The sequence below is a fragment of the Rhodanobacter aciditrophus genome, from assembly GCF_050026795.1.
In the GTDB taxonomy this organism is placed as follows: domain Bacteria; phylum Pseudomonadota; class Gammaproteobacteria; order Xanthomonadales; family Rhodanobacteraceae; genus Rhodanobacter_A.
The window spans coordinates 113413-171083 of record NZ_JALBWP010000012.1; the positions used below are offsets into that span (position 1 = coordinate 113413).

Consider the following 57671-nt stretch of genomic DNA (forward strand, 5'->3'; position numbering starts at 1 on the left):
CCACCGGGGTGGTTCCACATCAACCAGGCGGGAACCCGGCGCGGGCGATGCCGTGCCGGGTCGATGCACACATGCGAGGGTCGCACATGAAGACGCGTATTGCGGGATTGAAGGTCGCTGCGGCGCTGCTGGCGCTGCTGGTGGCGATGCCGGCGGTTGCCGCGCTCAAGCCCGGCGCCAAGGCGCCGGATTTCACCGCCGAGGCCAGTCGTGCCGGCAAGGATTTCAGCTTCTCGCTCAAGGAGGCCCTCAAGAAGGGGCCGGTGGTGGTGTACTTCTACCCGGCGGCGTACACCGGCGGCTGCGATCTGGAGGCGCATACCTTCGCCACCGAGAAGGCCGGGTTCGACGCGGCCGGCGCCACCATCATCGGCGTGTCCGCCGACAGCATCGAGCGGCTGAATGCGTTCTCGTCGGATCCGAAGTACTGCGCCGGCAAGTTTCCGGTGGCCTCCGACCCCGACGGCAAGGTGGCGGCGTCCTACGGCCTCCGGATGGCGGCGGGGCAGGCCGGCATCAAGGATGTGCGCGGGGTGGCGATCGACCATGGCTTCATCTCGCGCACCACGTTCGTGATCGGCAGCGACGGCCGGATCGTCGCCACGCTGTCATCGGAGACCGATCACCTGCGGCCCGACCAGCACGTGACGCGGTCGCTGGCCATCGTGCAGGGCCTGCGTACCGGCAAGATGCCTGCGGCCGGCGACCGCTGAGCAGGCCGCTCCGCCGGGGCCGGTGCGCACGGCGGGGGTACCGGGTGGCGCCGGTGAGATGAAACGTGGTGGCCGCGGACAACCTCTCGTCCGTCGGTTCGCACTCACCGGCATGCGACATCCGACCAGGGAGCAGTCTCGCACCGAATCGTCGGGCAGCGCCTTCGGAACCGCGGCTGCCCACGGGCCGCGCGATCCGGCGGCGATGCCCGACGAACCTTCAGCCATGCACGCGCGGTCGCTGGAGCTGCTGCGTGCACTGCTGCGCACGCTTGCGCGCAGGGATCTGGCGGAAACCGCGGCGTACGTCGCGCTGTCGCTGGGTGCTGCCGTCGCCGGCGCCCTGGCGGCACTGCTGCTGGTGCCGCTGGTGCAGCCCGGCCACGCCTTGCCGTTCGGCGACGGCCTGCTCGGCGCACGTCGCGGCGTCGGCGCGCAGGCGGCGAGCTTCGCCGCGGCCAGCGGCGCGTTTGCGCTGCTGCGCTGGCTGGCGGCGAGGCTGGGCGCGCGGCTGGTCGGCCGCTACGGCGTGAGTCTTCGCCGCAAGGTGCATGCGCGGCTGATCGATGCGCCGCTGGCGGCCCTGGCCGATGCGACGTCCGCGGAAATCGCGAACGTGCTCACCCACAACGTCGAGATCCTCGTGCAGGGCTTCAGCGCCCTGCAGCAGCTGCTGGTGGTCGGGATCACCGCGGCAGTCAGCCTGGGTTTCGCGCTCTGGGTCTCGCCGCCGCTGCTGCTGGCCGCGCCGGTGCTGGTCGGTCTCGGGCTGGCCACCTCGCGCGCCTATGGCCGTGAGCAGGCGCTGGTCGCGCGGCGCTACGTCGCCGACATGACGCAGCTGTTCTGGCACAGCGAGGACTTTCCGCGGCGCCTGCGCCACGTGCGTTCGTTCGAACGCGAGGCCGCGGAGAAGGCAAGCTGCGGCGCGATCGCGGCCCGGCTCGGCCACGGCTATCGTCGCCAGCTGGAACTGGTGGCCTCCGGGAGGCTGGTGCTCGAGCTGCTGGCCACGCTCGGCATCACCGCGCTGTTCCTGCTCGCCGACCGCTGGCGCGGCATGGACCGCGCCTCGCTCATCGCCGTGTGCCTGCTGCTGGGGCGCCTGCTGCCCTACCTGGTGGCGACGCGGCAAAGCTTCCAGCAATTGCGTTCGACTGCCCCGGCCTTCGAGCTGTGGCATCGCTACATGCGCCTGGCCGCGGACCGTCTGCCCGCGCCTGCGATGCCCGTGCAAGCGGCGCCGGGCGGCGGGGTCCTGCGCATCCAGCGGATGCGGGTCACGCCGCCGCTGGCGGGCCTCGAAGTCGGCGAGCTGGAGCTGGTGCCCGGCGAGCTCACGCTGATCTCCGGCGACTCCGGGATCGGCAAGAGCAGCCTGGTCGACGTGCTGGCCGGCATGACGGCGCCGCAGGTCTTCGTCGCGCGCCTCGACCGCCGACCCATCGGTTTCGACGCCTATCGCGAGCTGGTGCGCCATGGCGCCTACGTCAGCCAGAACGTGCGGCCGTGGCAACGCTCGGTGCGCGAGTGCCTGCGCTGGGCGGCGCCCGACGCCACCGATGGGCGGCTGCGCAGCGCGCTGGCCGACGTCGGCCTCGAGCGCCGGCTGGCCGACTTCCCGCGCGGGCTCGACACCGCGCTGCACAGCGCGTCCGGCCGCCTGTCCGGCGGCGAACTGCAGCGGCTGCTGCTGGCGCAGGTGATCCTGCGGCAGCCACGCCTGGCCGTGCTGGACGAGGCCACCAGCGCGCTGGATGCCGCCGCGGAGCTGGCGGTCCTCGCCGCACTGAAGCGGCGCCTGCCGCGAACCACCCTGATCGTCGTGTCGCACCGGCCCGGCGTGGCGGTGCTGGCCGAGCAATGCCTGACGATCGAGAGCGGCTTCCCGGCGGCGGTGTCCGGGAACGCCACCCTGCGCTGCACCGCACGGCGGCAGGCGTGCAACGCCTGAACCACGGCGGCCATCGCCGATGGCCCGGCGCAGCCCGGGAAACCCTCAAGGCGGTGCCGGCGCAGGTGAAGACCCCGATAACCGCGACGGGAGTCAGCGGGTCGTCGGGGCTGCGTCGTACCCCGGGTCCGGTCCGTGGAAATGCCGCTTGAACGCCACCGCCCCCGTTGCCGGTTCCCCCAGCTCCCGCGCATACCGATGTCCCGCGTAGACCGCATGGGCGATCAGCCCCGGGGCATCGGAGTCGCCGATGTTGCGCACGCTCTGGATGCCCGCTTGGGTCCAGTCGGCTTCGCGTTCCACCAGCGCTTGATGGAGCGCGTCGTCGGGCAGGCGGGCGGTGACGGTGAGTACGGCGTCGACGGCGAGCGATTGCTGGCGGCCTTCCCAGGCGTGGTCGAGGGCGAGCGTGTCGCCGTCGTAGCTGGCGACGGTGTGGGAGACGATCACCTCAATGCCGAGCTTGGCCAGCCGCTTGCGGATGTGGCGGTAGTCGAGCGTGTTCTGGCTCCATGGGGCGACGCTGTCTTCCGGCGTCACGTACACCACGTCGCAGCCGTGGGCGTGCAGCTGTTCGGCGGCGATGCTGGCGTAGTAGAAGCCGTCGTCGTCGAGCACGGCGACGCGGCCGGCCGGAATGCGTCCGTCCATCAGGTCGTCCAGCGTGCAGACCCCGGGGTTGTCGACGAAGCCGGGGATCGCGGCGCCGTGGCTGCGGCCGTAGCCGTCGCGGCGCCAGTGGCAGCCGGTGGCCAGCACCACGTGCTCGGCGCCGAAGTCGAGCACGTCTTGCGCGCCGAGCGCGGAGTCGAGATAGACCGAGACATTGGGAAGCTTCTGGATCTGGCCGATGCGCCAGTCGCGCACGCGTGCCCATTCGGCCAGGCCGGGCAGGCGCGCCTCGCGGGTGACGCGTCCGCCGAGTTCCCTGCGGGCTTCGGCCAGGCTCACTTCGTAGCCGCGCTGGCCCAGCGCGCGCGCCGCTTCCAGCCCGGCGGGGCCGCCGCCGACCACCAGCACGCGGGCAGGTTTCCTGGCCGGGGCGATGCGCTCGGGATGCCAGTTCTTGCGCCACTCCTCGCCCATGGTGGGGTTCTGCGTGCAGCGGATCGGCGAGATGGTCATGTCGCCGGACACGCAGATGTTGCAGCCGATGCATTCGCGGATGTCGTCGACGCGGCCCTGTTCCACCTTCCTGGGCAGGAACGGATCGGCGATGGATGGGCGCGCGGCGCCGATCAGGTCCAGCACCCCGCGCTTGATCTGCGACACCATGGTGTCCGGCGAGGTGAAGCGGCCCACGCCGACCACCGGCTTGCTGGTGACCTGTTTGACGAAGGCGACGAACGGCTCCTGCGCACCCTCGGCGGCGAAGCGCGAGGGCACCGAATCGTTGTACCAGGCGGCCACGTTCACGTCCCACAGGTCGGGCAGCTCGGCGAGCATCGCCACGATGTCCTTCGCTTCGGCCAACTCCACGCCGCCGGCGCCGAGCAGTTCCTCGGTGGCGAAGCGCAGCGCCACGCCGCAGCGGTGGCCGATGGCTTCCCTGGTGTCTTCCAGCACCTCGCGCAGCAGGCGCACGCGGTTCTCCAGCGAGCCGCCGTAGGCGTCGCTGCGCTGGTTGCGGCGGCGCTGCAGGAAGTGCATCGGAAGAGACAGATCGTGCGCGGCGTAGACATAAACGATGTCCATGCCCGCGCGCATCGCGCGCACGGCGGCCTCGCGATGCCAGCGGCGATATTCGTTGATGTCCTTCAGCGACATCGCGCGCGCCTGCGACGGGTAGCCGTACTTGCTCGGCTGGTGCGAGGGGCCGATCAGCACCTCGCGCGAATACAGGTTCGACGCGGTCGGGCCGTTGTGCGACAGCTCCACTGCGGCCAGCGCGCCGTGCGCGTGCACCTTGTCGCACATCAGCGCCAGGGCAGGGATGTCGGCATCGTCCCACAGCCGCGCCTCGACGTAGGGCGTGAGGTCGCTGCTGGGGTGGATCTCGCACTCCTCGGTGGAGACCACCGCCCAGCCGCCCTCGGCCTTCACCTCGCGCATCGCCGCGTGGGCCAACGGCATGGCGTGGCCCATGCCGTTGCAGTGGGGCACCTGGAAGAAGCGGTTCTTCGCGGTGACCGGGCCGATCCGCACCGGGGTGAACAGGATGTCGTAGCGGGAGTCTCTCATCGGGCGGACGCCTTGGCGGGCCGAGCGGATTTGCGGCGCAGGCGCATGAAGGCATACAGCGGCAGGCCCGCGGCGATCAAGCCCAGCGCCAGCACGAACGGTTCGTGGCCGCTGCCGACGAAGGCGAAGATCGTGTACAGCACGCCGATCATGGCCACCAGCAGCGCGGCACGACCCAAGCCCGGAGCGCTGCCGCGCCGCCACAGCACCACCAGGCCCAGCGAGCAGCACAGGTAGAGCGGCAGGTTGGCGGCGGTCACCACGCGGGTGATGAAGGTGAAGGCCGAGACCAGCGACTTGCTGTAGCTCATCCAGATCATCACCGAGGCCAGCGCGCCGGTGACCAGCAGGCCCGTAGCCGGCGCGCCATGGCGGTTGCTCCGCGCGAGCACGGCCGGCAGCACGCCGTTGTCGGCCATGGTGCGGGTCAGCTGGCCGCTCAGCAGGGTCCAGCCATTGAGGCAGCCCAGGCCGCTGACCACCACGAACAGCGCCAGCCAGCGGCCGGAGCCGGCATGGACGAAGCGGTCCATCAGCAGCGCGAACGGCGCATTGGCCTCGGTCAGTTCGTGCTGCGGGATCAGCAGCAGCGGCACGGTCGACACGATGATGTAGATGACCGCGGTGAGCGCGGTGCCGGTCATCGTCGCGCGCGGAATGGTGCGGCCGGGGTTGTCGACATGCGCCGCCGGCACGCTGGCCGATTCGATGCCCAGCATCGCGAACAGGGCGATGGTCGAGGCCGCCATCACGCCGCCCAGGCTCAGCGGCGTGGCCGGCGGGTGCGCCACGTAATCGCCGGGCGCGGTCAGCAGGATCCAGCCGCCGAGCAGGGCGATCGCCAGCATCGGCAACAGTTTCAGCGCGGTGGTGACGATCTGCACGCCGCCGCCGCTGCGCAGGCCGAACAGGTTGACGCCGGTGAAGGTCCACAGCAGCCCGAGCGCGAACAGGTCGGGGCGGATCGCACCGAACTGCGGGACCGCCGCGGTGAGGTAGCCGACCGCGCCGGTGGCGAGCGCCGCGTTGGTCAGCCATACCGAGACCCAGTAGGCCCACAGTGCCATGTACGCCGGCATCTCGCCGAGCGTGGCGCGCACGTACCCGTAAGGCCCGTCGGCATCGGGCAGGCTGCGCGACAGGTAGGCGAACACGCGGGCCAGCGCGAGGCAGCCGAGCAGGGTGATGACCCAGCCGATCAGCGCGTTGAAACCGTAGCTGGCGAGCGAGGCGGGCAGCAGGAAGATGCCCATGCCGATCACGTTGCCGACCACCAGCGCGGTGCAGGTCCAGAAGCCGATCTTGGTGCCGTGAGTCATGTGGTGCGCTCGTGGTGGTGCGAGGGTTGGGTGTTCATGTGATGCGTGTGATTCCTCAGCGTCATCCCGGCGAAAGCCGGGATCCAGCGTCTTTGCACTTCAACAGCTTGAAGTCACTGGATCCCAGCCTTCGCTGGGATGACGGAGAGGGGGTTTGTGTCTCTCCCGCAGCAACCGGGCGAAACAGGCGAGACGGGTCACGAAACCTCAACGACACGCCCATCACTCCAGCGACACCGGCGTACCGGCCTTGATTACGCCGCGGATGGAACGCAGGCAGTCGATCCTTTGCAGCGGATTGCAGCCCACGGCGACCAGGTCGGCGGCCTTGCCGGGGGCGATCGAGCCGAGTTCCTGCTCCTTGCCGAGCAGGCGGGCGGCGTCGATGGTGGCCGAGCGGATCGCCTGCAGCGGGGTCATGCCCCAGCGCACCATGTAGGCGAACTGGCGGGCGTTCTGGCCGTGCGGATAGACCCCGGCGTCGGTGCCGAAGGCCATGTGCACGCCGGCCTTCAGCGCCTTGCGGAAGCCTTGGCGCTGGGCCAGCGTGGTCTCCTCGTTCTTGCGCAGGATCTCCGGCGACCAGTGGTCGCGGGTGCCGATTTCCTCGATGTAGTCGCCGTCGTAGATGTCGGCGACCAGCCAGGTGCCGTGCTTGGCCATCAGCGCGATGCCTTCGTCGTCGATCAGCGAGCCGTGCTCGATGGAACGCACGCCGGCGCGGATCGCCCGCTTGATGCCCTCGGCGCCGTGGGCGTGGGCGGCGACGAACTTGCCGCGCCTGGCCGCCTCCACCACGGCGGCATGGATCTCCGCCTCGGTGAATTCCGGCTTGCCCGGCTCGGTGCCGTTGGCCAGTACGGCGCCGGTGGCGATCACCTTGATCAGGTCGGCACCGTGGTCGAGGATCAGGTCGACATGCTGGCGCACGTCGTCCACGCCCTTGGACACGCCCTGGCGGAACTCCGGCGGCACCACGGTGCCGGGCGGCAGGCCGGTGATCTCTCCGCCGCCGCCGGGCACGGTGATGTAGGCGCCGGCGACGAACATGCGCGGACCGGGAATCTCGCCGGCGTTGATCGCATCGCGCAGGGCGATGTCGGCGAAGCCGCGGTACACGCCGACGTCGCGCACGGTGGTGAAGCCAGCCTGCAGCGTCTTGCGCGCGTTCATCGCGCCGATGAACGCCTGTTGCGCCGGGCTGATCTTCAGCGGCGCAGCGATGTCGGCGGTCTCGGCTTCCTCGGAGATGTGCGTGTGCATGTCCATCAGGCCGGGGACCACGGTCCAGGCCGTCCAGTCGAGCACGCGCGCACCCTTGCCCGTGGCGGCGGACCACGGCTGCACCGAGACGACCTTGCCGTCGGCGAGCGTCACCGCCTGGTCGGCCAGCATCTTGCCGCTGTCGACATCGAGCAGGTGGCCGGCATGCACCACGGTGCGGTCGGCGGCCTGGGCGGATGCGGCGAGGGCCGCAGCGAGGGCGAGCAGCAGGGTAGGCAGGGCCTTTTTCACGCGTGCTCTTCCGCGGCGGCGTAGGCCGCGCGCAGCTGGTTGTGGAAATGCCAGACTCCGCTCTCGCGTTTCGGGCACAGCCGGCCGGCCTCGTAGGTGCCGGAGGTCAGGCCGCGCTGCACGGCGACGCAGATGGCGATGTCCTCCTGCTGCACCTCGTCGCTGAATTCCTGGTCGGCGGCGATGCGCGCCTGCGCGGCGTCGTCCTGCGCGTAGTAGTAGTCGAACTCCACGCGGCAGCGGTCCGGGCCCAGCGGCACGATTCGGTTGGTCTGCAGCCGCCCCGGCATGATGTTGAGCATCACGTTGGGGTAGACGAAGTAATAGAACGCCTCGCCGTCACCGTAGATCGCGGTGCTGTTGCGCAGCGGCGAGGACTGCAGCGAGTACCAGTCGAACAGCTCGGTGTCGTAGGCGCGGTAGTCCAGCACCTTCGACAGGCCCGGATGCACGTGGGGCAGGTGGTAGCCCTCGAGGAAGTTGTCGACGTAGACCTTCCAGTTGCAGTCGATCTCGTAGCTGTCGCGGCGCAGGTAGCGCATCGCCGAAAGGTCGATCGGCGCGATGCGCTCGGCGATGCCGCCGTAGACCTCGCCGAACGGCGGCACGGCGTCGTCCAGCGCCACGAACACCAGGCCCTGCCACTCGTGCACGCGGATCGGCGGCAGGCGGATCTCCTCGACGTTGAAGTCGGCCGCGCCCTGCATCTCCGGCGCGCTGCGCAGCTGGCCCTCCAGCGTGTAGGTCCAGCCGTGGTACTTGCAGTGCAGGGCGCGCGCGCCCTTGCCGTTGCACAGCGCCAGCGGGCCGGCGCGGTGGCGGCACACGTTGACGAAGCCGCGCAGCACGCCGTCCTGCCCGCGCACCACGATCACCGGCACGTGGCCGACCTGTTCCACCACGTGGTCGCCCGGCTCGGCGAGCTGGCCCTGGTGCGCCACCAGCTGCCAGCTGCGGGCAAACACCGCACGGTGCTCCATCGCCAGCAGCGCGTCGCACACGTAGTAGCGGGCGGGCAGGGCGGTGGCGCGGTCGAGAGGGGCGGCGGACAGGTCGTTCATGGGCGGCTTCCGGCGGTTGGGCGAGGGTGTCCGGGCGAGTATTACCCGTCCCGGACGGGGGCGGTGAGCCTCTCAGGGAGATGTGCCTCCGGGCTTGAGGAAGCGCTCGTACCAGGCGAGGTTGCGGCGCATGCGGTCGAGCAGGTAGCTCGGTACGCTGATCTCGTGGTGCTGGCCGGGGTAGACCACCAGCTGGGTCGGCACGCCGCGCGAACGCAGCGCCTGGTACATCTGCTCGGCGCCGATGCACGGCACGTTGAAGTCGATCTGGCCGCACTGGAACAGCGTGGGCGTGGCGATGCGGTCGGCGTGCAGGAACGGGTAGCTGGCGCGGTCCCAGGCGGCGCGGTGGTCCCAAGGCGTGCCCAGTTCCAGCTCGTACTCGCGGGCGTATTCGTCGTCGCCGTACATGCCGTACATGTTGCCGGTGCCGGCACCGCTGATCGCCGCCTTGAAGCGCGTGGTGCGGGCGATCACCTCGTCGGTGAGGATGGCGCCGTAGCTCCAGCCGCCGATGCCCAGGTGGTCCGGATCGGCGACGCCGAGCTTGATCGCATGGTCCACGCCGGCCATCAGGTCCTGCATGTCCTTGTCGCCCCAGTCGGCGTAGATCGCCCTGGCGAAGTCGAAGCCGCGGCCGGAGCTGCCGCGCGGGTTCACCGCCAGCACGGCGAAGCCGTTGGCCGCGTACACCTGCCAGTCCTCCATGAACTCATGGCTGAACTGGTACACCGGGCCACCATGCACGCGCAGGATGGTCGGGTAGCGCTTGCCCTTGACGTAGCCGATCGGCTTCACCAGCAGCGCGTCGAGCCTGGTGCCGTCGGCGCCGGTGAAGTGCAGGGTCTCGGTGTTCGCCAGCTGCTTGCCGGCCAGCCACGCGTTGTGGTCGGCCAGCAGGCGCAGGTGGCCGCCATCGAGCGCGGCGATGTTGTAGGGGTGCAGGTCGTCGCCGCCGAGCACGGCGATGCGGCCATCGCGTGCCACCGACAGGTCCACGTCGAAACGGTCGCCGTGGGTCAGCTCGGTGACCTTGCCGCTGGGCACGTCGATGCGCGCCAGGTGGGTGACCTCGGCCTGCTCGATGAGCGCGTACACGCTGCGCCCGTCCGGCGCCCAGGTCGGGTGGGTGAAGCAGCGGTCGATCGGCGCGGGGATCGTCGCCTTGCCGCTGGCCACGTCGATCACCGCCAGCTGCCAGGGCGCGTAGTAGATCCAGTGGTCATCGCCGCTGCGCAGGTAGGCGATGCGCTTGCCGTCCGGCGACCAGGCCGGGCGCGAGGCCCAGTACGGATCGAGGTCGGAGCCGGGGAAGGTGGTGAGCTGGCGTTCGGCGGCACCGGCGCGGGCGTCGATGACGTGGATGTCGAAGTCGAGGGTGCGGTCCGGGTCGGCACCGCGCTTGGTGACGTAGGCGATCTGCCGGCTGTCCGGCGACCACGCAGGCAACTGCTCGTCGTGCTTGCCGGGGGTGAGCTCGGTGGCCTGGCCGCTGGCGAGGTCGACCACGTACAGGTGCTTGTGGCGCGCGCCCAGCCAGCCCGAGTCGTCGTCCTTGAACTGGAAGCGGTCGGTGACGATCGGCGGCGGGTTCTTCGGCTTCGGCGTGCCGGCGGGACGCTCGGGGTCGAAGGCGATCACCGCCAGCCGCTTGCCGTCCGGCGACAGCGCGAACTCCTCCACGCCGGCGGGGAGATGGGTGACCTGGTGCGCCTCGCCGCCGTCGGCGGGCATCGTCCAGACCTGCGTGCCGTTGTCGTCGTCGTCCTTGCCGTCGGCGGGCTTGCGGTCGGCCAGGAAGGCGATGAAGCGGCCGTCGCCGGACCACTGCGCTTGCGACTCGTCCGCGTCGGGCGTGTGGGTGAGTTGGGTGCGGCCGCGACCGTCGAAGCCGACCCGCCACAGGTCCGACTGCGGCTGGTCGCGTTCGGCATTCGTGGTGGTGACGGTGTAGACCAGCCAGCGGCCGTCGGGCGACAGCGCCGGGTCGGCGAGCACGGCGAGGCGGTTGAGGTCGGCCGGGGTGAACGGCGTCTTGTCGGCGGCGAAGGTGGCCAGCGGCAACAGCGCCAGCGCGAGCAAGGCCAGATGCTGCAGGCGACGGATCATCGGCCGGCCTCCGCCGTCGACGACTGACCGGCGGCCAGTGCGCGATAGGCCGCACGGGCCTTGCCCAGGTAGTCCAGCGTCATGCGCTTCTCCGCCGCGGTGTTGTAGTCGTCGCGTGCGGCGGCGGCGTCGATGGTGCGGTCCATCCACCGGGCGAACCACGCGGCATCGTCGCGCGCGCTGGTCGCGAGCACGTGGTCGCCCAGCCACACCGGGTTGGTGGTGGCGTAGGGGTAGAGGTCGAGCACTTGCGGATCGGCGCCGTCGTTCCACGCGCGCAGCAGCACCCAGCCGCCGTCGAGGTCGAGATCGCCCTCGGCGTCGAGACGGCGGCGGTCGCCCCCGAGCGTGAAGGTCTTCACCACCTGGCCGTTGTGCACCAGTTCCAGGTGATCCACGGCAACGGGCGAGCGCAGCGCCACGCGGTAGTGGTGGCGCCCCGGGGCAAGCTGCGTGCCGGGGCGGGCGCCGTCGAGCAGGAAGCCGAGCAGCGGGCCGTTGCTGGCGAAGCCGTGGCCGGCCTTCAGCGCCGCGAGCGCGCTGGCCGCGTCGCGCCGGCCGCCGGTGTCGAGGAACACGCGGTTCATGCCGACCGGGCCGCGCAGCGAGGCGTAGTTGGCCATCGCGTCGGTGCCCGCGCCGGTGGGCAGGCGGAAGCCCAGGTTGAGCAGGCGGTACCACACGGCGGCGGTGGCCTTGTGGTCGGAGAAGCCCATCACCTCGATGTAGTCGACCTTGCCTTCGATCACGTCGGCGGGCAGCTCGTTGCTGAGCACCGGATCGTGTACCGGGTCGGGCAGCACGTCGAACGGATGCACGTAGCCGACCAGGGCGCCCTGCGCGTGGGCGAGGTCGGCCACGGCGGCATTCGTCGGCCACGGGCTGGCCATCGCGGTGTGGCGGTAGGCCGAGTAGCCCTGGGTGATGTAGTGGTCGGTCAGGTGCAGCAGGCCGAGGTGGCCCCAGAAACTGGTGTGGTACTCCTGCCCGTGCAGCACCAGGGTCTGCGGCGTGCTGGCCGGGTCGGCGTCGGTGCGGAAGCTGGCGATGTCCGGCACGCGCTCTTCCTTGTTCACCACCAGGTCCCAGGCGATGTCGAGATCCTCGGCGCGCGCCTGCAGCGCGAGGTGCGCGGGCGTGTTGCGGTAGTGGCCGCCGTAGTTCATGTGGATGTGCAGGTCGGCGCTGACGAAGTGGCCGTAGGCGGCCGGCAGCGCGTCCGGCACCAGGGTGGCGGTGAGCTGCGTGGCGTGGCCGGTCGACAGGTCCACCGTGCGGCGCCACGGCGCGTAGGCGAAGCCGTGCTGCACCCAGATCGCCGCCTTGCCGGCCGGCACGTCCAGCGTGCACGGCGGCGCGCAGTGGAAGTAGTGCGTTTCGCTGTGCTGCAGGGCGCGGTCGAAGCCGTCGTCGGCCGAGACCCAGGCGTGCGGCGGCGCGTAGGCGCGGCCGTCGCCGGCCACGATCGCCACGCGCGCAGGCGTGCGCTGGCCATGCTCGTCGACGATGTCGAGGGTGAGGCGGGCCTGCGGCGACCGGTAGTGGCGATGCGTCGCCACCACGTCCTGGCTGGCGCCGCCCAGCGTCTCGATCACGCGCAGTGCGGTGTCGCCGTCGCGGTTGTCGATGACGGCGATGCGCGAGCCGTCCGGCGACCAGCGCGCGTTGCGGCGGTCGAACGCGCCGAAGCTCAGCGGCAGCGGCGCAGCGCCGTCGGCGGTGGTCAGCCACAGCTGCTGGTGCTGGCGGCCGTGGTAGCTGGAATACAGCAGGCGCTTGCCGTCCGGCGCCAGTTCGGGTCGCGCGCTCCAGCTGGTCTCCTCGCTCAGCACGCGGCGACGCTGCGCGGGGTGGTCGACCTCCACGGCGAAGATGTCGCCGGTGCCCCAGCCGATCTCCGGGTTGCTGACGTAGTAGATCGTCCTGCCGTCGGGCGACCAGGACGGATTGATCGCGTGGTCGAAGGCCGAGTAGTAGTAGCGATCCAGCGTGCTCTTGCGCTCGCCCAGCAGCAGGTGCGGGTGGTGCAGGCCGGCGCCGTCGACGTCGGCGAGGAACAGATTGAAGTGGCCGGTGCCCTGCGTGGAGACCCAGGCGAGCCGCTTGCCGTCGGGCGACAGCCGCGGCTCCACGTTCACCGCGCCCTGGTCGGTGAGGCGCTGCTCGCGGCCGTTGCCGAGATCCAGCCGCCACAGTTCCAGCGCGTTGCCGTCGTAGCGGGTGAACACCACGCTGCGGCCGTCGCGCGAGGCGTCGGGCTGGTAGTCGTAGGCGGCCGTGGGGTGGGTCAGTTCGGTGGCGTTGTCGTCGCCGATGCGCTGGCGCCACAGCGAGCCGCCCATGCTGTAGACGAGCGTGTTGCCGTCGGGCAGGAAGCTGGCCGAGGACGGGCCGGCGGTGAGCTGCGGCAGGTACAGCTCGCGCCAGTAGTAGCTGTGCGGCAGGTCGACCTGCTTGAGCACGGGTTCGCGCGCGGCCTGCGCGGACGCCGCACCGAACATCATGACCAGGAAGGTGGCGAGGACGGGTGCGGCGTGCGCGAGGCGTTTCATGCTCAGGCTCCGGCGAGTGCCTGGTCGAGGCTGGCGCGCAGCAGCGCGATGGCCTCGTCCACTTCGGCGGTGGTCACGCTCAGCGGCGGCATGAAGCGCACCGTGCTGGTGCCGCAGGAAAGCAGCAGCAGGCCGTTGTGATACGCACGGGTGATCACCGCATCGCACAGCGCGGTGGCGGGGGTCTTCCTGCCGTCGTTCTCGACCAGCTCCATGCCGATCCACAGGCCCTTGCCGCGCACTTCGCCGATGCACGGGTAGCCGCGCTGCAGTTCGCGCAGGCGGGCGATGAAGTGCTCGCCGACCTTGGCAGCGTTGTCGGACAGGCCGCCGCGGACCAGGTCGAGGGTGGCGTTGGCGGCCGCGCAGGTGACCGGGTTGCCGCCGTAGGTGTTGCCGTGGGCGCCGCGCTTCCACTGCGACATGATCGATTTCTTCGCGATCACCGCACCGATCGGCAGCCCCGAGCCCAGCCCCTTGGCCGAGGTGAGGATGTCCGGCGCCACGCCCCAGTGCTCGCAGGCGAACATCTTGCCGGTGCGACCGATGCCCGACTGCACCTCGTCGAAGATCAAGAGGATGCCGTGCTCGTCACACAGCGCGCGCAGGCCGGCGAGGAAGCCGTCCGGCGGCGTGAGGTAACCGCCTTCGCCCTGCATCGGCTCGATCAGGATCGCGGCCACCTCGCTCGGCGGCACGCTGCGCTGGAACAGCATGCGGATGTAGTCGAGCACCGCCGCGCCCTGGTCGTCGCCGGCGAACAGCGGCCGGTACGGGTTGGGGTAGGGCACGTGGGTGACGCCGGCCAGCGTGGGCGAGAAGCCCTTCTGCTGGGTGTACTTGCTCGAGGTGAACGACAGCGAGCCGAAGGTGCGGCCGTGGAAGCCGCCGAGGAAGCCGATGAAGCGCGGCCGCCCGGTGACGTAGCGGGCGAGCTTGAGCGCGCCCTCCACCGCCTCGGTGCCGGACTGGCAGATGAAGCTCATTGCCGCCTCGCCCGCAATCGTCCGCATCGGCGCGACCGCGGCCAGGCGCTCGCCCAGGCCCACCATTTCCTCGTGCCAGTAGTCGCTGGAGATGTGCAGGAACTTCGCCGCCGCATCCTGCACCGCCTTGACCACCTGCGGGTGAGCGTGGCCGGTGGCGCACACGGCGATGCCGGCCATGAAGTCGAGGAAGCGGTTGCCGTCCACGTCCCACACCTCAGTGCCGCGGCCGTGCGACATCACGAACGGGTAGTCGCGCGGATACGAGGGCGAGATCACTTCGGCGTCGCGGGCGATCATCGCCCGTGCCTTGGGGCCGGGGAGGGCGGTCTTGATGTGAGCGTTCACGGCGGGGCCTTTCGGATCAGAGGGGAATGTGCACGGGGCGCGCGTGCGCCTCGCGGGTACGGGCATTGAGAGCACGCAGGGTGTCGAGCTCGTGTGTGCTGGGCGGGGCGATGGTGTCGAGGCGGTCGGCCACCTGCAGCGGCCAGCCGATGGCGGCGCGCGCTTCGTCGACGCTGGCGCCCTCGAACAGCGCCACCAGCTGCAGCTCCTCGCTCTCAGGGTGCGGGGCGAGCATGCCGACGTCGGTGATCACCGCACGCGGGCCGCCGCCGGGAATGCCGGCGCGCGCGCGGGCGCCGTGGCCGTCGAGGAAGCCGGCGCTGCTGCGGAAATCCAGCCGCTCGACGAAGCTGCGCGGCGTGGCCCGTGCCATCACGAACACCTGCCTGGCATGCAGCGCGATCTCCGGCGCACCGCCGCCACCCGGCAGCCGCGTGGACGGCAGCTCGTACGGGCCGATCACGGTGCTGTTGAGGTTGCCGAAGCGGTCGATCTGCGCGGCGCCGAGAAAGCCCACGTCCACGCGCCCGGCCTGCAGGTAGAAGCTGAAGATCTCCGGCAGCGGCACCACGCACGCGGCGGTCTCGGCCAGCTCGCCGTCGCCGATGGACAGCGGCAGCACGTCCGGCCGCGTGCCGATGGTGCCGGACTCGTAGATCAGCACGATCTCCGGCGCGTGGGTGAGCCGCGCCAGGTTGCAGGCGGCGCTGGGCAGGCCGATGCCGACGAAGCACACGCTGTCGTTGCCGAGCAGGCGCGCGGCGGCCACGGTCATCCATTCGTCGCGGGTGCAGGCGCTCATGTGGAGGCCTCCGCCCGCAGCGAGGCAAGGAAGCCATGGTGGTCGCGGGTACCGAGCACGTGGCGGCCCATCCAGTCGAGGAAACCTTGGCGATCGCGGGCGATCGTGTCCCAGCGCCGGTAGAAGGCGTTGTCGCGGACGTAGTGGCCCTGCGCGTACGACGGGTAGGCGCCGCCGCGGCAATGGACCACCGCGCTCACTGTCCAGTGCGGCAGCACGATGGCGTTCATCGCCGGCGGCAGCACGTCGACGATCTCCTCCACGGTGACGATCAATGTCTTCGCCGCCAGTGCCGCCTCGCGCGCGGCACCGACGATGCCGTCGATGGCGACGTTGCCGGCGCGGTCGGCGCGTTGTGCGTGCAGGATGGTGACGTCGGGATTGAGCGCGGGCACCGCGGCCAGCGCCTCGCCGGTGAACGGGCAGGCGACGCGGCGGATGTTCGGGTTGTGCGCGGGCAGGTCGGTGCCGATGTAGCCGCGCAGCACGCCGAACGGCAACCGCGCCGCGCCGGCGGTGAACGCGGCGGCCATGCCGGCATGGCTGTGCTCGTTCAGCTCCAGCGGGCGCGGCCAGCCGTGCTCCACCGCATCGCGCAGACGGTGCAGCGAACCCACGCCCGGGTTACCGCCCCAGGAAAAGGTGAGCCGGCGCGCGCAGCCCATGCCGATCAGCTGGTCGTAGACCAGGTCCGGCGTCATGCGGATCAGGTGCAGGTCGCGCTTGCGCTGGCGGATGATCTCGTGGCCGGCGGCGAACGGGATCAGGTGGGTGAAGCCCTCCAGCGCGACGCTGGCGCCGTCGTGCACGAACAGCCCGATGGCCTCGGCAAGTTGCAGGTGCTGGCAGCTCATCCGTGGGCGCTCACTCGACCACCGTGCGGGACTGCTCGCGCAGGTACTGCGCCAGGTAGTAGAACGAGGCGATCGCCTTGCCGGTGGAGCCGGACGCCTTCCAGCCGCCGAACGGCTGGTAGCCGGGCCAGGCGCCGGTGGTGGCGCCCTGCGGCCGGTTGGCGTAGGTCACGCCGGCCTCGATGTGCTCGTGGAACCACGCCACTTCGTCGGCGGCGCCGTAAAAGCCGGCGGTGAGGCCCATGGTGGTGTCGTTGGCCAGGCGCATCGCCTCGTCGCGGTCGCGCACGCGATGCAGGGTGAGGATGGGCAGGAACATCTCCTGCTGCCACAGCGGGTGCGCCAGCGGCACCTCGGCCAGAGTCGGTTGGACGAAGTAGCCGCGCGCGAGCTCGGCCGGGCCGCCGGTGCCTTCGCCCAGCCGGCGGCCGCCGGCCAGCAGGGTGGCGCCGCCGGCCTCCAGTTCATTGATGTACTGGCGGTAATGGCCGTAGGCGGTGGCGTTCACCACCGGGCCCATCCAGTGGTCGCGCTGGCGCGGATCGCCGATGCGCAGCGCCGCGATGCGCTGCTGCAGGCGCTCGATCAACGCGTCGGCCACGCGCTCGTGCACGTACAGGCGCGACAGCGCGGAGCATTTCTGCCCGCTCATGCCGTAGGCCGAGCGCACGATGCCGGCCGCGGCGTCGTCGAGGTCGGCGTGCTCGGTGACGATGCAGGGGTTCTTGCCACCCATCTCGGCGATGCACGGCCGCGGCCAGTCGCCGCTGGCCATCTGTCGCATCAGCTGGCGGCCGACCGGCACCGAGCCGGTGAACGTGATGCCGGCCACCCGCGGGTGCTGCGCCAGCGCCGCACCGACTTCGCGGCTACTGCCGGAAAGGTAATTGAACACGCCCGGCGGCAGGCCCGCATCGCGGATGCAGTCGGCCAGCAGGCGCGCGGCCCACGGCGTGTCACTGGCGCCCTTCACCACCACCGTGTTGCCGGTGACCAGCGCGGCGGCAGTGGGGCCGCCGGCCAGCGCCAGCGGGAAGTTGAACGGCGCGATCACCACCCACGCGCCGTACGGGCGCATCACGCTGGCGTTGTGCGAGACCACGCCTTCGATCGGATCGTCGGGCAGCGTGTGGTGGTAGCCGGCGTGGCTCTCGAAGTCGTCCGCGTAGTGGCGGAAGAAATCCACCGTCTCCTGTGCCTCGCCCAGCGCCTCCATGCGGTTCTTGCCGACCTCCAGCACCAGCGCGGCGGCGATGTCGTAGACGCGTTCCTCCAGCAGCTCGCCGACGCGGCGCATCAGCCGCGCGCGTTCGGCCACCGGCGTGGCGCGCCAGGCCGGGTAGGCGGCCTGTGCCGCACGCATCGCGGTATCGGCGTCGGCCTCGCTGGCCAGCGCGAAGTGGCCCAGGTGCAGGGTGTTGTCGAACGGCGCGCGGTGGTCGGCCGAGTGCTCCGCCTCGACATCGCGGCCGTCGATGAACAGGCCGTGGCGCGCGCCGAGCGAGGCCGAGATGCGGGCCAGCGCCGCCTCGAAGCGTTCGTGCATGGCTTCCGGCGGGTCGTACATGGTGGCGTAGGTGAGACGGAAGCTCATGGAGACCTCTCAGGCGTGGGCGGGGAAATGCTTCCCCAGCAGTCGGTCGATCAGCGCCAGTGCATCGGCCAGCGCGGTTTCCTCGATCACCAGCGGCGGCGCGAGGATCAGCAGGTTGCCGCGCGCGGCCAGCGACACGCCCTCGTCCATCGCCTCGCGCAGCAGTGCGCCCAGCGTGGCGGGCGACTGCGGCCAGGGCGCCAGCGGCGCACGGCTGGTGCGGTCGGCGACCAGCTCGATCACCGCGAACAGGCCGTGCCCGCCGCGCACGTCGCCGATCACCGGGTGGCGCGCCTGCATCGCCTTGAGTTCGGCGAACATCGTGGCGCCGAGCCGGCGCGAGCGCTCGATCAGCTGCTCCTCTTCGTAGGCACGCACGGCGGCGAGGCCGGCAGCGCAGGCCAGCGGATGGCCGCAATAGGTGAGGCCGGTGTAGAGCATGCGGTCGGCGAGGCGCGCGTAGATCTCGCCCGACAGCACCACCGCGCCCAGCGGCAGGTGCGCGCCGGTGAGGCCCTTGGCCAGCGTCATCAGGTCAGGGCGACCGGCTTCGCCGTGGCGCTGCCAGGCGAACCACTCGCCGCAGCGGCCGAAGCCGCTCATCACCTCGTCGGCGATCAGCAGCACGTCGCGCTCGCGGATGGCCGCGCGCAGGGCGGGCCAGTAGCTGTCCGGGGCGACGATGCCGTTGGTGCCGGCGTTCGGTTCCATCAGCACGGCGGCGACGGTGTCGGCACCGGCGCGGTCGATCGCTGCACCCACGGCGCCGGCGGCGAGGCGGCCGCAGCTGTCGTCGTCGGTGCTGCCGAACGGGCAGCGGTAGGCGTAGGGCGCCGGTACGCGGAGCACCCCGAAGGTCTGGGCGTCGACCTGGTCGCTGGTGCGCGCGTCGCCGGACAGCGCCATGCCGGCGTAGCTGGCGCCGTGGTAGGAGCGCTCGCGCGCCACGATGCGTCCGCGCGGCAGCCCGCGGGCCAGGCGCGCGAACTTCACCGCGTTCTCGTTGGCGTCGGCGCCGGCCAGGGTGAAGAACACCCGGCCGCCGGCGAAGCCGGACTTCTCCAGCAGCGCGTCGGCCAGCGCCTTGCGCGGTTCGGCTCCCCACGCAGCAGTGACGAAGCACAGTTGCTCCGCCTGCTCGCGGATTGCCCGCACCACGGCCGGGTGCTGGTGGCCGAGATTGCTGCATTCGGCCAGGCTGCTCATGTCGAGGATGCGGCGGCCGTCGGCCAGCTCCAGATGGGCACCGCAGCCGCCGACCACGGTGGGCGCCTGCCAGGCCGACGGCACACACCAGCTGTGCAGCACGCTGTCGCGTTCGTTGGACACCGCGTTCCTCCCCTGAGGAAATGTTCGATAATCGAACAATAATTCGTATTGCGAACTTATTGGAATGCTTCTACGCTCGGCCTGTCAATGGACCCGAGCGAACCGATGGCCTCCGAACCCTTCGAGGAAAGTCCGGACTATGTGCAGTCGCTGGCGCGCGGCCTGCAGGTGCTGCGCGCGTTCGATCGCGAGCAGCCCAGCCCGAGCCTGTCGCAGGTCGCCGAGCGCACCGGGCTGTCGCGCGCGGTGGCGCGCCGGCTGCTGCTGACGCTGCAGCACCTGGGCTACGTCGGCAGTCGCGGGCGCAGCTTCTTCCTGACCCCGCGCGTCCTGGAGCTGGGCTACAGCTACCTCACTTCGCTCGACCTCACCGAACTGGCGCAGCAGAGCCTGGAGCAGCTCTCGCACCGCATCGGCGAGAGCTGCTCGATGGCGGTGCTCGACGGCCAGGACATCGTCTACGTGCTGCGTGTGCCGGTGCGCCGGGTGATGAGCGTGGCGCTGGGCGTGGGCGCGCGGCTGCCGGCGTTCGCCACCTCGATGGGGCGCGCGATCCTGGCCGACCTCGCCGACGACGCACTCGCCGCGTGGATGAAGGGCCAGACCTTCCGTGCCTACACGCCGCAGACCCTGCACACGGTCGGCGCGCTGAAGGCCGAGCTGGCGCGCGTGCGCAAGCAGGGCTACGCGCTGGTATCGCGCGAGCTGGAACACGGGCTGTGTTCGATCGCCGTGCCGATCCGCGCGGCCGACGGCAGCACGGTCGCCGCGCTCAACGTCGGCATGCCGTACAGCGAGGACGCGCCCAGGCGCGCACTGAAAGAAATCCTGCCAGCGCTGCGCGAGACGCAGGCCGCGGTGGAGCAGACGATCGCACGTGGCGGCTGGCTGCCCCATCTGACGATGAAGAACGCCTATGCGTAGCGCCTGGCTGGTCGATGCCACGCGCACTCCGTTCGGCCGCCTGGGCGGCGCGCTGGCCGGCGTCCGCACCGACGATCTGGCGGCGCTGCCGATCCGCGCCTTGCTGGCGCGGTACCCGCAGCTCGACCCGGCCGCGATCGACGAGGTGATCCTCGGCTGCGCCAACCAGGCCGGCGAGGACAATCGCAACGTGGCGCGCATGGCCGCGCTGCTTTCCGGGCTGCCGCCGGAGGTTCCGGGCGTGACGGTCAACCGGCTGTGCGCCTCGGGCCTGGAGGCGGTGGGGCAGGCGGCCCGGGCGATCGCCTGCGGCGAGGCCGAGCTGGTGATCGCCGGTGGCGTGGAGAGCATGACCCGCGCGCCCTACGTCATGGCCAAGGCGGACACCGCCTTCGCGCGTGGCCAGCAACTGGAGGACACCGTACTCGGCTGGCGGCTGGTCAACCCGGCGATGCGCGCCGGCTACGGCGTGGACTCGATGACGCAGACCGCGGAGAACCTCGCGCGCGAACACGGCATCGACCGCGCCAGCCAGGATGCCTACGCACTGCGCAGCCAGGCGCGCACGGCGCACGCGCAGGCCGAGGGCTGGCTGGCCGAGGAGATCACGCCGGTGCCGGTGGGCAAGGACGGCGAGCTGGTCGCCGTGGACGAGCATCCCCGTCCGGCCACTACCGCCGGGCAACTGGACAAGCTCAAGCCCCTGCTCGGACCGGAAACCAGCATCACCGCCGGCAACGCCTCCGGCCTCAACGACGGCGCCGCGGCGCTGCTGCTGGCGTCCGAGGCGGCGCTCGCGCGGTTCGGCCTGACGCCGCTGGCGCGCGTTGCCGGCATGGCCTCGGCTGGCGTGGCGCCGCGCATCATGGGCATCGGCCCGGTGCCGGCGATCCGCAAGCTGCTGGCGCGCAGCGGCCAGCGCCTGGCCGACTTCGACCGCATCGAGATCAACGAGGCGTTCGCCGCGCAGGTGCTGGCCTGCACACGCGCGCTCGGCCTCGCCGACGATGCGGAACACGTCAACGCCCAGGGCGGTGCGATCGCGCTGGGTCATCCGCTCGGCGCCAGCGGCGCCCGGCTGGCGATGAGTGCGGCTTTCGCCCTGCGCCGGCACCGTCAGCAACGCGCCCTGGTCAGCCTCTGCGTGGGCGTCGGCCAGGGTCTCGCCCTCATCCTGGAGCGCCCATGAGCCGAATCCTCCGTCGCATCCTTCCGGTGGCCTTGGGCCTCGTGCTGCCGCTGGCCGCGCAGGCCGCCGAGCCGGTGCCGGCCGGCGAGCGGGCGCTGGCGCACGAACTGCTGGTGCAGATGATCGGCACCGACACCACCTCCGAGCACGGCAGCACCACCGTGCTGGCCGAGGCGTTGGCGCAGCGCTTCCTCAAGGCCGGGTTTCCGGCGGCGGACGTGCAGGTGGTCGGCGACGATCCGAAGCGGCGCAACCTGGTGGTTCGCCTGCGCGGGCAGGGCAAGCGCGAGCCGGTCCTGCTGCTGGCGCACCTGGACGTGGTCGAGGCGCTGCCGCAGGACTGGCACTTCCCGCCGTTCAAGCTGACCGAGCAGGGTGGCTACTTCTACGGCCGCGGCACGATGGACATCAAGGGCGCCGGTGCGGGCCTGGTCGCCACCCTGCTGCGCTTCCACCAGGAAGGCTTCAGGCCGAAGGGCGACTACATCCTCGCGCTCACTGCCGGCGAGGAGGACGGCAAGTCCAACGGCGTGCAGTGGCTGCTGGCGCACCGGCCGGAGCTGATCCGTTCGCGGTATTCGATCAACGTCGACGGCGGTGGCCCGGAGATCCGCAACGGCCGGCCCGAGGTCGTGGCGGTGGAAACCGCCGAAAAGGTCTACGCCAGCTACACCCTGACCGTGCGCAACCCCGGCGGGCACAGCTCGCTGCCGACCCCGGACAACGCGATCTACCGGCTTGCCGCGGGATTGATACGCCTGTCGAAGCTCGAGTTCCCGCTGCACACCAACTCGGCCACGCGCGGCTACTACGCGCAGCTTGCCACGCTGTACGCCGGCGCGAAGGCCGCCGACATGCGCGCCGTCGCCCACGATCCGTCCGATCCTGCGGCGATGCGGCGGCTTGCCGCGTCAAGCCCCTACAACAACGCCCACCTGCGCACGACCTGCGTGCCGACCCTGCTGGCTGGCGGCGATGCGGAGAACGCGCTGCCGCAGATGGCCCGCGCCACGGTCAATTGCCGCATCCTGCCGGACGAGCCGCCGGCGCAGGTCGAGGCGGCGATCAGCAAGGCATTGGACGATCCGCAGATCGAGGTCGCCCCGGTCGCTCCGGCGCCGGCGAGCCCGCCAAGCCCGATCGACAAGGCGCTGTTTGCGCACATCGCGCGAACGGCCAAGGCGGTGTGGGGCCACGCCATGCCGGTGTCGCCGTACATGTCGGCGGGCGCTTCGGACAGCGTGTTCCTGCGTGCCGTCGGCATGCCGTCGTACGTCTTCAACGGCATTCCCTACGACGTCGACGACGATCGTTCGCACGGGCAGGACGAGCGCATCCTGGTGAGCTCGTACGAGCAGTCGCTCGACTTCGACTACCGGTTGCTGAAGAGCCTTTAGGGAGGAGCTGACGCCATGTCCCGGCCCACGCTTTCCACGTTCCGCCGGCAACGGTGCCGCCGGTGATGGCCGTGGCTACCGGTTCGCTCGACCAGGCGCTGACCCACGCCAGCCGACTGCTGGCGCGCGAGCCGGCGCTGGCCGAGGCGCAGGCGGACGAGATCCTCAGGGTGGTCCCGGGCCATCCGCCCGCGCTGCAACTGCTGGCTGCGGCCCGTGCCGCGCAAGGGAAGCTGGACACCGCGCTGGCGGTGCTGGAGCCGCTGGCGGCGTCCCAGCCGCGGTGGGCCGCGGTGCAGTTCGAGTTCGGCCTGGCACTGGCGCGTGCCGGCCGCCGGGACGAGGCGATCGCCGCGCTGCGTCGTGCGGTGACGATGCAGGCGGACCTGCCACAGGCCTGGCGCGTGCTGGCCGACCAGCTGCGCGCCACCGGCGATATCGCGGGCGCCGAGGCGGCCTGCATGGAGCACGTGCGCCATGCGGCGGCCGATCCGCGCCTGTTGGCGGCGGGGGCGGCGCTGGCCGAGAACCGCATCCCGGAGGCAGAGGGCCTGTTGCGTCAGCACCTGCGCGAAGCACCGACCGACGTGGCGGCAATCCGCATGTTCGCCGAACTGGCGGCGCGGCTGGATCGCACCGACGAGGCGCGGCAACTGCTCGAACGGTGCCTGGAACTGGCGCCGGGCTTCCACGGCGCGCGCCAGAACTATGCGCTGCTGCTGCACCGGGCCAACCTGCCGGAGCGGGCGCTGACGGAAATCGAGCGCCTGCTCGCCGCCGAACCGGATCATCCCGCGCACCGCAACCTCAAGGCCGTCGTGCTGTGCCGGACCGGCGACTACCGGACGGCGATCGACCTCTATGCCGGCCTGCTCGACGAGCATCCGGACAACGCCTCGGCATGGATGAGCTACGGCCACGCACTGAAGACCGCCGGGCTCACCGATCGCGCGATCGAGGCCTACCGGCGGGCGCTCGGGCTCATGCCTTCGTTCGGCGAGGTCTGGTGGAGCCTGGCCAACCTCAAGACGTTCCGTTTTTCCGGCGAGGACGTGGCCGCGATGCGCGCGCAGCTCGCCCGCATCGACCTTGCCGATGCCGACCGCCTGCACCTGGACTTCGCACTGGGCAAGGCGCTGGAAGATGCCGGCGAGTACGCGGCCTCGTTTCGCCACTACGAGGCAGGCAACGCCCGCCGCCGCGGGCAACTGCATTACGACCCGTCCGAGACCCATGCGCGGATCGAACACATCGTCCGCCAGTACACGCCGGAGTTCTTCGCCAGGCGGGCCGGCAGCGGCAGCCCGGCGCGCGACCCGATCTTCGTGGTCGGCCTGCCGCGCGCCGGCTCCACCCTGATCGAGCAGATCCTGTCCAGCCACAGCCAGGTCGAAGGCACGATGGAGTTGCCGGAGATCACCCTGATCACCCGGCTGCTGCGCGAACAGGCTGATGTCGACAGTGCGATGCCGTACCACGACGCACTGGCGCGGCTCGATGCGGGCAAGCTGCGCGAGCTGGGCGAGCGCTATCTCGCGCACACGCGGATCCAGCGCAAGACCCCGGCGCCGTTCTTCATTGACAAGATGCCGAACAACTTCATGCACATCGGGCTGATCCACCTGATGCTGCCCAACGCGATCGTCATCGACGCGCGACGGCACCCGATGGCGTGCTGCTTCTCCGGCTTCAAGCAGCACTTCGCGCGCGGCCAGAGCTTCAGCTACCGGCTGGACGACCTGGCGCGCTACTACACCGACTATGTCCGCCTGATGGCGCATTTCGACCGCGTGCTGCCGGGGCGGGTGCACCGGGTGATCTACGAGCGGATGGTGGAGGACACCGAGGGCGAGGTGCGCCGCTTGCTGGCGCACTGCGGCTTGCCGTTCGAGGGCGCATGCCTGCGCTTCTTCGAGAACGCACGTCCGGTGCGCACCGCCAGTTCCGAGCAGGTGCGCAGGCCGATCTATCGCGAGGGCGTGGACCAGTGGCGGCATTACGCGCCCTGGCTTGGGCCGCTCGAGCAGGGTTTGGGAGAGGTACTGCGGGCGTATCCCGTGGTGCCGGAATAAGAGGGAGCGCAGTCAAAAGCCGTCAGGGGATTTGTCTCCATTCGAGGGAGGGGAAACGATGTACCGACACCGCAATACACCAGACTCCGGAGGGGTGCGAAGGCGCCTGTCCCGCTTGCCGCTGGCCGCCGCCATCTGCCTGGCCATCACCGCACCCGCGTTCGGCCAGGATGCCAGCGCGCAATCGTCGACCAAGCCGCAGAGGGACCAGAAGGTGGCGCAGCTCAGCACCGTCACCGTGACGGCCGAGAAGCGCACGGAAAACCTGCAGAAGGTGCCGGTGAGCATCCAGGTGCTTGGCTCCGACCGGCTGGAGGAACTGCACGTCAAGAACTTCGACGACTATGTGAAGTATCTGCCGAGCGTGTCCTACCAGAGCTACGGGCCGGGCTTCGCGCTGATCTACATGCGTGGCGTCGCCTCCGGCGGCGACGGCAACCATTCCGGCTCGCTGCCCAGTGTGGGCGTGTATCTGGACGAGGAGCCGGTGACCACGATCCAGGGCCCGCTCGACATCCACATGTACGACATCGCCCGGGTCGAGACGCTGTCCGGACCGCAGGGCACGCTGTATGGCGCCAGCGCCGAAGCGGGCGCGATCCGCATCATCACCAACAAGCCCGACCCGAGCAGCTACGCCGCGAACTACAGCCTCGGCACCAGCACGGTGAAGAACGGCGGACTGGGCTACACCGCCGAGGGGATGGTGAATATTCCCATCTCGACGAAGTCGGCGGTCCGCCTGGTCGGCTGGCGCGAGCACGACTCCGGATACATCGACAACAAGGTCGGCTATCGCACGTTCCCGAGCTCGGGCGTTACGGTCACCGACGACGCATGCACGTCGACCTCGACCCTGGTCTGCACCGGGCGGGCCAAGAACCACTACAACGATGTCGACACCACCGGCGGCCGCGCCGCGCTCAAGGTGGACCTCGATGACAACTGGTCGATCAGCCCGACCCTCATGGGCCAGCAGAGCATCGCCAACGGCCTGTTCGCCTACGACCCGCAGGTGGGGGACCTCGCGGTCAGCCATGCCTACAAGGAGCGCACCAACGACCGCTGGTGGCAGGGGGCGCTGACGGTGGAAGGGAAGATCGGCAACTTCGACCTGACCTACGCCTATGCCCATCTCAAGCGCACGACCGACGAGTACAACGACTACAGCGACTATTCGTTCTGGTACGACACGCTGTACGGCTCCGGTGCGTACATCTACGACAACAACGGCACGCTGATCAATCCGTCGCAGCACATCATCGGCAAGGACCGCTACACCAAGCAAAGCCACGAACTGCGCATCGCCTCCCCGGCCGACGACCGCCTGCGGCTGGTGGCCGGCGTGTTCTGGGAGCGGCAGGTCCACGACATCGAGCAGCGGTACATGATCGACGGCCTGGCCGATTCGCTCTCGACGCCGGGCTGGCCGGATACGCTGTGGCTGACCAAGCAGACCCGCGTCGACCAGGACGAAGCGATCTTCGGCGAGCTGTCGTACGACCTGGTGCCGGACACCCTCACGGCCACGATCGGCGGCCGCTACTTCCGTACCCACAACACCCTGGGCGGCTATTACGGCTTCAGTGCAGGCTATTCGCCTTCGTCCAGTTACGGCGAGGCCGGGTGCATTTCGCCCACGCCCTATCACGGTGCGCCGTGCCTGGACTTCGACAAGGGCGTGAAGGAGAGCGGCTCGCTCGGCAAGGTGAACCTGACCTGGAACATCACGCCGACCAAGATGGTGTACATCACCCGCTCGGAGGGCTTCCGTCCCGGCGGCATCAACCGCCGCGCCTCGCTGCCGCCGTACCAGGCCGATTACCTCACCAACCTCGAAGCGGGCTGGAAGACCACCTGGTTCAACAACCGCATGTCGTGGAACGGCTCGGTGTTCCGCGAGAACTGGAACAACTTCCAGTTCTCCATTCTCGGCGCGAACGGGCTCACCGAGATAAAGAACGCCAACCAGGCGCGCATCGACGGGCTGGAAACGGAACTGAACTGGGCTGCCACGTACAACCTGCAGATCAACGCGGGCGGGGCCTTCTACATCGCCAAGCTCACCGCGAACTACTGCGGTTACACCGATGCGAGCGGCAATCCGGTGACCAGCTGCGCCGATCCGCAGGCGCCGAAGGGCACGCAGTTGCCGATCACGCCAAGGTTCAAGGGCAACCTCTCTGCACGCTATTCGTTCGATCTTGGCGAGAACGAGGGCTACGTGCAGGCGGCGATGGTGCACGTCGGCCGGCGCAAGTCGGACCTGCGGCTTGAGGCGCGTTCGCTGCTTGGCGACATGGCCGCGTACAACACGGTGGATCTGTCCGCTGGCTACCGCAGCAGCAAGGGCTGGTCGCTGGACTTCTACGTCAACAACGTGTTCGACAAGCGGGCGCAGATCGGCAAGTACTCGGAGTGCGACGAGTCGGTCTGTGCCGCGCACGGGGTGGTGCCGGCCTACCCGAACGGACAGGTCTATGTCGTCACCAACATGCCGCGTCTGATCGGCCTGCGCTTCTCGCAGGACTTCTGACCGGTCCACGCGGGAACGACGCCTTGCGCAGTGCCCCGGCGAACCGCCGGGGCATTTTTAAGGCGGCAGGCTAGAACTGCGGTCTCCCCCGCTTGTTCCCGGGTCAACCTGTTCAGCAGTCAAAAGCCCGCCAGCCTCGCCGAGACGGGGCGGCTTGCACCGGCAAGGACACCGCGAGCGGGCATGGCGCCTCGCGCACGGCCACGACCTGCCTGATCTTGGGCTTGAGCTTCCGGGCGGTGCCGCGGCACACGCCACGTTGCCGCTTAAGTTTCAGCGCGACGATGTCGCTCTTGGCGCTTCAACCGCCCGGCGTTCACGGGCAAGGCCTGGTCAGGCCATCCCGGGACGGGATGAGGCCGGATGGCGGACGACGATGGCCGGTTCTTGCGCCGACCCCGGACAATCTGGCTGGCAACGCACGGTCAAGCCAATAGCGATCCGCACCACTGCGATTGGCCCGTGCCGCGAGGGCGGGGGAGAGGTGGCAAATTGGCTTCATGGCCACACGGGATTCTGCGCATGCCGATGCGTGGCGTTCGCGGAAGCGGGGTGGCCCCCATGGGCGGTGGTGCAACTGGCGAGGGAGGCGGAGCCAGGATGTCCGGGGATGGATGTGGCCACGCGATGCCTTGACCTCGGCGCGCTTCGACACCTGACCGAATTGCGATCTCGCGTGCGGCGATTCACGCTGGCGGTGAGGTCGGCCGGACACGATCCGTCTCGGTATCGCCATGATTCTCCACGGCGCGCAGCTGACGGGCCAATGGTTTCGCGCGCGGCAGCCGCTGTCAGGCCCTATCTGACCGAGTAAAGCACGCAGCCATGCGCAGGCAGCCGGATCGGCAGACGGTCGGATGCCGGCAGGCGATGGCCGCTCCACAGTTCGCGTGCGGCATGTTTGCCCGAAGCCAGGCCCAGCTGCTGCCAGGTCGCTTGCAGACTCACCGGCTTGCCGTCCAGGTTGAACACGGCCAGGTAGCGTTCGCCGGCCTCGCCGGATGCCGTCCACGCACGCACCTGCCCGAAGCCTGCCGGCAGATGTTCGAGCGGACGATTGCCGTGACTGTGCTGATCGACCGCGATGACCTCCTTGTTGGTGATCAGCGCACGGGTGGCATCGTCCAGCCTGGTGAGGTTGGCGCCGAGGATCAGCGGCGAACGCGCAATGGCGAGCAGGGTCAGTTGCGTGCGCTCCTCGTCCAGCGTCAGGCGGGAATGGCGTGGTTCACCCCATCCCGGATGCGGCGCAAGCACGCCGAACGGCAACATGTCGGCGTCGGGCCAGCGGCCATCGCGCGCCTGCCCTGCCCATGGCGGCAGGCGATCGAAAATGTCGCGGACCCCCATGGGAAAATCATCTTTGGGGCGCTCGTGCGCAAACGTCCAGCCGTCCCACACGTCGTTGGAGATGCGCCACATCTGGCCGTACTTGCGGATCTCCGCGGCGTGCGAAAGCCGGGTGGGGCCGGGCGACAGGCTGAGCACGATGGGGCGGCCGCTCTTCTTGATCGCCGCCGCGATCTGCCGTATCTCGCTGATGCGATATGGGTGATCGGCAATGCAGTCGACCTTGAGGAAATCCACGCCCCAGTGCGCGTACTGCGCCAGCATCGAATCGTAATAGGCCTGGCCTGCCGCGTTGTCGCGCACACCGTAGTCGCCGTCGTCCCACGGGCAGGTGTCGGCCGTATCGGCGGCGTCCTGCGCATGGAAGCTGGACCCGGCGATCGGCAGATTCGCTTCCACCGCCTGCCTGGGAATGCCGCGCACGATATGGATGCCGAACTTCAGGCCTTGTGCGTGCACCCAGTCGGCGACGGCCTTGAAGCCATGGCCGTCGGCGGAGGACGGAAAGCGCTTCACGGAAGGAACCAGCAGGCCGTGCGCATCCACGGCGTAATCGCGGTGCCGCAAGCTGTCGCCGAACGGATTGCCCATGTACCAGCCTTCGTCGATCACGGCATACGTCCAGCCATAAGCGTGCAGCTTGGCCAGCTCCGCGGCGTTGGCCTTGAACTCGGCTTCGTCGATGGTCAGGCCGTAGGCATCCCAGCTGTTCCAGCCGATGGGCGGCGTCGGGGCGACTTCCTGCGCGCCGGCTGCCGCGGCAGCGGCGAGCAGGGTCAGTAGCAACAGTGCATTTCTCAGCCAGTGTGTCATGCGGTGCGCTCTTTTCCGGGCGGAGTGTTCGTTGGATGCAGGCCGGGATTTCATCCCGGCCTGCGCAGCGATCAAACCGCGGCCCATGATCTCTACGCGAATCATTCACCGCATCCCCGGTGCGCTTCATTGCGATATTGCCCACCCCAAATTGCGATTATTTGTCTGGTCGTGCCAATGGGCGGGAAGGTGGTGCCAAGGGTGACAGAATGCGCCCGGTGACGGTGAATTGCCCGGGGCGTCACTGTGGGGCGCGCGGGAAGAACATCGGCGATGGAAGCGGATGGGAAGCTCACGCGTAGCGGCTTTCCGGAACGGCATCGGCCAAACGATCGGGGGCGCGACAACCATGATGCGGAAACTGTTTTCCGGCGGACTTTGCGCGCTGCTCCTGAGCGTGTCGCTGAACGGCACTGCGGCAGCGCAGGATGCCCCTCTCGTGCTGCAGCGGGATGGGAGGACCATTTCACTCGAACCCTACGCGCCGAACATCGTGCGGGTAACGTTCGGGGTCGATCGGGCGGCCGTGATGCATCCGCCCGGCTACGGATTCGTGGCCCAACCCTCGGCCCGCGGGTGGACGCATGTGCGCGATGCGGCAGGCGACGACGTGTTCCGTTCCTCGAAAATGGTGGTGCGGGTGGCCCCCGGGAAGCTTGCGCCTGACCACCTCCCGCAGGGCTTGCCGCTGGACGCGCTGAACCGCCAGCTTCGCAAAAAATACTTCGGGCAATGGAAAGATCCACATACGTTCAACGACGCGCTGCGGGTCACCGACGCCGCGGGCAGGACACTGTTGCGCATGCGCACCTGGACGATGGCACCCGAGCCACCGGAGGCGGCGCAGGCGCATGCCGGCGCAAGGGACTTCCGCGTCGCCGCCACGTTCGAATCGCCCGCCGACGAGCATTACTACGGCCTCGGACAGCAGCAGCAGGGATGGCTGGACCTGCGCGACCATGAGATCCGCTGCTGGCACGACTATTCCGCGCTGGGCGGCGAGAGCGTCTGCGTACCCTTCATGGTGTCGAGCCTCCGCTATGGCCTGGTCTGGGACAACCCTTCGAAAACCACCGTACGGCTCGGCTTCAATGGCCAGAACGTCTGGTCGTCGGAAGTGGGCGATCGCGTCTCCTACTTCGTCATCGCGGGCAACGGCGCCGACGAGATCTACGAAGGCTATCGCCGGCTGACGGGCGTGACGCACCTCCTGCCCCGGAGGGTCTACGGCTACATCCAGAGCAAGGCGATCTACCCGACGCAGGAACAGATCCTGGCCGTTGCCGACGAGTACCGCCGCAAGCACCTGCCGCTGGGCGTGATGGTGGTGGATTTCCTCAACATGACCAGGCAGGGAAACCTGGACCTGGACCCGACCCGCTGGCCGGATCCCGCCGCCATGAACCGCCGCCTGCACGCGATGGGCGTGGACACGCTGCTGAGCGTGTGGCCGCACTTCTCGAAGGGATCGCTGTTCTACGACATGCTCGCCCGCAAAGGCTGGCTGGTGCACACGCGCGATGGCCTGCCGGACCCGGGCGGCTTCAAGGCGGTCATCGGGCCGAACATCGACACCACGAACCCGGCTGCGGCGAAGTGGTTCTGGCAGGAAATCCGCGATCGCTACATCAAGCCGTACGGCTTCGATTACATATGGCTCGATGAAACGGAACCGGACATCGATCCGGCGAAGGACGTGTTCTGGATCGGCTCGGGCCGGCGCTACTACAACGTGTATCCGTTGTTCCACACCGCCTCGGTGTACGACGGATTCCGGCGCGATTTCGGCGACAGCCGAAGGGTGATGATCCTCGCGCGCGCGGCCTATCTGGGCGCGCAACGCAACGGCACCGTCTTCTGGTCGAGCGACATCGTCGCGACCTGGGACATGCTCAAGAGGTCCATCCCGGCGGGGCTCAATTTCACCGCGACGGGCATGCCGTACTGGGATACCGATATCGCGGGCTTTCTGTCGCCCGTGATTCCCGCCGACTACCACGCGGCGCACAAGCCCCTGATCGATGGCTCCGACGTGCGCGGCACGATCGGAAACTACGAGGACTATCCCGAACTGTTCGTGCGCTGGTTCGAATGGGGCGTCTTCCAGCCGGTGATGCGTGCGCACGGCGAAAGGAATCACAACGAAGTATGGTCTTACGGCAAGCAGGCCGAACCGATCCTGGCTAAGTACCTGAAGCTGCGCTACCAGCTGTTGCCGTACACGTATTCGGCGGCCTATCGCAGCTACCGGACCGGCGCGCCGTACATGCGCGCGCTGTTCATGGATTTTCCGCACGATCCGAAAGTTGCGGATATCCCTGACGAGTACATGTATGGGCCGGCTTTCCTGGTCGCCCCCATCACGGAGCAGGGCGCCACCCATCGGGCGGTGTATCTGCCGGCCGGCTGTGACTGGTACAACTACTGGACGAACCAGCGCCTGCATGGCGGGCAGACGGTCGAGGTGGATGCACCCATCGATACGCTGCCGCTGTTCGTAAAGGCTGGCAGCATCGTGCCGCTGGGTACGGGCGAAGCGGGCGCAGGGCAAACGCAGAAGATCGTGTCGGTCAAGGTATACCCGGGAGCGGATGGCAGCTTCGCGCTGTTCCGGGACGACGGAACGTCCTACCGTTACGAGCAGGGCAACTATTCGGTCACCAGGCTGACATGGAACGACGCCGCCCATCGACTCGACCATGAGGGAGCGCCGGCATGGAGTGGACCGGATTCAGCGGTCGTTTCCGTGATAGGCGACACTCCTGCGACGCCTCGCAACTGACGCGGCATCGACAGGTTTCGCACACGGATCACGCGTGGCAACAAGGAGCAGCTGCCGGGAACGACGGCCCACGACCGTCGAGAGGAACCAGCAGGAAATGCATCCACGACACCTGTTGAGGGAATGCTTGCGAAATGGCCTGCTGCCGGCGCTCGCGATGGTGTCTGCCACCGTGGCGTCGAGCGCAATGGCGCAGCCGTCCCCCCGAGCGTCCATCGTGGACGTGGCCAGGGCAATCCGTCCGCTCGATCATTTTCCCGGTTTCCCTGCCGGTTCGGACTACCTCGGCGAGCTGATGCGCCCCGGCTCGCATGCACGGTTGCGGTTGGCGACCGTTGGGCATCTCCCACTCAGGCCTGTGGCTGACGTGCCGCTGACGGGCGATGCCACCCGTTGGGATTACGCCAGTCTCGACCCTGCCACCCATCGGCTTTACCTGGCGCATCTGGGCGACAGCACGGTTGTGGTGTTCGACACGCAGGCGCAAAAGGTGGTGGCGGAGGTGTCCAGCGTCAGCCACGTGCACGGTGTGCTGTTCGTGCCCGAGTTGGGGCGGGTCTATGCCTCGGCCACGGGTAGCGATGAGGTGGTTTCGATTGATCCGGCCACCTTGAAAATCACTGCTCGCGTGCCGGCAGGTGACTATCCTGATGGCATGGCTTACGCCCCGGAAGTCCACAAGCTCTACGTTTCCGATGAACATGGTGGCACCGATACGGTGATCGATGTCCGCACAAACGCGCGGGTGGCAACCATCCCCTTGGGCGGTGAAGTAGGCAACACACAATACGACCCGGTGTCCAAGCACATCTTCGCAAACGTGCAAACCCGCAAGCAGCTGGTGGAGATTGATCCGGTCACCGACAGGGTAGTCAGCCGGATGGACCTGCCGGGCGCGGAAGGCAATCACGGCCTCCATATCGATCCCGTCACGCATCTGGCCTTCATTGCCTGCGAAGAAAACGACAAGCTGATCGTGGTGGATCTGACCCGCCGGAGTGTTGTTGCCACATTCAATGTCGCCAAGGATCCGGATGTCTTGGCATTCGATCCGGCGCTGGGTTGGCTTTATGTTGCGGGGGAATCCGGCCAGGTCTCGCTGTTCCAGGTCGAAGGGAAAAAAGTCAGCCTGATCGGGACGGACATGTTGGGTCCCAATGCCCACGTCGTCGCCGTGGACGCAGGCACACACCGCGCATACTTCCCGCTCAGGTCCTTGGCGGGCAAGCCACGATTGCGAATAACCGAACCGAAACAGTGAGCCTTGAGGTCTGGCCAGAGTGTCCGCAGCCCGGTGCAGACTCAGGGCGGGGCGATTGGCCGGTGTTGTCGAGGGCAGGGCGGGTTCCGAGTTTGCCCCTCAACTGGCGCCAGCATGTGTCCACGGGATCGGACACATGCCGCGGGTCCGGCCCATGCAGCCGCGGGTCGAGGCCAACGCCACGGCCCCGCGCCGCCGGGACGGCCGGTGCCGGTGGCTCACTCCAGGTCACGCACGCGCTGCTGTACCCGGCGCTTCCAGTCCGGATCCGGCTCGTGCGCCACGATGTTGCGCAGCGCCAGCAGTTGCGCCCTGTCCAGGGCCTTGGCCGCGGAGGTTGATACGTCCGGCACCACGCCCACGCCCTCCCAGTCGGTGTGCGTGACCGGACTGATCGGCCGGCCGGAGGGCACGAACATCATGAAGTGCGCATCCAGCCGCTGCGGACTGCCGGCATGCGCGCCGCCGCCGGTGGTCTCGCCGACCAGGATCGCCCGATGCGCATTCTTCAGCGCGTAAGCCAGGTCCTCGCAACCGGAGAAGGTGTCGCCGCTGGTGAGCAGATACACCGCACGATGCTGGCCGTAGCGGGCACCGGGAACGGTCGCGCTCGTCCAGCGCACTTCCGTGCGGTTCTCGTCGCGCCAGTAGACGTCGTTGAGGTGAGTGGGACGGTCGAACAGGTAGCTGGCGAAGTGCATCACGGTGTCCGGGTCGCCTCCCGTGCAGTGGCGCAGATCGATCACCAGCGCCTGCGTGTCGCGCAGCAGGCCAAACGCGTCGGCCATGCGCAGGTCGGCGCCGTCGGGGCGGCCGAGCTGGTGCAGGTCGATGTACCCGAGGTTGCCCTGCAGGCGCTTCACTTCGGCCATGCCGTAATTGAAGCGCAGCTGCTCGGCGTGCTCGTGCGCCTGCTCTGCTGCGGGCAGGCTTTGCCCCGGCACCTGCGGCGGCAGCGCATGCTCGACGTAGCGCACTTGCAGGTGGTCGTCGCGGCTGGCCTTGCGCAGTACGGTGGTGAGCCGATCGGCGAAATCGTCGGCGCTGTCGATGTCGTCGAAGTCGCCGTGCTGCAGCTTGCCCAGCAGCAGCGCGTGTATCCGCTCAGCCTGGGCGGGAAAGACGTAGGCCCGATCGAGCTGCGCCACCGCCGCGTGGATCACCTCGGCGCGCACGGCGGCGTCGATTGCCATGTCGCGCTGCGGCGCGCGGCTTGCGCCGCGCCCGTGGCCGATCGTCACAAAGCCCGCCGCACCGAGTGCAGCTACCAGTACGCCAACGGCGATCGCCTTGCGGCGCCAGCGGCGCGACGTGCGCGTGAGTTGCCTGTCCATCGTCATTGCTCCTCGCTTGAAGGGAAGTCGCCGTCTCCGGCGACATCGAGCGTGGAGCGCAAATGTGGAGAGATCGTGGGTGAAGCTGCTCAGGGCTCGACCCGGTAGCCCAGCCCGTACACCGACTGGATCAATTCCACCCCGGGCAGGCTCCCGGCCAGCTTGCGGCGCAGGTTCTTGATGTGGCTGTCGATGGCGCGGTCGCTTACGTCGAGATTCTCGCCGGCCGCCGCATCCAGCAGCTGGGCGCGGGAAAAGATCACTCCGGGCCGGCGCGCCATCGCCGCCAGCAGGTTGTACTCGGTGGCGGTGAGTGCCAACACGCGCCCCGCCACGCGCACGGTGCGCGTGGCCTCGTCGATCCGCACGCGCGGGGCATCGGCCGGGGACGGCCGCGCGCGGCGCAGCACGGCAGCGATTCGCGCCATCAGTTCGCGCGGGCTGTAAGGCTTGCACAGGTAATCGTCGGCGCCAGCCTCCAGGCCGAGCAGACGGTCGATCTCCTCCACCTTCGCGGTGGTCATGATGATCGGCACCTCGGAAAAGTCGCGCACCGCACGGCACAGCGACAATCCGTCCAGTCCAGGCAGCATCAGATCGAGCACGATCAACTCGGGCAGCGACGCGCGCAGATGGGCCAGCGCCTCGGCACCGTCGACGAAGCACCGTGGCTGATGGCCAGCGGCGATGATGTAGTCCATCACGATGGCCGAGAGGTCGGCCTCGTCCTCCACCAACACGATGGCCGCCATGTCACGCCTCCCGCGGCAAGGCAAGGGTGACCCGCAGGCCCCCCAGCGGGGAGTGGTCGAAGGTCAGCTCGCCGCCCTGCAGCTCCACCAGCTTGCGGCTCAATGCCAGCCCCAGGCCGGCACCGCCGTTCTCGCGACGGCGCGATGCGTCGGGGCGAAAAAGACGCTCGCCGAGCCTGCCCAACGTTTCGTCGGACACGCCCGGAGCGCTGTCGTCGAACACGATGCGGCAACGGTCTCCCGAGGCCACCATGGACAGGTTTGCGCGGCCGCCGGGCGCTGTGTGCCGCACGCTGTTCTCCATCAGGTTGGTCAGCACCTGGTGGAGGCGCTGCGCGTCGGCGCGGACGATCGCATGGATGGGCAGCGCCTCCGTCGTCATCGTCAGCCCCGCCGCCCCGAAGCGGGGTGCGAACCCGCCCCACGACGCGGCGACCATGGCCGTGGCGTCGACCCTCGCCAGCCGGATTACCAGTGCGCCGGCATCCCCCAGCGCGAGGGTCTGCAGGTCGTCGACCAGCCGCCCCAGCCCCGCCAGGTGCCGCCCCAGCAGCGCCAGGTGATCCGCCGTGGCAGGCCGCACGCCGTCCAGCATCGCCTCCACCTGCGCACGCATCACCGCCAGCGGCGTGCGCAATTCGTGCGAGGTGTCGGCCACCCACTGCCGACGCGCGTCCTCGGCCTGCTGCAGCCGTTCCGCCAGCGCGTTGAACGCCCGTGCGAGGTCCCCCAGCTCATCGCGGCGGCTGGCATCGACGCGCATGTCGAGCCGCCCTTCGCCCCAGGCCCGCGCGCCTCGCACCAGCACGCGCACGGGACGGCGCACCCGCTGCGCCAGGAGTAGCGAGGCCAGCGTGGCCAGCAGCAGGGCGAATCCCGCCAGCGCGGCGAGCCGCCCCTGCTGGCGGATCAGGAACGCCACCGCGAGCGCATCGTCGGTGTTGCGCGGACGAGCCACCACCAGCGTGCCGACCGCGCGCCCATCCACGACGATGGCGCGACTGACACGGTCGATCGACACCAGCGCGACCAGCAGGGGACTCGCCCGATAGCCGGCGATCAGCCTTCCATCCGCATCGACGAGCCCGGCGCGATCGGCCAGCAGTTCCGGCGATCCGGCTGCATCGCGAGTCGCTTCGTCCACCGCCGCCTGCCACATCCCGCGGCGCCGCGCCGGCGACGCGTCAGGGATGGCCCAGGAACCGGTATGGGGATACTCGGCGGCCAGGCGCTTCGCCAATCGATCCACGCGCAGACGCTCGGTGGCCACGCGGTCGCCGGAGGGCGGCCCCGAAAAGTTCCAGCGCACCAGAGCCAGCCCGGCAAGACCGGCCGCGATCATGGCCCCCAGCGCCAGCGCGAACAGGCGCACGCCGATCGATACCCTCACGCCGCGCTCCACTCATGCGGAAGAACGCACGCCAGCAGGCTGCTGGGAAACCTCCGCTTGCCGCTCCGCCCACAGGTACTCTCGATCACTGGTTGCTCGATCCGATGCGCAGCCCCGACGCCCGGCAGCATGGCATGTTTTCGCAGGTGTCGGCCAAGAGCGCATGCCGGCTCTGCGCGCTGCGGGTGCCGCTGGATGGCGGTCTTGATCATTTTGCCAACGCGAGGCGTACGCGCCGGTTTGACCGTCAGCAATCCGAGGATGACATCGTCACGGCCAGGCCGTCCGGTGCATGTCTGATCGCAACCGTCACCAAATGCCGCCACGCTTCGTTCCGGTTTCCGAGGCGCTGCCAGCCTCTCCCGGATTTCAGTCAAATGCCCGCAGGCGATCTTGCGCGCCACATCTCTGGCAAGAACCGATGAGTGCGCGAAATTCGGATTGGATCGCCGGCGGCTGCGATCGCAGGTCACTTCCGGGCGATCGAGCAGGTCTCGGCCATGGCGTCACTCAGGCACCTCCCGGGCTCGATCCCGGGCCAGCTTCATCCCGATGAAACCCCTTCATGGATGGCGGGACGAGCGGCGAGAAGGCCTGGATGCCGGCACCACGGTCCGCTTCCATCGCACGCCGGGTGTGGCGGGGTCGCACGCGGTCACCGCGAAGACATGCGCTTGGCGTGCGCTACACGATGGGTACCTGGTTGAGGTTGTTCTTCGGGTCCATCCAGAACGCCTCGTTCGCGAAGCGGCCGAAGATGTCGCGTGGCAAGACGGGCTGGCGTTCGACAGCCTCCACCTTGGGTCTGACGGAATGCAGGCCGGGCATGCCGACGCGGGCGTCGAACTCGTCGGCGTGGTATTCGATGCGGTCGAAGTCGTGTTCGAACCATGGTTCGCCGAGGAAGCGGTAGACCGCGCGCATCGCTGCCGCCGGGTCGCGCACAAGATTTTCGTAGGTGAGCAGCAACAGGTGGTCCCGCGCGTGCTGGCCGTAGAACGCGTCCTTGGTGGCCTGGTAGGCGAAGCCGACCATCCCGCGCGGGTCGGTCAGCGCCTCGATGCGCGAGTACACGGTGGTATTGGTATCGAAGCGGAACACCTTGCTGACGCTGAGTGGCTGTCGCTGCACCAGCCGCTCCATGCTGTCGAGCACCCAGGCGAGCTGGCGCACGCAGGCGATCACCTTCACGCCGGGGAACAACGTGTCCAGCAACTGCATCCGGCTGCACCACAGGCGGCTGGTGTCAAACACCGCGTCGGCGCCTACCTGCACCGAGTAGAAGTTCTCGACCAGCCCGCGCAGCATCGCGACGCGTTGTTCGTCGGAGACGTCGAATGAGAAATCGTTCTTGCTGCTCGCCTCCGCCATCACCACGCCCATGATGTCGGCGAGCGGGCTGGTCATGCCGGCGCGGAAGCGCGGGTTCTGGTTGAGGATGGCGGCCAGCAGCGTGCTGCCCGAGCGCGGCAGCCCGGAAATGAAGTGGAATTTCCGTGGCGGTTGGGCGGTGTCGGCTGCGATGGGCATGCGGGTGCTCTCCTGTCGATCAATGCGATGGGCCGCGGAATGGCTTCGCGCCCGGGCGTTCCGGATGGTACGCGGCCCGCTCAGGGCGGGGGCGCGGTCGACGCGCGTATGCGCATTTCGTAGCCGACCTCGACCATGCGGGCGTCGCCCTTGTCCTGCACGCGCAGCAGCAGCTCCTCGGTGGCGCGCCGGCCCATCTCGCGCACGGGCTGGTGCACGGTGGTCAAGGGCGGCCATACCTGCGTGGCGATGTTGGTGTCGTCGAAGCCACAGATGGAGATTTCGCCGGGTACCTGCATGCCGGCTTCCGCGGCGGCCCAGATCGCACCGATGGCCATGTCGTCGTCGGCCGCGAAGATGGCGGTGGGGCGTTGCCGCAGCGCCAGCAACTGGCGCGTGGCCGCCACGCCCGACTCGAAGGAAAAGCGGCCCTGCACCATGTACGCGGGATTTTCCCGAAGCCCCGCGCGCTTCATGCCGTCGCGGAATCCGGCAAGGCGCCAGACGCCGCCGCCGTGCTTGGGGTCGCCGATGATGTGGGCGATGCGGCGGTGGCCCAGCGAGGCCAGGTACTCCACCATCGCCGCGGCGGCTTCGCGCTCGCGCAGTATCACGCCGATGCAGTCCTTGGAGTGGAGCGGGGCGATGGAGGCGAACGGCAGGCCGCTCTTGCGCAGCAGCTGCAGCAACTGCGGGTGGTCGGTGATCGGCGGGGTGAGGATCAGCCCGTCGGGGCGGTGCCGCGACAGGATGTCCTCGACGCGCTCGGCGAGATCCGGCGCCGCCGAAACCAGTGGTTGCACCATCATGCTGTAGTGCTGCGCTTCGCACGCCGCCAGCACGCCGGCCTGTACTTCCATGATGTAGCTGGGCGACAGGTTGTCGTACAGCAGGCCGATCATGAAGGAACGGTTGGTCGCCAGGCTGCGTGCCGAGGTGAGCGGGCGGTAGTTGAGCTCCGCCATTGCCGCCAGCACGCGGTCGCGCACCGCGTCGCGCACGTTCGGCTCGCTGTTGAGCACCCGCGAAACGGTCTTTTTCGAGGTGCCCGAGGCGCGGGCGACGTCGTTGATGGTCACGCGTGTCATGGCTGCCGGCCCGGATTCAACGATGCGCTCCTCGTGTCGCGTCATTCGGATGGTTCGACCCCGGCCGGGACGCTCCGGGTCGGAACGTTCCAGCCGCCCACTTCGACCATGGGTGTCGCGGCCCCCTGCGCGGCATAGCGCGCGGTCAGCACCATCGACTCGCCGGGCCACAGCGTGACGTCATTGTCGCTCCAGCGGATCGGCAGCGCGAGGGCGCCGTGCGCACCCAGCCTGATCGATGCATGCTGGAACAGGGCCACCGCCCGGGAGGAGGCCGGCACCGACAGCGTGACGGTGGTGACGTCCTCGTTGCCCTCGCGCCGCGTCGTCGCCTGCACCGCGCACGTCGCCGCGGGCAGTGTGCGCAGCCCCGTCAGGTCCGCGTACCGCGTCAGCGGCGTGAGGTACCAGTTCGAGTGCCTCCAGTCGAGCACGTCGGCCTGGGTGGACAGCCAGTAGACGTTGCGGCTCACCGGCTTACCGTCGGCGCCGGCGAGTTCGAGTTCGACGAAATAGGTGCGCGACAGACCGGCGATGGCGGGCAGCGTCTCCAACTGCCGCGTGCGGTTGCCGGCGAGGGTGATGTCCCGCACGCGCTGCTCGTAGCGCACGCTGCCGTCCAGGTTGCGCACGCGGATGCGCGCCTGCAACCCGTGCACGCCGGCCAGCGTGTGGTTCACCAGCATGATCGCCCCGGTGTCGTACGCATACTGGATGTGCAGCGGCTCGTTGGCCTTCTTCGCGCCGAAGTAGGCACCGGCCGGGTTCAGGTAGTAGTCGTACAGGTGCCAGTGCAGCGAGGGCCAGGCGTTGTTGAGCATCCAGTAGATCACGCCGGTGGACGGGTTGGCCGCGTCCATGTGCGCGTTGAACGCCTCGAACTGCGCGCGCACGTTGTCGTAGTTGTCGAGCTGGGCCTTGGCGACGTAGTCGGCGAGGCTGGTGGGCGCCCCGTAACGATGGGCGAGCGCGTCATCGAACGGCGTCAGCACCGCGAACGGCGACCAGTCCGCGGAGGCGTGGTACTGGCGCAGCCTGGGGTACTTCCACAGCGCCTCCTGCTCCTGTGGCGACAGCATGCGCTCGAGATCCTCCGGCCGCGGGATGGTGGCGCCCGCGCTGACCTCGGAGTCGAAGCCGAACGCACCGCCCAGCTTGTCGGCGTACCAGTACGAGGGCGGGATCCAGTCGTAGGGACCGGCCATCTTCATGCCGGAAGGCCCGGTCTCGGCAGTGCCCTGGGGCGTGGCCGCCGCGATGATGGGCAGCGGCCAGTCCGCCGCGTGCAAGGTGTCCACGTACATCTTCGCGATGGCGGGCGGAGGCGCGTTGTCGCTGCCGATCAGGAAGCCGATCACCGAGGGATGGTTGCGCAGCAGCCGCGCCTCGCTGGCCATGGATTCCGCGGCCACCTTCTCGTCGGCGGCACTCCACGGCGCGCCGCCGGTCCTGGCGGCCGATTCCCATTTGTCGCAGCACTCCCAGCCGGCCAGGATCATGATGCCGTCGCGGTCGGCGAGGTCGTAGAAGCGCCGGTCCTCCAGCTTGCCTTCGCTGCGGATGGCGTTGAGGCCGAGGTTGCGCACGTAGTCGAACTCGGCCTGCATGCGCGCGGGGTCGTGGCGCAGGAACATGTCCGGCGCCCAGCCCGCACCGCGGATGAGCACCGGCTTGCCGTTGACGAAGAACCGGCGGTAGCCCTGCCGGGTAAGGCTGGAACTGACGCTGCGTATGCCGAAGGTGGCGCCGGTCTTGTCGGACACTGTGCCGTCGACCGTGGCCGTCAGGTCGAGCCGGTACAGCGGATGGTCGCCCATGCCGATCGGCCACCAGATCTTCGGGTGATCCAGCGCGAGGCCGGGCGTGGTCTTCGGCGAGAACGCGACTACCTGCACCTGTCCCGGTGCGAGGTGGATGGTTTGTTGCAGGGAGACGCCGGCCACCGTGCCGGTGATCGTCGCATCATGCGCCACCGTGTCGAGGTTCTTCGCCTCCACCTTCACGCTCAGGTCGGCGTGCGCAAGATCGGGCAGCGACAGCGACGGGATCGCCTGCGGCCAGCGCAGCTCGACCGGGCCGCTCCGCACGATGTCCACGCCGCGCCACGGGCCCATGTTGTTGTCCGGCGGCGTGGGGTTCCAGTCCACCCAGCTCGTCGTCAGCGCCACCCGCGGGTCGGCCGGGTGCACGTCCAGCGCGAGGGTGTTGGCGCCTGCGTGCACCCACCGCGTCACGTCGATTTCGTGCACCGGGTAGGCGCCGGCGCTGTCGGCGACGCGGTGCCCGTTCAACCACACGTCGGCGCTGGCGATGATGCCGTTGGTGCGCAGCAGGGTGTGCAGGCCTCTCGCGCCGGCCGGCAACACGAACTCGCTGCGATACCACCACGGCGTGACGAACAGGTTGCCGCTGGAGTCCGGCACCTGCACCGCACGCAGGTTGTCGCTGTGGAACACGTCCTTGTACGTGCCGTTTTCCAGCAGTCCGGCCATCACGGTGGCGCGGCCGCTGACCGGGTACCAGCCCCGGGTGGCGTAGCCGGCGGCGGAGATGTCCGCGCCGCTTTGCTGCGCCTTGGCGCTGTCCTGGATCAGCCAGTGGCCGATGGCGGTGGTGGTGCCGGCCTCGCCGGCCACCTGGGTGGCGGCGTAGTTCGCCTGCGCCTGCGCCTGCGCGAGCGGCGTGGCGAGCGTCAACGCCAGCAGCGTGGAACGGGCGTGTCGGATTCGTAGGCGCATGGCGTCAAGGTTCCCCGAGGTAGGCTTCGCGTATTTCCACCGGCGCGAACGGCCACGAGCGGTTGGCCCTGGCCCAGATCGCGAATACCACGATGCCGGCGAGTATCCACAGGCCGGACAGGATCAGCGACGCGGTGGAGGCGGAGACGTAGACGTAGATCCAGCCCAGCAGCGCGATGACGCACGGCACCGGGTAGAGCCACTGTTTGTACGGACGCGCCAGCCCGGGCTGGCGCCGGCGCAGCACCACCAGCGCGGCGATCTGCGCCACCGACTGCACGATGATGGTCGCGGCCAGCAGCATGTTGATGACCTCGCCGAGGTCGAAGAAGGTGCCGATGGCGGTGACCACGCCCATCGTCAGCAGCGCGACGTGCGGGAAGCCGTGCTTCGCATGCAGGCGACCGAACACCGACAGGAACACCTTCTCGTGCGCCGCCTGGAACGGCACGCGTGAGCCGCCCAGCAGGCCGGTGAACACCGAGGCGAACGCGGTCACGATGATCAGCACCGTCATCACTGCCGCGGCCAGGTGTCCCCAGCTCTGCTCCACCACCAGCGAAGCCACGGATTTCGATTGGGCGATTTCCTGCCACGGCGCCACGCCGAGCACGCTGATGTTGAGCACGAGGTAGACCACCATCATCGCGATCACCGAGACGATGATGGAGCCGGGCATGGTGCGGCCCGGATCGCGCAGCTCGTCGCCGATGTAGGCGGTGGTGTTGTAGCCGAGGTAGTCGTAGATGCCGATGACCAGTCCGGCGCCCAGGCCCATGAAGAAGCGGCTGCCGAACGCGCCGGGCGGGTAGGCGAAGGCGTAATCCGCATGGAAGTGCGAGAAGCCCGCCGCCGCCACGCCGACCACGGAGACCAGCATGATGATCCACAGCGCGATGGTGATCGCGCGCACCGACTCGATGCGCCGGTACAGCATCCAGGTGACGAGGGCGGTGGCCGCCAGGCTCATCAGGTGCACCGCCCACCAGCCCAGGCCGGGGAAGAAGAACTGCAGGTACTCCACCATGCCGATGATGCCGGTGGACATCAGCAGGGGAATCGCCAGCAGCATCGTCCAGATGAACAGGAACGGCATCAGCTTGCCGCTGCGGTACTGGAATGCTTCGCGCAGGTAGACATAGGTACCGCCGGAGCCAGGCATCGCCGCGCCCAGCTCGGCCCAGACCAGGCCGTCGGCCATCGCCAGGATGGCGCCGGCGATCCAGCCCACGACCGCCTGCGGCCCGCCCATCGCGGCAACCATGATGGGGATGGTGATGAACGGCCCGATGCCGCACATCTGCGTCATGTTGATCGCGGTGCCCGAGAACAGGCCGATGGAGCGGTGGAAACCGCCGTCGCGGACGGGCTGGGGCGTGCTGGAGTCCTGCATGGTGGCCTTGTCGTTGTGTGTCTCGGACGGGGGCGGGCAGAACCGCCCCGCAAGGCGGTCCGTCGCGTTGAAGCGCTTGGCGAGGCGTCACTCCCGCTTGCAGGCATCCTGCGGGAATGACGCCGTCGCCTGGCCCGGTGCGGTGAGGGGAGCCGCTCCGCTCACCACTGCCCGCGTATGCCAAACATGAACATGCGCTCGGAGAAATTCGAGTGCGCGGGCTGGTCAGGCCACACGAGGTAGTACCGCTGGTACTCGTTGGTGAGGTTGGTGCCGTCGAGGAAGATCTCGGCGTACTTGTTGAGCTTGTACGAAACCGAGGCGTCGAGGTACTTCTGCGGTGCCTCGTACATCTCCATGCCGGTGATGCCGCCCACGCTGTCCATCACCGCGCGCCGCGAGCGGTAGTTGTACGCGACGCGGGCCTGGAAGTGGTCGTCCTGGTACCACAGGATCAGGTTGCCGGACTTGGTGGAGTTGTCCTGGAACGGAATCTTGTGTCCGGCCAGATCCTTTTCGCCGGAGTTGCTCGGCGCGTAGGTGGCGTTCACCTCCATGCCCGTCTTGGACAGGATGCCAGGCAGGAAGGTGAAGCCCTGGCGGTAGTCGAATTCGGCGCCGTGGATGCTGTTGCCGGTGCCCTGCACCGGTTCGGTGATCACGATGCAGTGGTTGCGCACCACGCCATCCTCGTCGGGCAGGGTGCAGTTGGTCACGCTGCCGTTCTTGATGAAGCTCTGCATGTTGATGCGGAACAGCGCGAGGCTGAGCATGCTGGTGGGGTTGATGTAGTACTCGAGCGATGCGCCGTAGTTGGTGGAGCGCCACGGATTGAGGTTCGGGTTGCCGTTCGACTGCCCGTCCGCGACACGGAAGATCGGTCCCTGCGGCGTCTCCATCAGCGAGTAGTCAAGTTGCAGGCCGCCGCCCCAGGTGCTTAGGTCCAGCGGCATCATGTTCTTCGAATACGCCAGGCGGAACTTCAGGCTGTCGGTGATATCCAGCGCGAAGTTGGCGGACGGCAGCGCGTCACGGTAGCTGCGTTTGGTGACGGCGGTACCGACGTCGGCGGGTTCGTCGCCGTAGGAGCCCGGCGCGCCGCTCAGGTGCTGGGTCACGTCCAGGTTGGTGCGGATCACGCGCACGCCGACGTTGCCGCTGTAGGGCATGTCGCCCAGCGTGCCGTTGAAGTCGCCCTGCAGGTAGCCGGTCAGTTCCTTCAGCCCCACGCCCCAGGTGGTGCCGGGCTCACCCACCTCGACGGTGCCCGGATAGAGCGATTTCCAGTACGACACCGGGTTGATCATGGCGGACGGATTGATCGCCCAGAAATCGATGCCCGAGCCGAGCAGGTTGGTGTATTTCTGCCAGTTGCCCGACAGCGGTGCCGGCGTCTTCGGCATGGAGATGGCGGAGATCGGACCGGCGCGGAAGGCGCCCTGGCTGTTGCCGGCGGTGCACGAACCGCTGTCCATCACCACGTCGGCGCCCACGTAGCGCACCAGGCATCCGTTCGGATCGCTGGCGCCCATGCCGGCATACACCGGGGTTTCCAGCGTCCAGCCGATGTTGTCGGCGCTGCGGATGCTGTTGCGCACGCCGAATTCGAGCTTGAAGCCGTCCTCGAAGTCGTACTTGCCGTCGAAGCGCAGCGCGTTGAGGTCCACCTGGCGGTCGTAGTCGCCGGAGGATTCCAGCGTCTTCATCGTCCAGCCGGCGGGATTGGCGAAATCGGCAGCCAGCGAGGCGGGCATGCTGATGGTGAGGTAGCGGCCGCCGAAGTTCGCGATGATCGGCACCGTGTTCTGTGGCACGCCGTTCGGGTTGAACACACGGTTGCCGCCGAGCTGCGACGGGAAGACCATGGTGCCGGGCGGAACGGCGGAGGCGCTGCCATCCACCATCGCGTTGGGCCACAACGCACCGTCGGAGTCGGAGATGTTGACGTCGGTTTCCACGTTCGACTGGAACGCCGTGTCGTGGACGCCGCGGACGCTGGCCGTGAACGCGCCGCCGTTGTCGTAGTCGAGCTGCAGGTTGAAGTTCTTCGCGTTGGAACTCTTTTGCGTGATCTGCGAGAACGACTCCACGTCGCCCGGCCACTTCTGGTACACCTGCGTGGTGTAGAACTGCGAACCCTGCCAGCCCGGCTCGGGCGTGCCGTAGGAGCCGAGCGCCGGGCTGCCGGTGTTGCGCGACTGTAGCGGTATGTAGGTCGCGCCCTGCCAGTTGGTGGAGTTGAACTGGATGCCGACGTTGCGATCCCATTCGCGCTGCTGCGAATAGAAGTAGTCGCTGGTCAGGCTGAAGCCGTTGCCGAGATCCATCTGGAACGAGGCGTTGCCGGACTTGCGCTTGCGCTGGGTGGTGGTGTCGTAGAGGCCGAAATTCTGGCTGCCCATGAATACGCCGTTGGATTTGCCGTCGCCGTTGACGTCCACGCTGCCGTCGGCGTTCTGCACGATCTGCGGCGGGATCGGCGCGCCGTTCCAGCCGGAGAGGAAGCCGTAGTAGCCGCCCGCGCTCGCGGCGTTCTCGCCGTTGAGCACCACGCCGTACTGGTCCAGGCCCTCGGTGGCGTTCATGCGCGTGGTGTTGGAGAAATCGGCGGACACCAGCAGGCCCCACTTGCCGTCGTCGTTGTACGAGACCAGGCCGTTGGCCTCAGGCCCCCATCGGCGGGTGCTGCTGCCGCGTTCGCCGTTGGCGGAGTAACTGTAGGTGAAGCCGCTGGGCAGATCCCAGGGGCGGTAGGTGTGCAGGTCGATGGCGCCGCTGATGCCACTGTCGGTCTCATTGGCGGTGGACGACTTGACCACGTCCACGCCGTGGAACAGCGTCGACGGCAGCATGGTGAAGTCGGGTTGCTGCGAGTCGATCTGATCCGCCGTGATGAACACCTCGCCGTTCAGCATGGTGCCGACCTGCGGCAGGCCGCGCACATCCACCGAGGTGCCCACGCCGGCGTCGCGGTTGATCTGCACGCCGGTGACGCGCTGCAGCGAGTCGGTGATGGTCACGTCGGGCAGGGCGCCGATGTTTTCCGCCGTGATGCTGTCCTGGATGTTCGGCGCCTCGCGCTTGATGTCGATGGCGCGCATCTGCGACGCGCGCACGCCGGAGACGTTCACCGTGGCCAGCGTAACCGCGTCCTTGGCGGCGGCGCTTTTGTCCTTGGCGCTGGCCTTCTTGGTGCCGGGCGCCTGGGCCTGCGTTGCCTGGCTGTCCGTTTGGGTGGTCGCGAAAGGCGACGCCGCGGCCGATGTCGATACAGCGGCGAGCAGCGAGACGGTGATGGCAAACGACAATGGATGCTTGCGGTATACGGTGGACATGGGTCTTGACCTCGTAGTTGGTGCCTGGCGATCCTCGGGTGCTCCGCGATATTTCTTCGAATGCGTATGGCTGGACGGCGGTTTCCGCATGGCGTGCGGCCGCGATGCGATTGCCGGTTCCCGGGCCATGGCCACGCAGGCCACGGCCTTCCTTCTTGCTGCCTTCTTGCGGGATGCGCATCCTGCGTACCGCCTATTTCGAAAACGTCATTCGTTCCAGCGCCCACTGGCCATCGCGTGGATCGCCGGTGGCAAAGATGCACAGGTCGTGGATGCCGCCTCCCGCCGGCACCACGAGATTCGCCGCGAGAGGTATTTGCCCCGTTGCCTGCGCCGCGTACCGCAGCGGCAAGCTGGCAAGCAAAGGCCCCGCGCAGGAGTCGGCGTGGATCTCGAACGCGCCGGCCGCGCTGGCTCGGCGGCGCACGACCGCATCCTTCGCCTCGTCGCCGAAGCGCCATGCGATGCGCTCGACGATCAGCGCGACGTGCCTGAGGCCGGTCAGCGAAGCCTGCGGCCACAGCCAGCACGCGTTGCCGATATCCACCGAGTAGACCGGTCCCGCCCCCTGTGCGGCGCGACCTCCTTCCAATCGCGAAGCCGGCTGTCCGGAGCAAGTCGCAAGCGCGCTGCTGTCGCGACCAAGCAGCGTCGCTTCATCGAGCACCTGCGCCCGCGGCAAGGCGAGTTCGGAACCATCCGCCGCGAACGTCGCGGCTTGCAGGATCGTCTTGCCCCGCAGTGTGAGCGGCTGGGAGTACTGCGCAGAGTGCCTGCTCGGGCTGGAACCGTCCGTGGTGTATCGAATCGTGCCGAACCCCGCCTGGTTGGACAGCTCGACCTGGAACATGCCGTTCGCTGCTGCTGTCGCATGGAAGGCGGGCGCGAATGCGCTGTCGGCATAGGCGATGCCGAGTGCGCGCCAGCGCGCCAGTTCGGCGGGCAGACGCTGCAGGAAACCGTTCCAGTCACGTGCGCCGGCCGGCGACCAGCCGAGTTCCGCAAGCGCCGCGAGGCGTGGAAACACCGCGTGCTGGTCGTGGGCGAACGTCGGCATCTGCTCGGTCCAGAGACCGGCCTGTACACCGAGGATGTGGCGGGCTTCGCCGGCAGTTGTGCCGTCCGGAATGACCGCCGTGTCGTAGACCTGCCGTAGCGTTGTCGCGGGCGCCGGACCCGCCCATTCGTCGGGCAGGGCGGACTGATAGTGGTCGAAATACAGCGATTCCTGTGGTGTCATCACCACGTCATGGCCCTGCCTGATTGCCTCCAGCGCCACGCGTTCGTGATCGTCGCCGTGCCACGACATCACCACTTGCGGGGTCGGCAGTGTCGCGCCGGCGACCAGTTCGTCGTCCCAACCCACCGGCGTGCGTCCGTGTTCGATGAGGTGCGCGGCGACCTGTTGGGTGAACCAGCTTTGCAGCTGGTCCATGTTCGCCAGACCGAGCCTGCGCATCTGCGCACGCACTTTGGGCGACGCGTTCCACTGCTGCTTGTCGGCTTCGTCGCCGCCAATCGATACGTAGCGCGAAGGAAACAGCTGCATCACCTCATCGAGTACGTTGTCGACGAAGCGCAATGTCTTTTCATCCGGGTTGAGCAGCCACGGACTGACGCCCCAGTCGATCCACACGGATGGGCGCTGATCGGTGACGCCCAGCCACGGATACGCGGCGATGGCGGCCTGCGAATGGCCCGGCAGGTCGATTTCCGGCACCACGTCCACATAACGCTCGGAGGCGTAGCGCACGATGCCGCGTACCTCGGCCTCGGTGTAGAAGCCGCAGTAGGGCGTACCGGGGGAACCGGTCAGTTCCTTGTCCAGGCCCGCTGCCCTGCGGCATGCACCGACTTTCGTGAGTTCAGGATACCGGGGGATCTCCAGCCGCCAGCCTTGGTCATCGGTCACGTGCCACAGCAGCACATTGAGCTTGCTGAGCGACATCCAGTCGATCAACTTCTTGATGTCGGCCACGCTCTGGTAGTGCCGCCCGGAATCGAGCAGCAGTGCACGCCATGCGAAGCGCGGGTGATCATCGATAACGCCCACGGCCACTTCGGCTGGAGTGCCACGCGTCCAGCCCGGCGAGGTCAGCAGTTGCCATAGCGTGACGCTGCCGTAGAACGCACCACGCGGCGTGCGCGAGGTGATCTGGATGCCGTGGGCGCCCACTACGATGCGATAGGCGGCGGCATCCGCCATATCGGCGCGCGGGTCGACATTGAACGTGATCGCGGCGCGCGTAGTGCCCGCGGGCGCCATGTGCAGGTGCAATCCGCGGGTGTCGGCCAGCAACTGCAGCAAATGCTGCGCGATGGGCTGCATCTGCGCGGGATCGATGCCACGTACCGCGACCTCGGCGCCGTCTGCAACGGCGAACGCGCCTGATGAGGCCAAGCGCATTTGCGCGGGCCGCGGTATCAGCGACCACGCGGGCAGGGCAGGCGTGGCGGGGGCCGCGCCGCTTGCCGCCAGCCATGCGATGGCCAGGCACCGGCAAGACCGCGCTGGCGCGACGCGCTTCATGCGGCCAGTCCGCCTTCCACGGCCTTGCCTGACAGGCCGCGCCGGAGATACCACTTCGCCGCTCCCAGCACGCCGTGGCGGCCGTGTTCCGTCACCCACACCGGTACCTGCGACAGCAGGGCGCGCGCGCTGCGCCCATGCACAAAGCGTGCTTCGAAGGCGCTGTGCTTGAGCAGCGCGTGCATCGACGACAGGAAACCTCCAGCCAGGTACACGCCGCCCGTTGCCATGAAGGCCATCGCGAGATTGCCGGCGAGGCTGCCCAACGATGCACAGAAGATTTCCACCCCCTCGACGGCGCGCACGTCGCTGCATGCGGCGGCAGCGGCGGTGACGGCTTCGGGACTCGCCAATCTCGGCGTTTCCCCGTGTAGCGCACACAGGGTTCTGTACACGGTCAGCAGCCCGGGACCCGAGACGATGCCCTCGGATTCCATGGAGTCGCCATCTGGTGCCAGATGCGCGAGGATCTCGCGCTCGCGGGCCGAACCTGGCGCAAAGTCCATCTGGCCGGCTTCCGTGGTTAGCACGAAGCCGCCCGCGGACCCGGGCACGTGTACCGCCGCGCCAAGGCCGGTGCCCGGACCGATCACCAGGGTCGGGCCGTCGCCATGCGCCGCCGGCCCGCATAGGTGGTGGGCATCGCGGGCAAGCTCACCGTCGAGTGCGTAGCCCAGCGCCTCGAAGTCATTGAGTACGGCGACATCGTCCAGCGCCAATGCCTGACGCAATGACGACAGGCGGATGGGCCAGGCGAGGTTGTCGTTCACGACTTCGTCGCCCAACAGCTGGCCGGCACACGCCAGCACGCAGTGGCGTACCGGTACGTTGACGTCGGCGTCGACGAAGGCCCGCAGCAGCTCCGAGACCCCGGGAAATTCCGCGCACGCGAACTTGCGGTAGGCAAGCGTCTCGACTCCGTGGTGCTCGTCGCGTGTGTCCCGCACCAGCGCAACACGGGCGTGCGTGCCACCTATGTCGGCAGCCAGAAACAGCGGCGTCGAAATCCCCGCCAGTCGATCTGGATGGTCGATAGCCATGTCCAGCGCGCTCCCCCGCAATGGATCTGCAACCAGCTTGAAAGATGATTGACACCGGTGTCAAGCCGTGGCGCAACACCGCTGGCCGCCGGCGGCGACAACAAGCCAGCCCAGGAAGCGCCCTGGCCGCCCTGGGCACCGGCGCCTCCGCCATCCCGCGACGGCCGTCGGGGCGAGCGAGTTCGCAGAGGCGGAGGCGGTGCGGTCTGCGATCAGCAATTTGAAGAGCACGACCGGTCGACGACCCGGCCACGGAGAAGCCGAACAGGCGCTGGGGTCACGGGGCCCGGCCTTGTCGACCGGGCCCCGCACCGGGGAATGGCTATGCGGCAGCCAGGAATGCGTAGGAGTGGAGGACCAGGCCGTTGCCGAGCTGCCCGGTGCTGATCAGGCGCACCGGCTTCGCGTTGCCGGACCCGCCGAACAACCGCTTGCCGGTGCCGAGCACGACGGGGAACACGACCACCCGGAGTTCATCGGCCAAGCCTTGTGCCACCAGCGTGTGGCTGAGCTGGCAGCTGCCGTAGACCAGGATGTCGCCGTCCAGCCTCCGCTTCAGCTCGGAAACCTCCCTCACGACATCGCCACCGAGCACCGTCGCATTGCTCAATTCGGCACGTTCGAGCGTCGAGGACACCACGTATTTGGGCAGACTGGTGATCCTGGCTGCCCATTCGGCGGACCAGGCGGTCGGCATCCGGGTGGCGAACCACGCGTCGCTGCGCCTGCCCAGAAGCAGTGCGTCGGCATGCATCGCTTCGTCGATCTCGCGTTCGCTCCATGCGTCGAAGTCCGTGCCCACGTGCTGGCCGAACCAGCCGCCAAATGCGGTGCCCTCCTTGCCGTCCGGGTCCTGGACCACGCCGTCGAGCGTTGCATTCGTACTGATGATGATCTTTGCCATTTTCGGGCTCCTTGGAAGAGGGTGTTGCTGCCTTGGTGCCCGGTGTAGACGCCGCCGCCTCGCAAAAAGGGGCGCTCGGCAAGCGCCCCCTTTCGTGTGCGGCCGACGTCCATATGGGAAAGTGTGCTGCGCGCGCAGTGGTGCGCCATGAGCGGAAGAGGTGGATTTGGTGGCAGCCGAACTGATATCGATGGCTCGGGCCGGGGACGGCGAGGCGTTCCGTGCGATGACCGAGCCATTTCGCCGCGAGCTGCAGGTGCATTGCTACCGGATGCTCGGATCGTTGCAGGATGCCGAGGATGCGCTGCAGGAAACCATGGTGTCGGCGTGGCGCGGCCTGGACGGATTCGACGGACGCGCGTCGCTGCGCACCTGGCTTTACCGGATCGCCACCAACCGCTGCCTGAGCCTGCTGCGCGCGGCGAGTCGACGCCCGGCCAAGGAGTGGGATCATCCGGAGGTCCAACCGCCCGAACCGACCCGGCTGGGCGAAGTCACCTGGCTCGAGCCGTATCCCGATTGCCTGCTCGATGAGGCCGTGTCGCCCGCTCCGAAGGTTCGATACGAGCAGACCGAATCCATCTCGCTGGCTTTCGTGACGGCGTTGCAGGCACTGCCCCCGCGCCAGCTCGCGGTACTGATTCTGCGCGACGTCCTCGGGTTTCATGCGCTGGAGGTCGCCGACATGCTGGACACCACGGTCGACTCGATCAAGAGCGCACTCAAGCGTGCGCGCGCCGGCATGCAGCGCCAGCGGCGGCCGGTCGACGCGCGCCGGGGACCGGCGGTCGAGGATGCGATCGTGGCGAGGTTCGTCAGCGCTTTCGAGTCTGCCGATGTCGATGCGCTGGTGGCCCTGCTGACCGACGACGCCTTCTTGTCGATGCCGCCGATACCCCTCGAATACCACGGCCGGGAGTCCGTCGCCCGGTTCTGCAGCCTGCTCTTCGGCACAGGCCGGCGGTTCCGCCTTGTGCCGACCCGCGCCAACGGGCAGCCGGCCTTCGGGGTATATCTGCGCGGCCCCGCCGGCGCCTGCCACGGAACCGGCCTCTTCGTCGTGGCGCTCACCGGCAACCGCATCAGCGCCATCGTCCGTTTCGAAAGCGGTCTGCTCCCGCGGTTCGGCTTGCCCCGCTCGCTGCCGGACCCCTCGGGCAGCTAGGCTGATCGCCCCCGTCTTTCACATCGGCAGGGAGGCGCTCGTCAGAAGCGGGTCTACGAAATCATGCGCCCGGTGGATCGAGTGGCTGCGACGGCTGCCATCACGCGTGCTTGATCGCCGTAACGCTCCTGTCTCGGGAGCGCCATCGATAGCGGTAACTTCAACCGCCTCATGTTTCTTCCAGCAACCCGGCGACCTGAGCCGGACGCTTACACAGGGACACAATAATGGATCTGCGTGGTTTCGAAGTCATTGCCGAACGGGAGAAAGGCTTGCGACGCAGCCTTACCACGACGCAGCTTTCGATGATTGCCATTGGTGGCGCCATCGGCACCGGGTTGTTCCTTGGCAGCGGCTTTGCGATCAGTTTCGCGGGGCCGAGTGTGCTCGTGAGCTACGCGATCGGTGCGTTGATTGCGCTGTTGCTGATGGGGTGCCTTGCGGAGATGACGGTCGCGCATCCCACCTCGGGATCATTTGGCGCGTACGCCGAGCACTACATAGGCCCATGGGCGGGATTCATGGTGCGCTACGCGTATTGGTCGTCGATCGTGATTGCCGTAGGCACCGAGGTGACTGCCATCGCCGTCTACATGAAGTATTGGTTTCCGGGTGTTCCAGGCTGGTACTGGATCGTCGGCTTTTCAGGTGCGCTCATCGGCATCAATATCGTGAGCGTCAAGGTGTTCGGCGCGGTCGAATACGTGTTCTCCATGCTCAAGATCGCGGCGATTGTGGCCTTCATCGTTTTGGGTGCATGGGTGGTGGTTGGCGCGCCCACGGGTTCAGGCATCGGACTGGCGAACTACACCACGCACGGCGGCTTCTTTCCGAAGGGTGTCTGGGGCATGTGGGTGGCCGTGATCGTCGCGATCTTCAGCTATCTGAGCATCGAGATGATCGCCGTCGCGGCCGGCGAGGCGAGCGAGCCGCAAAAAGCCATCGCCCGCGCGTTCCGGGCAACAGTGGTGCGCCTTGTATTGTTCTATCTGCTGACACTGGCGCTGATGCTGGCAATCGTGCCATGGACGGCCGCAGGCGCCGACCAGAGTCCCTTCGTGGAAGTCATGGTGGCGACGCATATACCGGGCGCCCCGGGCGTCATCAACTTCGTGATCCTCGTGGCCGCGCTTTCAGCGATGAACAGTCAGATCTATATCTCGACGCGCATGATGTTCAGCCTTGCGCGGGCGGGCTACGCTCCACAGCGGCTCGGCAAACTCAACATGCATGGCGTTCCAGTGGCGGCACTCCTGCTCTCGGCCATCGGCATCGCACTGGCGACAGTAGTGAGCGTGCTGTATCCCGATACGTCCTTTGTCCTGATGATGGCGATCTCGATGGTCGCCCCGATGTTTACCTGGTTCATGATCTTCGTGACCCATCTATTCTTCCGCCGCCGCCATCGCAACGTGGCTCTCCGGTTTCGCATGTGGGGTTATCCGGCAACGCCGCTTCTGGGCGCGGGACTCATGCTTGGCGCGCTCCTGACGACGATCTTCACGCGCGAGTTTCGGATGACGCTGTTGTTCGGCGTACCGTTCCTCGCGTTGCTCGCGCTCGCTTATCGCTTTTGGTATCGCGGACGGTTGCAGGAGCGGGAGGTCGAGAACCAAGCGCTGGGCTGAGCCGGAAACTCCCTTCCTCCACAATATGACGGCTGGAGGCGCCGCACGGGTTGTCCGATACCGCCGGGGTGGACCATGGGCGTCAGGCCTTGATGGCCACACCCGACCTCGTCCATTTCGGGCGCACCGGAGTCGGCATGGGATGGGGCAGGCCGGCGTCAAGGCGGCGAAGAGTGGCCGATGCAACGCTGGCGGCCCTCACCGGCGCACAGCACGGACTGGAACCGACTGCAGGCGGTCGAAGCTTAGCCTGCACCTGCCGATTGCGCGCTTGGGCATGATGCTTGTTTGGGCGCAGCGCCTTGACAGTCCTGACGCGGACCGCTCTCCGCACTCGGCAACAGTACCCGCTGAATGGCGGCACTTCATCTTGGGGGGCTGCTGCTGATGCATCCAATTTTCAATTTTGCCGAAAGCAGGCGCCTGAGCAGGGCGATTGGCCTGCGTTATCGAGGATATGGGGTGTCTTTCTTCGGGTGACCTGGAAAAGCTAGGATGCCGCAATTCATCGGCGTCGAGACGAAGCATGGTCACGCGGCCGCAGGCACTATTCCCATTGGGTTCCCTGGATATCCCCCATGACATCTGTATCGCCAGCCCAGCCCGCAGACCGGGAACTGCGTGGAAGCATCGCCTGTGTGGGTTTGGGGATGACGCTGGGCTCGCACCTCTCGCCGTTGGCGCGTAGCCATATCCAGCAGGCCGACGTGGTGTTCGCGGCGATTTCCGACGCCATCGTCGGGGTGTGGCTGGAGCACATGCACCCGGATGTGCGCAGTCTGCAGCCGTATTACGGTGACGGCAAAAGCAAGTCGCGCGCGGTGACCTATCGCGAATGGGTTGATGTAATGATGGCCGAGGTGCGAGCCGGAAAACGGGTCTGCGCCGTGTTCTACGGTCATCCCGGCATCTTCGCCTGGTCACCGCATGAAGTGATCAGATTGGCCCGTGCAGAAGGTTTCCAGGCCCACATGGAGCCTGGTATCTCGGCGGAGGACTGCCTGTATGCGGATCTCGGCATCGATCCAGGGCGTTTCGGCTGCCAGCATTACGAGGCCAGCCAGTTGCTCTTCTACAAGACCCCCATCAACCCCGCCGCTTGCCTGGTGCTGTGGCAGGTTGGCCTGGTCGGTGACCGCTCGATGAAGCGCTTTTCCACCGGTCCCGAGTACCGGCAAGTGCTGGTGGACGTGCTGAGCCGGGATTACCCGCTGGACCACGAGGTCATCATCTATCGTGGGGCTACCCTGCCGATCGAGCAGCCGAGCATCCGCCATGTGGCCCTCGGGGATCTGCCGGCAACGCACGTGAGCTCGGATGAAACCGTGGTTTTGCGGCCGGCATCGCCGTTGGTCGCCAATCATGCGATACGCGAGCGGTTGGCTGAGCTGGATCGTGTCGCGGTGTCCCCGACCTGAGGGGCAGGGTACATCTTCACCCACGCCGATCAATGGTAGGCTTCGCCGTGGCATTGGGGGCCCTGCTTTTGTGGTGAAATCCAGTGAAGTGCGCCCAAGTTGCCCGCAACTTCCTCATCCGGGAGACTCGATTCATCTCTCTCGGCTGAGCGGACGATTCATCCACCACAGGAACAGGGAAAACATGTCCAACACGATCGAGCTGCTGGAACGCATCGGGCAGGACGCATCGTTGCGCCACTCATCCCGGGAAAACCTGACACAGGCGCTCAATGCACTGAATGCCAGTGAGGGGCTGAAACTGGCGGCGTCATCCGGCGACAAGAGTCGCCTCGGGGAAGAACTCGGACACAACCACCATCCCGTGCGGGTCAATCACAACGATGGCGGGTGCGATCCCTGCGAGGACGATACGGAAAACGAACCCAAGCATGATGGCGACGAAGCGGATAAGGCGCGCCCGCCTTCCGGCAAGTAAGCCATAGACGAATAGCTTTCCATGGCGCGTGGCCTACCCGCATGCCTGGCGGCCGCTACCTTCATGGCGGTTTTCGTGCTGTCCATGAGTGCAAAGGCCGGCGTCGCGCCGACCGATCCCTCACTGATTGCGGCGCGGCTGGCGCAGGCCGACGACGCGTGGCCGAATGATACTTCCCGTTTCCGCCACATCCTCGCGCAACTGCATCAGCACGAGGGTCGGTTGAGTGCCGTGCAGCGCTGGCATCTGCGACTGCTGGATACACGGCTTCCCGTCGACGAGGGCGACTACGCCAAGGCCGAGCCATCCCTGTACGACATCATCGACCATTCGGGCGACCAGTCCCTTTCCGTTCGTGCCATGGCGGCGTTGATCCAGGACAAGTTTTTCAGCCGCGACTACGTGAGCGCCTATGCACTGGCCAATACGTTGATGGCTGAACTTCCCAAGGTCACTGACCCGCAGGCACGCCTGGAAGGCATGATCCGGATCATCCAGATGTTGAACAAGGAGGCGGTGGGGCAATATGGCCTCGCCTTGGACTATGCGCGGCAGATGAAAGCCTTGCTTCCTTCGGGCAAGGGCCAGTGTTACGCCAAGGCGCTTGAAACGCAGTCCTTGCTCTATGCAGGTAAATTGACCTCGACCGATATCGCCTTCCAGGTCGCCATCGACACGTGCCTTGCGGCGGGAGAATCCCGTCAAGCCGACGCTTTGCGCCTGGATCTGGCCAGCGAGATGGTGGACGAACGCCATGGTGACAAGTCGATTGCCTATTTGCACAGCATTTCCTCCGAGATCAAGAAATCCGGCTACATGCCTCACCTTGCCTCGCTGCCAGTCACCCTGGCCCAGGCCTATCTAAGCCTCGGCGATGCAGTCAACGCCGGAAAGTTTGCCCAGGCCAGCCTTGCCGTTACCGGACCGGACAGCCCGCTTTGGACAGTGCAAGCCGCCTATAAGGTTCTCTATCAGGCGGAAAAAGCGCAGGGCCACGATGCCGCCGCGCTGAGCTATTACGAAAAGTATGTAGCCCAGAAAACTGCTGCCATGAACAACTCCAAGGCCATCGCCTTGGCCTACCAGACAGTCAGGCAGCAGGTTGTGTCGCAGAAGATGAAGCTGGAAGCGCTGGGGAAGGAGAACAACATCCTTCAGCTTCGCCAGGCCCTGGCGAGCCAGGCACAGAAGGCCAGTCGGCTATCCAATGCCATGCTGCTGGCGATCATCGCCTTCTTTGCGCTGGCGACGCTGTGGCTGTGGCGTTCATGGCGGCGCTTCCGCTGGATGGCACATCACGACGGCTT

At 68.1% G+C, this 57671-nt stretch carries 38 protein-coding genes (1 of these 38 running past the window's edge); 15 read left to right on the plus strand and 23 right to left on the minus strand.

Translation table 11 applies throughout. The features are described from left to right. The first annotated feature begins 86 nt into the window (after nt 1-86). Together ACQGNW_RS13620 and ACQGNW_RS13625 are read left to right on the plus strand one after the other, a co-directional pair. Nucleotides 87-713 carry a peroxiredoxin gene (locus ACQGNW_RS13620; protein ID WP_426663753.1) on the plus strand — a complete coding sequence of 209 codons (627 nt, stop codon included), beginning with the start codon at nt 87-89 and terminating at the stop codon, nt 711-713. Between the two features lie 226 nt (nt 714-939). Beyond that, nucleotides 940-2667 (plus strand): ATP-binding cassette domain-containing protein, encoded by a 1728-nt coding sequence (locus ACQGNW_RS13625; protein WP_426663754.1) that lies wholly within the window; start codon nt 940-942, stop codon nt 2665-2667. Between the two features lie 93 nt (nt 2668-2760). Here ACQGNW_RS13625 and ACQGNW_RS13630 read toward each other — a convergent pair whose 3' ends face one another. From ACQGNW_RS13630 to ACQGNW_RS13680, 11 genes are all read right to left on the minus strand, one after another. Then, complete coding sequence (locus ACQGNW_RS13630; protein WP_426663756.1) at nt 2761-4848, minus strand: oxidoreductase; 2088 nt, start codon at nt 4846-4848, stop codon at nt 2761-2763. Beyond that, complete coding sequence (locus ACQGNW_RS13635) at nt 4845-6167, minus strand: amino acid permease (RefSeq protein ID WP_426663757.1); 1323 nt, start codon at nt 6165-6167, stop codon at nt 4845-4847. Before ACQGNW_RS13635 ends, ACQGNW_RS13630 begins: the two co-directional genes overlap by 4 nt. A gap of 222 nt (nt 6168-6389) precedes the next feature. After that, the gene (locus tag ACQGNW_RS13640) at nt 6390-7682 is read right to left on the minus strand and encodes a Xaa-Pro dipeptidase (protein WP_426663758.1); all 1293 of its coding nucleotides are present in this window, start codon (nt 7680-7682) and stop codon (nt 6390-6392) included. Continuing rightward, nucleotides 7679-8743, minus strand: a complete 1065-nt coding sequence (locus tag ACQGNW_RS13645; RefSeq protein WP_426663760.1) for an aromatic ring-hydroxylating oxygenase subunit alpha — start codon at nt 8741-8743, stop codon at nt 7679-7681. The genes ACQGNW_RS13640 and ACQGNW_RS13645 overlap by 4 nt, the downstream gene beginning before the upstream one ends. 72 nt (nt 8744-8815) lie before the next feature. Further along, a complete protein-coding gene (locus ACQGNW_RS13650) occupies nt 8816-10852 on the minus strand; it encodes a S9 family peptidase (protein WP_426663761.1) in 2037 nt (678 codons plus the stop codon). After that, nucleotides 10849-13404, minus strand: coding sequence for a CehA/McbA family metallohydrolase (locus ACQGNW_RS13655; RefSeq protein WP_426663762.1), 2556 nt, complete (start codon nt 13402-13404; stop codon nt 10849-10851). Before ACQGNW_RS13655 ends, ACQGNW_RS13650 begins: the two co-directional genes overlap by 4 nt. A gap of 2 nt (nt 13405-13406) precedes the next feature. Beyond that, nucleotides 13407-14738 (minus strand): acetyl ornithine aminotransferase family protein, encoded by a 1332-nt coding sequence (locus ACQGNW_RS13660; protein ID WP_426663763.1) that lies wholly within the window; start codon nt 14736-14738, stop codon nt 13407-13409. 16 nt (nt 14739-14754) lie between these two features. After that, a complete protein-coding gene (locus ACQGNW_RS13665) occupies nt 14755-15540 on the minus strand; it encodes a CoA-transferase subunit beta (protein ID WP_426663764.1) in 786 nt (261 codons plus the stop codon). Beyond that, complete coding sequence (locus ACQGNW_RS13670; protein WP_426663765.1) at nt 15537-16394, minus strand: CoA transferase subunit A; 858 nt, start codon at nt 16392-16394, stop codon at nt 15537-15539. The genes ACQGNW_RS13665 and ACQGNW_RS13670 overlap by 4 nt, the downstream gene beginning before the upstream one ends. A gap of 10 nt (nt 16395-16404) precedes the next feature. Then, nucleotides 16405-17988: an aldehyde dehydrogenase family protein gene (locus tag ACQGNW_RS13675; protein ID WP_426663766.1), complete on the minus strand. Its 1584-nt coding sequence runs from the start codon at nt 17986-17988 to the stop codon at nt 16405-16407. A gap of 9 nt (nt 17989-17997) precedes the next feature. Beyond that, nucleotides 17998-19317 (minus strand): aminotransferase family protein, encoded by a 1320-nt coding sequence (locus ACQGNW_RS13680; protein ID WP_426663767.1) that lies wholly within the window; start codon nt 19315-19317, stop codon nt 17998-18000. Between the two features lie 105 nt (nt 19318-19422). On the opposite strand from ACQGNW_RS13680, the gene ACQGNW_RS13685 reads away from it, so the two are divergent. The 5 genes from ACQGNW_RS13685 to ACQGNW_RS13705 all read left to right on the plus strand — a co-directional run bounded on the left by ACQGNW_RS13685 (nt 19423) and on the right by ACQGNW_RS13705 (nt 27435). Then, nucleotides 19423-20241, plus strand: a complete 819-nt coding sequence (locus tag ACQGNW_RS13685; protein ID WP_426663768.1) for an IclR family transcriptional regulator domain-containing protein — start codon at nt 19423-19425, stop codon at nt 20239-20241. Further along, nucleotides 20234-21430: a 3-oxoadipyl-CoA thiolase gene (gene pcaF, locus ACQGNW_RS13690; protein WP_426663769.1), complete on the plus strand. Its 1197-nt coding sequence runs from the start codon at nt 20234-20236 to the stop codon at nt 21428-21430. The genes ACQGNW_RS13685 and pcaF overlap by 8 nt, the downstream gene beginning before the upstream one ends. Then, the gene (locus tag ACQGNW_RS13695; protein WP_426663770.1) at nt 21427-22827 is read left to right on the plus strand and encodes a M20/M25/M40 family metallo-hydrolase; all 1401 of its coding nucleotides are present in this window, start codon (nt 21427-21429) and stop codon (nt 22825-22827) included. The genes pcaF and ACQGNW_RS13695 overlap by 4 nt, the downstream gene beginning before the upstream one ends. Nucleotides 22828-22892: 65 nt before the next feature. Then, the gene (locus ACQGNW_RS13700) at nt 22893-24899 is read left to right on the plus strand and encodes a tetratricopeptide repeat-containing sulfotransferase family protein (RefSeq protein WP_426663771.1); all 2007 of its coding nucleotides are present in this window, start codon (nt 22893-22895) and stop codon (nt 24897-24899) included. Nucleotides 24900-24957: 58 nt separating this feature from the next. Continuing rightward, nucleotides 24958-27435 carry a TonB-dependent receptor gene (locus tag ACQGNW_RS13705; RefSeq protein WP_426663772.1) on the plus strand — a complete coding sequence of 826 codons (2478 nt, stop codon included), beginning with the start codon at nt 24958-24960 and terminating at the stop codon, nt 27433-27435. Nucleotides 27436-28233: 798 nt separating this feature from the next. Here ACQGNW_RS13705 and ACQGNW_RS13710 read toward each other — a convergent pair. Further along, nucleotides 28234-29598: a glycoside hydrolase family 27 protein gene (locus ACQGNW_RS13710; RefSeq protein ID WP_426663773.1), complete on the minus strand. Its 1365-nt coding sequence runs from the start codon at nt 29596-29598 to the stop codon at nt 28234-28236. A 349-nt stretch (nt 29599-29947) separates the two neighbouring features. Between ACQGNW_RS13710 and ACQGNW_RS13715 the strand changes: the two genes are divergently transcribed. Next, nucleotides 29948-32380 (plus strand): glycoside hydrolase family 31 protein, encoded by a 2433-nt coding sequence (locus ACQGNW_RS13715; RefSeq protein WP_426663774.1) that lies wholly within the window; start codon nt 29948-29950, stop codon nt 32378-32380. 97 nt (nt 32381-32477) lie between these two features. Continuing rightward, complete coding sequence (locus tag ACQGNW_RS13720) at nt 32478-33641, plus strand: YncE family protein (protein ID WP_426663775.1); 1164 nt, start codon at nt 32478-32480, stop codon at nt 33639-33641. A 218-nt stretch (nt 33642-33859) separates the two neighbouring features. Here ACQGNW_RS13720 and ACQGNW_RS13725 read toward each other — a convergent pair whose 3' ends face one another. From ACQGNW_RS13725 to ACQGNW_RS13735, 3 genes are all read right to left on the minus strand, one after another. Next, a complete protein-coding gene (locus tag ACQGNW_RS13725) occupies nt 33860-34975 on the minus strand; it encodes a S41 family peptidase (RefSeq protein WP_426663776.1) in 1116 nt (371 codons plus the stop codon). 89 nt (nt 34976-35064) lie between these two features. Next, on the minus strand, nt 35065-35727 hold the full coding sequence (locus ACQGNW_RS13730) for a response regulator (protein WP_426663777.1): 663 nt from the start codon (nt 35725-35727) through the stop codon (nt 35065-35067). A 1-nt stretch (nt 35728) separates the two neighbouring features. Next, the gene (locus ACQGNW_RS13735) at nt 35729-37099 is read right to left on the minus strand and encodes an ATP-binding protein (protein WP_426663778.1); all 1371 of its coding nucleotides are present in this window, start codon (nt 37097-37099) and stop codon (nt 35729-35731) included. A 110-nt stretch (nt 37100-37209) separates the two neighbouring features. Here ACQGNW_RS13735 and ACQGNW_RS13740 point away from each other — a divergent pair, with 110 nt between their 5' ends. After that, entirely contained in the window at nt 37210-37542 is a 333-nt protein-coding gene (locus tag ACQGNW_RS13740; protein ID WP_426663779.1) for a hypothetical protein, read from the plus strand. 259 nt (nt 37543-37801) lie between these two features. Here the strand turns inward: ACQGNW_RS13740 and ACQGNW_RS13745 are convergent, their stop codons facing one another. From ACQGNW_RS13745 to ACQGNW_RS13780, 8 genes are all read right to left on the minus strand, one after another. Then, on the minus strand, nt 37802-38647 hold the full coding sequence (locus ACQGNW_RS13745; RefSeq protein ID WP_426663780.1) for a sulfotransferase family protein: 846 nt from the start codon (nt 38645-38647) through the stop codon (nt 37802-37804). 80 nt (nt 38648-38727) lie between these two features. Next, entirely contained in the window at nt 38728-39735 is a 1008-nt protein-coding gene (locus tag ACQGNW_RS13750; protein WP_426663781.1) for a LacI family DNA-binding transcriptional regulator, read from the minus strand. Nucleotides 39736-39776: 41 nt separating this feature from the next. Then, a complete protein-coding gene (locus ACQGNW_RS13755) occupies nt 39777-42473 on the minus strand; it encodes a glycosyl hydrolase 2 galactose-binding domain-containing protein (RefSeq protein ID WP_426663782.1) in 2697 nt (898 codons plus the stop codon). A gap of 4 nt (nt 42474-42477) precedes the next feature. Beyond that, entirely contained in the window at nt 42478-43866 is a 1389-nt protein-coding gene (locus ACQGNW_RS13760; protein WP_426663783.1) for an APC family permease, read from the minus strand. Between the two features lie 161 nt (nt 43867-44027). Beyond that, the gene (locus ACQGNW_RS13765; protein WP_426663784.1) at nt 44028-47201 is read right to left on the minus strand and encodes a TonB-dependent receptor; all 3174 of its coding nucleotides are present in this window, start codon (nt 47199-47201) and stop codon (nt 44028-44030) included. 193 nt (nt 47202-47394) lie between these two features. Continuing rightward, complete coding sequence (locus tag ACQGNW_RS13770) at nt 47395-49731, minus strand: beta-N-acetylhexosaminidase (protein WP_426663785.1); 2337 nt, start codon at nt 49729-49731, stop codon at nt 47395-47397. After that, a complete protein-coding gene (locus ACQGNW_RS13775) occupies nt 49728-50771 on the minus strand; it encodes a glucokinase (RefSeq protein WP_426663786.1) in 1044 nt (347 codons plus the stop codon). The genes ACQGNW_RS13770 and ACQGNW_RS13775 overlap by 4 nt, the downstream gene beginning before the upstream one ends. 322 nt (nt 50772-51093) lie before the next feature. Next, nucleotides 51094-51675 carry a dihydrofolate reductase family protein gene (locus ACQGNW_RS13780; RefSeq protein ID WP_426663787.1) on the minus strand — a complete coding sequence of 194 codons (582 nt, stop codon included), beginning with the start codon at nt 51673-51675 and terminating at the stop codon, nt 51094-51096. A 169-nt stretch (nt 51676-51844) separates the two neighbouring features. Between ACQGNW_RS13780 and ACQGNW_RS13785 the strand changes: the two genes are divergently transcribed. From ACQGNW_RS13785 to ACQGNW_RS13805, 5 genes are all read left to right on the plus strand, one after another. Beyond that, nucleotides 51845-52840 (plus strand): sigma-70 family RNA polymerase sigma factor, encoded by a 996-nt coding sequence (locus tag ACQGNW_RS13785; protein WP_426663788.1) that lies wholly within the window; start codon nt 51845-51847, stop codon nt 52838-52840. A 227-nt stretch (nt 52841-53067) separates the two neighbouring features. After that, on the plus strand, nt 53068-54468 hold the full coding sequence (locus ACQGNW_RS13790) for an amino acid permease (RefSeq protein WP_426663789.1): 1401 nt from the start codon (nt 53068-53070) through the stop codon (nt 54466-54468). A 578-nt stretch (nt 54469-55046) separates the two neighbouring features. Next, nucleotides 55047-55886, plus strand: a complete 840-nt coding sequence (locus tag ACQGNW_RS13795) for an SAM-dependent methyltransferase (RefSeq protein WP_426663790.1) — start codon at nt 55047-55049, stop codon at nt 55884-55886. Between the two features lie 184 nt (nt 55887-56070). After that, on the plus strand, nt 56071-56364 hold the full coding sequence (locus ACQGNW_RS13800; RefSeq protein WP_426663791.1) for a hypothetical protein: 294 nt from the start codon (nt 56071-56073) through the stop codon (nt 56362-56364). Between the two features lie 63 nt (nt 56365-56427). Beyond that, nucleotides 56428-57671 carry the 5' portion of a GGDEF domain-containing protein gene (locus ACQGNW_RS13805; protein ID WP_426663792.1) on the plus strand. It continues 505 nt past the right edge of the window, so only the first 1244 of its 1749 coding nucleotides appear in the window; it begins with the start codon at nt 56428-56430; its stop codon lies off the right edge, out of view.

Bases quoted from the DNA above. Each gene is read 5' to 3' on its own strand.
- ACQGNW_RS13625 (WP_426663754.1), top strand. From the start codon at position 940: ATGCACGCGCGGTCGCTGGAGCTGCTGCGTGCACTGCTGCGCACGCTT.
- ACQGNW_RS13725 (WP_426663776.1), bottom strand. From the start codon at position 34,975: ATGGACAGGCAACTCACGCGCACGTCGCGCCGCTGGCGCCGCAAGGCG.
- ACQGNW_RS13750 (WP_426663781.1), bottom strand. From the start codon at position 39,735: ATGACACGCGTGACCATCAACGACGTCGCCCGCGCCTCGGGCACCTCG.
- ACQGNW_RS13705 (WP_426663772.1), top strand. From the start codon at position 24,958: ATGTACCGACACCGCAATACACCAGACTCCGGAGGGGTGCGAAGGCGC.
- ACQGNW_RS13795 (WP_426663790.1), top strand. From the start codon at position 55,047: ATGACATCTGTATCGCCAGCCCAGCCCGCAGACCGGGAACTGCGTGGA.
- ACQGNW_RS13715 (WP_426663774.1), top strand. From the start codon at position 29,948: ATGATGCGGAAACTGTTTTCCGGCGGACTTTGCGCGCTGCTCCTGAGC.
- ACQGNW_RS13745 (WP_426663780.1), bottom strand. From the start codon at position 38,647: ATGCCCATCGCAGCCGACACCGCCCAACCGCCACGGAAATTCCACTTC.
- ACQGNW_RS13650 (WP_426663761.1), bottom strand. From the start codon at position 10,852: ATGATCCGTCGCCTGCAGCATCTGGCCTTGCTCGCGCTGGCGCTGTTG.
- ACQGNW_RS13620 (WP_426663753.1), top strand. From the start codon at position 87: ATGAAGACGCGTATTGCGGGATTGAAGGTCGCTGCGGCGCTGCTGGCG.
- ACQGNW_RS13720 (WP_426663775.1), top strand. From the start codon at position 32,478: ATGCATCCACGACACCTGTTGAGGGAATGCTTGCGAAATGGCCTGCTG.
- ACQGNW_RS13755 (WP_426663782.1), bottom strand. From the start codon at position 42,473: ATGCGCCTACGAATCCGACACGCCCGTTCCACGCTGCTGGCGTTGACG.
- ACQGNW_RS13790 (WP_426663789.1), top strand. From the start codon at position 53,068: ATGGATCTGCGTGGTTTCGAAGTCATTGCCGAACGGGAGAAAGGCTTG.
- ACQGNW_RS13760 (WP_426663783.1), bottom strand. From the start codon at position 43,866: ATGCAGGACTCCAGCACGCCCCAGCCCGTCCGCGACGGCGGTTTCCAC.
- ACQGNW_RS13675 (WP_426663766.1), bottom strand. From the start codon at position 17,988: ATGAGCTTCCGTCTCACCTACGCCACCATGTACGACCCGCCGGAAGCC.
- ACQGNW_RS13800 (WP_426663791.1), top strand. From the start codon at position 56,071: ATGTCCAACACGATCGAGCTGCTGGAACGCATCGGGCAGGACGCATCG.
- ACQGNW_RS13685 (WP_426663768.1), top strand. From the start codon at position 19,423: ATGGCCTCCGAACCCTTCGAGGAAAGTCCGGACTATGTGCAGTCGCTG.
- pcaF (WP_426663769.1), top strand. From the start codon at position 20,234: ATGCGTAGCGCCTGGCTGGTCGATGCCACGCGCACTCCGTTCGGCCGC.
- ACQGNW_RS13700 (WP_426663771.1), top strand. From the start codon at position 22,893: ATGGCCGTGGCTACCGGTTCGCTCGACCAGGCGCTGACCCACGCCAGC.
- ACQGNW_RS13655 (WP_426663762.1), bottom strand. From the start codon at position 13,404: ATGAAACGCCTCGCGCACGCCGCACCCGTCCTCGCCACCTTCCTGGTC.
- ACQGNW_RS13730 (WP_426663777.1), bottom strand. From the start codon at position 35,727: ATGGCGGCCATCGTGTTGGTGGAGGACGAGGCCGACCTCTCGGCCATC.
- ACQGNW_RS13645 (WP_426663760.1), bottom strand. From the start codon at position 8,743: ATGAACGACCTGTCCGCCGCCCCTCTCGACCGCGCCACCGCCCTGCCC.
- ACQGNW_RS13775 (WP_426663786.1), bottom strand. From the start codon at position 50,771: ATGGCTATCGACCATCCAGATCGACTGGCGGGGATTTCGACGCCGCTG.
- ACQGNW_RS13665 (WP_426663764.1), bottom strand. From the start codon at position 15,540: ATGAGCGCCTGCACCCGCGACGAATGGATGACCGTGGCCGCCGCGCGC.
- ACQGNW_RS13635 (WP_426663757.1), bottom strand. From the start codon at position 6,167: ATGACTCACGGCACCAAGATCGGCTTCTGGACCTGCACCGCGCTGGTG.
- ACQGNW_RS13710 (WP_426663773.1), bottom strand. From the start codon at position 29,598: ATGACACACTGGCTGAGAAATGCACTGTTGCTACTGACCCTGCTCGCC.
- ACQGNW_RS13780 (WP_426663787.1), bottom strand. From the start codon at position 51,675: ATGGCAAAGATCATCATCAGTACGAATGCAACGCTCGACGGCGTGGTC.
- ACQGNW_RS13695 (WP_426663770.1), top strand. From the start codon at position 21,427: ATGAGCCGAATCCTCCGTCGCATCCTTCCGGTGGCCTTGGGCCTCGTG.
- ACQGNW_RS13770 (WP_426663785.1), bottom strand. From the start codon at position 49,731: ATGAAGCGCGTCGCGCCAGCGCGGTCTTGCCGGTGCCTGGCCATCGCA.
- ACQGNW_RS13765 (WP_426663784.1), bottom strand. From the start codon at position 47,201: ATGTCCACCGTATACCGCAAGCATCCATTGTCGTTTGCCATCACCGTC.
- ACQGNW_RS13630 (WP_426663756.1), bottom strand. From the start codon at position 4,848: ATGAGAGACTCCCGCTACGACATCCTGTTCACCCCGGTGCGGATCGGC.
- ACQGNW_RS13670 (WP_426663765.1), bottom strand. From the start codon at position 16,394: ATGAGCTGCCAGCACCTGCAACTTGCCGAGGCCATCGGGCTGTTCGTG.